Here is a 55,733-nt window from a genome sequence, read left to right on the forward strand (position 1 = left end):
GCGCGTCCGTCGTGCCCTCCGGCACGACCCCGCAGGACGCGGGCGCGGACCACCTGCTCTCGCTGCGCGGCGTCCGCAAGACCTTCCCCGCACCCGGCGTCCCGGGCGGGCGGCGGGTCGTGCTCGACGGCATCGACCTCGACGTCGACGCGCACCGGTGCGTCGTGCTCGTCGGGTCGTCCGGCTCGGGCAAGTCCACGCTCCTGCGCGTGGTCAACCTCCTCGACGAGGTGGACGACGGGCAGATCCTGCTCGACGGCGAGGACGTCGCGGACCCGCGGCTCGACGCCAACCGGGTCCGCGCCCGCATGGGCATGGTCTTCCAGGCGTACAACCTCTTCCCGCACCTCACGGTGCTCGACAACGTGACGCTCGCGCCGCGCCTCGTGCACCGGCGGGCGCGCGCGGAGGCGGAGGCGGCTGCCGTCGAGATGCTGGGCCGGGTCGGCCTGGGCCACAAGGTGACCGCGTACCCCGACCAGCTCTCGGGCGGGGAGCAGCAGCGCGCCGCGATCGCGCGCGCCCTCGTCAACGGGCCGGAGCTGCTCCTGCTCGACGAGGTGACCTCGGCGCTCGACCCGGAGCTCGTCGGCGAGGTGCTCGACCTGCTCGCCGAGCTGCGTGCCGAGGGCCGCACGATGCTCGTCGCGACGCACGAGATGGGCTTCGCGCGCCGCGTCGCCGACGAGGTCTGCTTCCTCCACGAGGGCCGCGTCCACGAGCGCGGCACGCCCGAGCAGGTGCTCGGCGACCCGCAGCGCGAGCGCACGCGAGCGTTCCTCCGCCGCCTCCACGCCTGAGGGCCGGACCCGCACCCCGCCGACCACGCGCTGGTAGGGTCGCGGCCAGCGTCGCGTGCCGGTGGCGGACCACGTCAGGCATGGAGGCGCCGGACCCGGAAGGGGGAGCCGTGACCTCGCGGACCCTTTCCTCGTTCCTCACCGGTGAGTGAGGGCGAGAAGACCAGGCTCGTGGCCTGGTACGACGAGATGCAGGCGGTGCACGGCCGGCTGCGACGCGCGCTGGAGCTGGTGCGGGACGCGGCGCACGACGACGATCCGCACCCCAGCGATCCGGTCGCCGACCTGCTGGTGTACTGCCGGGGCTTCTGCACCGCCCTGACCCGGCACCACACCGCTGAGGACGCGGTGCTCTTCCCCGAGCTCGAGCGGCGTCACCCCGACCTCGCCGACGTCCTGCGACGTCTGCGCCAGGACCACGGGATGATCGCGTACCTCGTCGCCGACCTCGAGCACGCGCTCGACCGGGCGACGGACCCCCTCGCGTCGCGGGACGCCGTCGGGCGCCACCTCGACGGGGTGGGCGCGATCATGGAGTCGCACTTCCGGTACGAGGAGCGCGCGCTCGGCGGCGTCCTCGCCGCGCTCGACCTCGGGGCGCGTCGTGAGGACGTGCTCGGGCCGCTCTGAGGCCACGGTCGGGCGGCACCGCGCGGCACCGCCCGACCGCGGCCGGCCCCACCCGGAGAGCCGTCAGCCGCGCAGGACGAGCACCACCGTGGCCGCGACCGACGCGGACGCGAGGAGGGCGTAGAGCCACGTCCACGTGCGCTGCCCGGCGACCCGCAGCGCGACGGCGACCGCGAGCGCGGCCAGGGCGAGCACCGGACCGTCGACGAGCGGGGCCATGTCGACCGAGACGCGCAGGGTCTCCAGGAGCTGCGACGGCAGGGGGACGAACGGCTCGCTCTGCCGGGCCGCGCCGTCGGGCACGAGCCACAGCGTGCGGAGCACCGCGAGGACCGCGAGCAGGCGCGGCAGCGCGCGCAGGAGCGCGCCCCCGACCCGGGACCGGCTCCTCGACGACGACGCGGCGGCGCGGGAGGGTGCGGCGACCGCGGGGGCCGCTGCCCGTCCCGGGGCCGAGGGCGGCACGGGGGTGCTCGGCGAGGCGTTCGCGGGCTGGGGGGCGGGAGTGCTCGTGACGGCAGCGCCGGTGACGCGCGGCCGGGCAGAGCGCGGCGTGGGCCCGAGGTGCTGCACGGGACTCCGGCGCGGCGGGACCGACGGCGGGACCGGTCGCCCGACCTGGGTGGCGACGAGGTCGGGAGAGTCCAGCACCCGGGTCCGCGCGACGCCGCCGGGCGCCGGCTCCGCCGCGGACGACGTCGCCGCCGGCCGGCCCAGCGAGGAGACCCGCCGCACGGGCACCGGCCAGGAACGCCCGCGGGTGGCGCCGTGCACCGGGGAGGCGACGGGCTCGTCCGCGCGCGGCGGGGCGAGTCGGACCACCGGCTCGGGCGCGCCCGGCGTCACGTGCGGCGGGCGACGGTACGCCCGCCACCCGCGCAGGGTGTCCGCGTGCCCGGCCGGAGGGGTGGCGGCCTGCCACTGCATCGCCTGCCAGAGCCAGTCCTTGAGCTCGGCGGGGGTGCGGCCGTCGGCGACGTGCGCGCCGATGCTCGCCACGTGGTCGGCGATGACCTCCGAGGCCGCGCCGTCGAACCCGTCGCCGTGCACCTCGGAGAGCACGCTCATGAGCGTGGCGTCGTACACGAGGGCGTGCCACGGCTCCCGGGCGCGGGCGGTGTCCCGCCCGGCGACCTCGCCGAGGCCCCCGCCGAGGTCCGGGCCGACCGCGACGGCGTCGACCGGTCGCACGCCCCGGACGGGCGCGCCGGTCTCGGCACCCAGCCCGGCGACGGGACCGAGCGCCCGCTCGGCCGCGGTGGCGCCGTCGGCCACGATCCGTTGCGTGAGGAGCAGGGTGTCGTCGGCGGCCTCCCCGGCGAGCCGCGCGCGCAGCACCGCGACGACGCTCTCGAGCGCGGGGCGGTGGTTCGGCTGGTAGCGGGTCATCGACAGGATCAGGTCCTGCAGGTGGGGGTCGATCTCGGGCAGCTCGGCCGGGGACGGGGCCAGCTCCATCCCGTCCGGCACGCCGACGAGGTCGTCCGGGACCTCCCGCACGAGGTCGCCGGCCTCGAGGTCGCGGCCGAGGAAGTTGAGGTCCGCCGGCACGACTCCCGTGGTGGCGAAGATCAGGAGCAGGCCGAGCGCGTACACGTCCGAGCGGGGGTGCACGCGGCGACCGAACAGCTCCGGCGCCATGTACGCGAGCGTCCCGACCGGCTGCGTGGAGGTCGCGGTGTCGAACAGCTTGGCGATGCCGAGGTCGATGAGGACCGCGCGGTCGCCGTCGACCATGATGTTGGCGGGCTTCAGGTCGCGGTGCACGCAGTGCTGCTCCTGGAGCACGAGCAGCGCCGCCGCGACCTGCGAGGCCAGGCGGAGCGCCTGCCGCCCGTCCAGCGGGCCCGACGCGCGGACCTGGTCGCGCAGCGTCGTGCCCGGCACGAGCCCCATCGCGAACCACGGCTGGTCGTCGTCGAGGCCCGAGCGCACGAACGCGGGGAAGCCGCGCCCGTCCACGGCCTCCAGCAGCCTCGCCTCCTGCGTGAAGCGCTCGCGGGAACCCTCCTGGAGGCCCGTCAGCACCTTCACGGCGACCTCCGCGCCGTCCGCGTCCGTCGCGCGGTAGACGTGCGCGAACCCGCCGTGCCCGAGCACCTCGGCGAGGGTGAACGGGCCCTTGCGGTCGCCGCTCGCCGGCACCTGGCGGACGGGCCGCCTGGGGAGCGGCGCGGGGCCCGGCTCGGCGTCGGGGGCGGCAGCAGGTCGGACGGAGACGTCGGGCGCGACGGGCATCGGCCCCGCGTGGTCGGCGGGGGCCTGGGTGGTCAGGCGGGTGTCGTCGTCGGTCGCCACCGCGAGGGCGGACTGCTCGGGGCCGGGCATGGGCGCAACGTTACAAGCGCGCCGCTCCTGGACGTAGCAGACAACTCCGACGTCCCGCCCCGCGAGCGCCGCGCCGACCTGGCAGGCTGGACGGCATGGTCAACCGCCTCGCCGACGCCGTGAGCCCGTACCTGCGCCAGCACGCCGACAACCCCGTCGACTGGTACCCGTGGGGCGCCGAGGCGTTCGCCGAGGCGCGGCGCCGCGACGTGCCGGTCATGGTGTCGGTCGGGTACGCGACCTGCCACTGGTGCCACGTCATGGCGCGCGAGAGCTTCTCCGACCCCGAGATCGGCGCGCAGCTCGCGCGCGGGTTCGTCGCGGTGAAGGTCGACCGCGAGGAGCACCCCGACGTCGACGCGAGCCTGCTCGCCGCGGCGAGCGCCTTCACGCCCGACCTCGGCTGGCCGCTCACGGTGTTCACGACGCCGGACGGCGCCCCCTTCTACGCCGGAACGTACTGGCCGCCCGTCCCCGTGGCGGGGCGGCCCGCGTTCCGGGACGTGCTCGACGCCGTCGCGCAGGCCTGGGAGCAGCGGCGCGAGCAGGTGGTCGACACCGGGGAGGCGATCCGCGCGGCGCTGCGGGACGCGGCGGCGGGACGGCGGACGGGGGTCCCGTCCGCCGCGGCGACGGCGGTCGCCGCGCCCGGTGAGCCGGGCGCCCCCGGCGCGACCGACGACGGGCCGGTCGGTCGGCTCGCCGACCACGCGCGGACCGTCGTCGACCGGCTGGAGGCGGCGGAGGACCGCGTGCACGGCGGGTTCGGCGGCGCGCCGAAGTTCCCGGTCGCGCCGACCCTCGAGCTCCTGCTCGACCTGGCGTCGTCGTCGGTCGTGGACCCCGAGGTCGCGCGGCGCGCGCTCGTCCTCGCGGGCCGCACGGTCGACGCGATGGCCGCGAGCCCGCTGCGCGACGTCGACGGCGGTTTCTTCCGGTACGCGACCCGGCCCGACTGGTCGGAGCCGCACTACGAGCGGATGCTCTACGACAACGCCCAGCTCCTCTCGGCCGCGACGACGCTCGCCGTGCTGCGGCGCACCGGTCCGGTGGACGGCCCGCTCCGCACGCCCGCGCCCGCACCCGGGACCCCGGACCCGGGCGAGGGCGCCGCGCGGGTCGCGGCCGACGTCGGGCGCTTCCTCCTGCGCGTGCTGCGCCTCGCCGACGGCGCGTTCGCGAGCGCGCAGGACTCGGAGTCCGTCGTCGGCGGCGAGCGCGTCGAGGGCGGCTACTACCTGCTCCCGCCCGCCGAGCGTACGCACCACGTGCCGCCCCGGCTCGACACCAAGGTGCTCACCGGCTGGAACGGCCTCGCGATCGAGGCGCTGGCGCGCGCCGGCCACCACCTCGACCTCCCGGACCTCACCGACGCCGCGCGCGCCGCCGCCGACCGGCTGCTGACCACGCACGTGCGGGCCGACGGGACGCTCGTGCGCGCGTCGGAGGGCGGCGTCGCCTCGGACGCCGTCGCGACGCTCGAGGACCACGGCGCCTTCGCGACCGCTCTGCTCGTGCTCGGAGGCCTGACGGGAGAGGCCCGGTACGTGCGCGAGGGCCTGCGTCTCGTCGACGCGACCGTCGGCGCGGACGACGAGCTGCGGCCCCCGCAGGGCACCGACCCCGTGCTCACCGACCTCGGGCTCGCGGCCGGTGCCGCCGCGGACGCGTCGGAGGGCGCCGTCCCGTCCGGCACGACGGCGGCCGCGCGGGCCGCGCTGCTGGCCCACCTCGCGACGGGGGCGCCGCGCTACCGGGACGCCGCCCGCGCACACGTCGCCGCGTCGCCGACGGCGAGCCAGCACCCGCTCGGCGCGGCCGGGGTGCTGCGCGCCGCCGCCTGGCTCGCCGAGCCGCCCCACCAGCTCGTGCTCGTGGCCGACCCGGACCTGCGCGAGGCGTTCCGGGAGGCCGCCCGCGACTGGTACCACCCGAACGGGCTGCTGCTCGGCGCGACGCCCGGCGACGCCGCGACGCTCGCGGTCGACGGCGTCGGCCTGCTCGCCGGTCGCGGCCCGGGCGCGTACCTGTGCGCCGACTTCGTGTGCCGGCTCCCGGCGCACGACCGCGACGCGCTGCGGGCCCAGCTCGACGTGTGACCCGGGTCCCCGGGGGTGCAGCAGGCCCGACCCGGTCGCATGATGGAAGAGCGGTGCGGCACGAGGAGGAGCCATGAGGGCATCGGTCGGGGACAGGATCGTGACCGCCTCGGGGGTCGTCGGCGGAGCGGTGCGCGACGGGGTGGTGGTCGAGCTGCGGCACGAGGACGGGTCGCCCCCGTACCTCGTGGAGTGGGCGGACACGGGCGAGCGCACGCTCGTCTACCCGGGGTCGGACAGCTACGTCGAGCACGTGCCCGGGGCGGAGAACGGCGGCGGGACGGACACGACGAAGGTGTGGCGCGTGCAGGTCAGCGTGGTCGAGTCGGAGGGCCGCACGACGGCGGAGGCGGTGCTCGTCGCGGAGACGCCGGAGCACCTGCGGACCGTCGGGCGCGCGCGCCGCGACCCGCACGACCTGGACGTCCCGCTCATCGGCGACGAGATCGCCGTCGGGCGCGCGCTGCGGCGGCTCGCGGACCGGCTGCTCGACGACGCCGAGTCGGACATCGAGTCGTCCACGGGCATCCCGGCGCACGTGCACCTGTGACGGACGCTCCCGACGCGCCGGTCGCCCTGCGGGCCGTCGTGCACGGACGCGTGCAGGGCGTGGGCTTCCGCTGGGCGACGCGCGAACGGCTCGTCGCGCTGGGGCTCGACGGGGTCGCGACGAACCGTCCCGACGGCACCGTCGAGGTGGTCGCCACCGGGCCCCGGAGCGCGGTCGACCGGCTCCTGGCGTGGTTGCGCGACGGCGCGACGCCGGGGCACGTCACCCGGGTGGACGTCGACCAGGACGTGGGCCCGGGAGCGTCGTCGACAACCTGAGTCCCGGCGGGTGGCTCAGTCGTCCGCTCGGGCCAGCACGGACTCCCAGTGCCACGGCTCGGGCACGCGCCCGTCAGGCTCGGCGAAGTCGGGGTGCGTCCAGCCGAAGGTCTCGGCGTTCTGCTTGAGCCACTCGTACTGCGGGGTGCCGAACGCCTGCACGCCGCCCCCCAGGTCGACGGCGAAGCCCAGGCCGTGGTTCGAGCAGCCGGGCGGTGCGGCGATCGGCGACGACGGGTCGTAGAGGCCCGCCTGCTCCTCGTACGTGCGGTAGGAGGAGTTGATCGTCAGGTGCACGCCGAACCGCTCGACGTAGGCCGCGTCGAGGGCGACGAGCCCGTCGAGCACGTCGGCGCGCACGCGGTCCGACGGCGACCACGGGATCGCGGCGAGCGCGGAGTCGGGCACGCGACCGCCGTCCGGGTCCCACACCTGGTCCGGCGCCGGGCAGGAGACGGCGTCCTGCGCGGTCGACACCTCCTCGGTCGAGGTGGCGACCGTCGACAGGTCCGCCTCCAGGTCGAGCACGGCCTGCTCCAGCGCGGCGAGGTCGTCGGCGGACGCACCGCTCCCGGCGCTCTCCGACGTCGTCGCGGCCGCGTCGAGCGCCTCCCGGAGCCGCGTGCGCACCGCCTCGTCGGCGCCCAGGCCCTCCGTGGCGGCGTAGATCTTCTCGCCCTGCTCCTGGACGGGCGCGAGGCTCGCGCGGGCCGCCTCGACCTCGGCCCGCGCGTGGTCCAGCATCGAGGCGTGCACGGCCTGCGACGCCTGCTCCAGCGCCTCGGTCGCGCCCGTCGTGCCGGTCGTCATCCGGTCGAGGAAGGACGCCCCGAGGAGGGCGTGCGCGTCGTCGACCTCGCGCGTGAGGTCGTCCCGGACGGCGGGGTCGGCGACCTTCTCGTCGGACGTCGTGAGCAGGGCCTGCGCCGTGGTGGTCTGCGCCGCCAGGTCGTCGTACGTCGACCCCCGGTACCAGACCAGCCCGCCGCCGGCGGCACCGAGGAGGAGCGCCAGCGTCACGACGACCGCGACCCACACGCCGCGGTGCCGACGCGTCCCCCGGGCGTGCCGCCGCTCCCGCCCGGTCGGGTAGCCCGAGGGTTCGGTGGAGGAGGGGGCGTTCGTGACGGTCACACCGCCAGAACCTACGCCACCGGCAGGTGCCCTCCGGACCGTTCGGCGGGTGAGCGCGGAGACGCTCACCGAAGTATCACGAACCCCGCCGGGCCCTCCCCAGATGGTGTCCCCGGCGACGGTGCCGGGGCGAGGTGGGGAGGGGTCATGAAACGCCTGGTGCTGTGCTGCGACGGCACGTGGAACTCGCCGGTGAACGCCAGCGTGTCGAACATCGAGAAGATCGCGCGCTCGGTCCGCACCGGCATCGGACCGGACGGCGTGCAGCAGATGGTGTTCTCCGTCGAGGGCGTCGGGGCGCAGGGCTACCTCGTCGACCGCCTGCTCGGCGGGGCGTTCGGGTACGGGCTGACGCGCAACGTCGTCGCCGGGTACCGCCACCTCGCGCTCAACTACGAGCCCGGCGACGAGATCTACGTGTTCGGGTTCAGCCGCGGCGCGTACACGGCCCGCAGCGTCGTCGGCATGGTCGCGACCGTCGGGCTGCTCACCCAGGACTCCCTCGCGCGCGACCACCTGTGCGACGCCGAGCGGATCTACCGCCTGCGTGACGCCGCCCAGCGGGCGGAGCAGGCCGCCGCGTTCCGCGCCGAGCACTGCCACGACCACGTCCCCGTGGCGTTCCTCGGGGTCTTCGACACCGTCGGCGCGCTCGGGGTCCCCGGCCTGTCGCGCCGACGCAGCCGGTTCCACGACCTGCGCCTGTCGACCGACGTCGAGTGCGCCCGCCAGGCCCTCGCGATCGACGACCGCCGCATCACGTTCGAGCCGTGCCTCTGGGACGTGCCGGTCTCCATGGCGGCGCGGGTCAAGCAGGTCTGGTTCCCCGGCGGGCACAGCGACGTCGGCGGCGGGGCGCGCGCACGCGCGCTCTCCGACACCGCCCTGCTGTGGATGGTCGGCGAGGCCATCGCCCGCGGGCTGTCGTTCGACGAGGACCGGCTGTTCGCCCAGCTCCACCACGAGGACGAGTTCGTGTGCCGGTTCCGCCCCGGCCTGCTGTTCGGCGCGCTCAACCTCCTCAAGCGCATGCACCCGCGCCCGCGCTTCCGCGGCGACCGGCGCGTCCTCGCCGGCGTGCCCACCCCGCCCGACACCGTCGACGCCGTGTACCTCGCCCAGACGGCGGCGCACCTCACCGCGGACCCCGAGTCCGACTACGCGCGGCACGCCCGGAACGTCACGTGGTGGCGCGAGAGCGCCGGGCCGGGCCTGGAGCACCTCGTCGAGCCGATCCCCGGCGGCGTCCGGGAGGACCGGCCGCTGGTCCTCGCGTGAGGGAACGGTCGGTCGCGCACGGTCGACGACGGCCGCACGCGGCCACCCCGCGACCTCTGCACGGGCGCGGGGGACGACGTCGTCCGCTCGCCGGGTGCGACGCGCCGACCCCGTGCGATGCTGGGCGGCGTGACCGAGCAGACCGCAGCCCCGATCCCGGCCGAGCAGCTCGTCCCCGCCGACGCGCACGTGCTCGGCAACCCGGACGCGCCCGTGACGATCGTCGAGTTCGGCGACCTCGAGTGCCCGTACTGCGCCGCCGCCGCGCCCGTGCTGCGGCAGGTCGTCGAGGCGTCGGCCGGACAGGTGCGCCTCGTGTTCCGGCACTTCCCCCTGTTCGAGATCCACCCGCACGCGCTCTCCGCAGCGCTCGCCGTCGAGGCGGCGGCGGCGCAGGGGAGGTTCTGGGAGATGCAGGCCGCGCTGTTCGAGCACCAGGACCAGCTCGGCGAGGCCGGCCTGGCCGACCGCGCCGAGGAGCTCGGCCTCGACGGCGCGTCCGTCGTGGGCGACGCCGCGCAGCAGCACGCCGCGCCCGTGCAGCGCGACTACGCCGCCGCGCTCGCCGCAGGCGTCCAGGGCACCCCGACGCTGTTCGTCAACGGCGTCCGCTACCGAGGCCGTGTCACCGCCGACGGTCTCCGCACCGCGATCGACGCCGCCACCGCGCCGAGGTAGTACCCCGGCCGCGCGAGGTAGAGCCGTGGTTGCACGAGGGAGAGCCGTGGTTCTTGTGCTCGACGGCGTGTGGTTGGCCTGGGTGGTCGGGGTGGGTGGTGGTGCCGCGTCTACCATCCGCCGCTCGTTCCTCGCGGCTCCCGCCAGGCCCGCCACGACGCGGCACCACCACCCACCCCGCCCTGCGTCGTCCCACCCCGGTCGGTTTCCCCTCGGGCGACCACCCGCCGGGCTGGGTTCGGCCCGCGCCGAGCCACCCGCGCCGCGGACCCGACCACGCGGGCCCGCGACCCGATCAGGGTTCTGCCTCGGCCCACCAGGGTTCTGACTCGGCCCACCAGGGTTCTGACTCGGCCCACCAGGGTTCCACCTCGGCGGGCCCGGTTCTCGCTCGGCGGGGTGGGGTGCTCAGGCGGTCGCGGGTGGGCGCCAGGGGAGGGGTGGGAGCTCGGGCGGGGGGCCGTCGGCGCCGGGGGAGCACAGGGGCCAGCGCTCGCCGACGAACCGGAGCGCGAGCGAGCCGAGCACGGCGGCGACGAGCGAGCCCGCGAGGATGCCGATCTTGGCCTGCTCGATGAGGGCCTCGTCGTCGAACGCGAGCTCGGCGATGAAGAGCGAGATGGTGAAGCCGATGCCGGCCAGGATCGCCCCGCCGAGGAGGTGGGAGTAGCGCACGCGACCGGGGAGGTCGCCGAGGCCGAGGCGCAGGGCGAGCGTCGCGGCGCCGAAGATGCCGACCGCGTTGCCTCCGACGAGCGCGACGGCCACGCCGATCGTCACGGGGGACGTCGCCGCGGTCCGGAGCGACTCGGCGTCGAGCTGCACGCCCGCGTTGGCGAGGCCGAACACGGGCACGACGACGTACGCGCTCCACGGGTGCAGGACGCGCTGCAGGCGTTCGCTCGTGGGCACGGCCGCGCGCGCGGCGAGCTCGGTGAGGTGCTCGCGCTCCGCCGTCGTCTCCTGGGCGAGGCGTTTGGCGTACTTGGGCACGACGGCGACGTCGACGGGCCGCGACGAGCGCGACGGGACGAGCAGGCCCACGAGGACGCCCGCGAGCGTCGCGTGCACGCCGGACGCGTAGACCGCGCCCCACAGCGCGATCCCGGCGAGCGCGTACGGGGTGAGCCGCCAGACCCCGAGCCAGCGCAGCGCGAGGATGACGACGACGAGCACGGCGGCGACGAGCAGCCCCGGGAGCCAGAGGTCGTCGGTGTAGAAGAGCGCCATGACGGTGATGGCGCCGATGTCGTCCACGACGGCGAGCGTGAGGAGGAAGAGCCGGAGCTGGTCCGGGCAGCGTGGTCCGAACAGGGCGAGGATCCCCACGAGGAACGCCGTGTCGGTCGACATGACGATGCCCCAGCCGTGCTGCGCGGGGGAGCCGGCGTTGAACGCGACGTAGATGAGGGCGGGGACGGCGAGCCCGCCGAGCGCGCCGAGCGCCGGCACGGCGACGGTCCGCCGGTTGCGGAGCTCGCCGCTCGTCACCTCGCGGTTGATCTCGAGCCCGATGACGAGGAAGAACACGGCCATCGCGGCGTCGTTGACCCAGTGGTGCAGGTCCATCTCGAACGACCACGGCCCGACGTGCCAGCCCGCCGTCGCCGACCACAGGTCGTCGTAGGCGCCGGACCAGGCGGAGTTCGCCCAGACGAGCGCGACGACGGTCGCGACGAGCAGGAGCACCGCGCCGCCCGCCTCGGTCGCGAGGAACGAGCGCAGGGAGGGCGCGACCGGACGGAGCTGGAAGCGCAGCGGCGGGCCCGGCCGGGCGGGGACGCGGACGATCGGGAACGACGACGGCGGAGCGGGTTCGGTCACGGGGCCTCCGGGTGATCGGGGACGGGCGACGCCCCCGGCGTCGGACCTGGGGTCGGTACCTGCGGTCCGACCGTGTGCCGGACCTGCGCTGGGACAACTCTTCCGGGCGGCAGTTCCTTCCGCAACGGCCAGGTGAGATCCCGGCCCTTCCGATACTTGTCCACACTGTGGAAAAGTTCTTCCGAATCTCTTGTGTCGTCGGTCACGCGCTGCTAGCGTCGTGCGTGCCAACGGCGGGCCCGGGCCGAGCGACACGCTCGGTGGTCGACGCGATCGATCCGACACCGGCAGCTACCAACCAGGCGGAAGTGACAACTCGCCTGCAGCGGCCCGCCGGCCGCCTCCTCCCGGGTCACCGACGAGCCGGAAGCCGGAGGCGGAGCACCCGGCGTCGCTGCCCGAACCGTGGAGACTCACCATGGACACTCTTGTCGTGGACGCAGCACACCTGGACCGAGCCGTCGCCCTCGCGGTCGACAGCGTCGCGAACGCCGGAGGACCCTTCGGCGCCGTCGTCGTCACCGCCGACGGGCAGGTGTTCGAGGGCAACAACCGGGTCACGCAGGACAACGACCCCACCGCGCACGCCGAGGTCACCGCGATCCGGCGCGCGTGCGCCGCGCTCGGCACGTTCGACCTCACGGGCGCGACGCTCTACTCGAGCTGCGAGCCGTGCCCCATGTGCCTCGCGTCCGCCCTCTGGGCGCGCGTGCAGACCGTGTACTTCGCCGCCGACCGCCACGACGCCGCGAGCGCCGGGTTCGACGACGCGGAGTTCTACGACTTCTTCGCGGCCGACCCCGCCGACCGCAGCATGCAGGTCGTGCACGAGCGCACGGCCACCGCCACCGCGCCGTTCGACGCCTGGCGCGTCCTCGAGTCCCGGATCGAGTACTGACCGGCCGCGCGGCCGATCGGTACCTCAGGAAAGGGCACAAGGACGTGACTCTCCTCGGCACGCGGCGGGAGACCGCCGAGAACGACGACGCACGCGGCACCGGCCCGGCCACCGGCCGGCTCGACCGCTTCTTCAGGATCACCGAGCGTGGCTCGACCACGGGGCGCGAGCTCCGCGGCGGCCTGGTGACCTTCTTCGCGATGGCGTACATCGTCATCCTCAACCCCCTCATCCTCGGCGGGACGAGCGCCGAGAACGCGCCGGTCGACGTCGCGGGCGGGTGGCTCCAGACGGCGCAGGTCGGCGCGATGACCGGCCTCGCCGCCGGTGGTCTGACCATCCTGTTCGGCCTCGTCGCGAACCTCCCGTTCGCGCTCGCGGCCGGCCTGGGCATCAACTCGTTCCTCGCCGTCGCCGTCATCGGCGACGTCACGTGGCCCGAGGCGATGGGGCTCGTGCTCGTCAACGGCCTGCTCATCGTGCTGCTCGCCGTGACGGGCGCGCGGTCGGCGATCTTCAACGCCGTCCCGCGCCAGCTCAAGGCCGCGATCACGGTCGGCATCGGCCTGTTCATCGCGTTCATCGGGTTCGTCGACGCGGGGTTCGTCACGCGCACGCCGGGCGGGCCGCCGGTCCAGCTCGGCGACGGCGGGTCGATCACCTCGGTCCCGACCCTCGTGTTCGTCGTCGGCCTGCTGACCATGGGCATCCTCGTGGCGCGCAAGGTCAAGGGCGGTCTGCTCATCGGGCTCGTCGCGACCACCGTCGTCGCGATCGTCGCCGAGGCCGTGCTGCAGCTCGGTCCCGCGTCCGACGACAACCCCGGCGGCTGGCACCTCACCGTGCCGACGCTGCCGAGCTCTCTCGTCTCCGTCCCGGACCTCAGCCTGTTCGGGCAGTTCTCGTTCGGCGCGTTCGACCGGATCGGGGCGCTCGCGGCGACGATGCTCGTGTTCACGCTGTTCTTCACGAACTTCTTCGACGCCATGGGCACGATGACGGGGCTCGCCAAGCAGGGCGGCCTCGCCGACGCGGACGGCAACTTCCCGCGCATCAAGTCGGCGCTCGTCGTCGAGGGCGTGGGCGCGGTGGTCGGCGGCGCGACGTCGTCGTCGTCGAACACGGTGTTCGTCGACTCGGCCGCGGGCGTGGGCGAGGGGGCGCGGACGGGCCTCGCCTCGGTCGTCACGGGGGGACTGTTCCTCGTCGCGATGTTCCTCACGCCGCTCACGGCGGTCGTGCCGATCGAGGTCGCGAGCGCGGTGCTCGTCGTCGTGGGCGCGATGATGATGGGCCAGATCAAGGAGATCGACCTGACCGACTTCACGGTCACGCTGCCGGTCTTCCTCACGATCGTGACGATGCCGCTCACGTACTCGATCGCCAACGGCATCGGGATCGGGTTCGTCACGTGGGTCCTGCTGCGGTTCGCGTGCGGCAAGGCGCGCGACGTCCACCCGCTCCTGTGGGTGGTCGCGGCCGGGTTCGTCGTGTACTTCGTGCGCGGTCCTCTCACCGCGGTCGTGGGAGGCTGAGCCTCGACATCGACCGCACGGCCGACGGGTCGCCCGCTCCTCCGGGTGGCCCGTCGGCGTGCGGGGAACGGGGAGGGTGAGGCATGGCCGGGACTGCGCGCGTGAGCGTCGACGAGCACCGCGCGGACGTCGCGGCGCTCCTCGCCCCGCTGGTGGAGGCGGCCCGACGGCGCACGCGTACCGAGGACGTCGTCCTCGCCGACGCGCTCGGCCGGGTCCTCGCGGGCGACCTCGCCGCGCCCGTCGCCGTCCCGCTGTTCCGCAACTCCCAGATGGACGGGTACGCCGTCCGGGCTGTGGACGTCGCCGGAGCGAGCGCGGACGTGCCCGTCCGGCTGACCGTCGCGGCCGAGATCCCGGCGGCGCCGGGCGTCCCGCCGCGGCTCGCGCCGGGCACCGCGGCCCGCATCATGACCGGCGCGCCCGTGCCCGAGGGCGCGGACGCCGTCGTCCCCGTCGAGGACACCGTCGCGGGGACGTTCGCCGGCACGTCGCGTCCCGAGGTCGCGGGCCCCACCGGGGAGGACGTGGCCGGTCCCGGTGCGGGCCACGCCGTCGAGGTCCGGGTGCCGCGGTCGGCGGGGGACTTCGTCCGGGAGGCGGGCTCCGACGTCCGGCCCGGCGACGTGCTCCTGCCGGACGGGACGGTCCTCGCGCCGCACCACCTGGCCGCCGCCGCGGCGTGCGGGGTGGGGAGCGTGCGTGTGGTCGCCCGCCCGCGCGTCGCCGTCCTGTCGACGGGGTCCGAGCTCGTCGGGCCGGGCGAGACGCCGGGGCCGGGGCAGGTCTTCGACGCCAACGCCGACGCGCTGGGGGCTGCCGTCCGGCGCGCGGGCGGCGACGTCGTGCTCACGGCCCGGTGCGGCGACGACGCCGCGCGGTTCGCCGCCGTGCTCGCCGAGGCGACCGCGGTCGCGGACCTCGTCGTGACGTCGGGCGGCGTGTCGCAGGGCGCGTACGAGGTGGTCAAGGACGTGCTCGGAGGCTCCGGCCTCATCGGTGGACAGGGCGCCGGGAAGGTGAGCCGGGAGGCGTCTCCGGGCGTGACGTTCCGGTCGGTCGCGATGCAGCCGGGCGGACCGCAGGGGTTCGGCACCGTGCACGGGACGCCCGTGCTCACGTTCCCCGGCAACCCGGTGAGCGCTCAGGTGTCGTTCGCGATGTTCCTGCGCGAGCCGCTCGAGCGCGCGGCGGGGCTGCCCGTCGGCGACCGGGTCCGCACGGCGGTCCTCGCCGACGCGCTCACGTCGCCCGCGGGGAAGCGTCAGCTCCTGCGGGGTGCGAGCGGCCCCGGCGGCACGGTGCGCGTCGTCGGGGGAGCCGGCTCGCACCTCGTCGCGTCGATGGCACGGGCGGACGTGCTCGTGGACGTCCCCGCCGACGTGACACAGTGGGACGCCGGGACCGAGGTGGAGGTACGAGAGCTGTGAGCGAGACGCAGGGCGGGTCCCCGGGCGCTGCCCAGGGTGGGACGTCCGAGGACGTGAGCCGCGTGACGACGGACGTGCTCGACGACGCCGTGTCGCGCGCCGTCGAGGAGGCGGTCACGAGCCCGGAGTGCGGCGCCGTCGTGACGTTCCGCGGGGTCGTGCGCGACGTCGACGGCGGCCGGGGCGTCACCCGGCTCGACTACGAGGCGCACCCCGACGCCACCGCGGTGATCCGGCGGTGCGTGGCCGGCGTAGCGGCCGAGACAGGGCTGCGGGTCGCCGCCGTCCACCGGTACGGGAGCCTGGGCATCGGCGACGTCGCGCTCGTCGCGTCCGCCGCCGCGGGCCACCGACGCGAGGCGTTCGAGGCGTGCTCGCTGCTCGTCGAGCGCATCAAGGCCGAGGTGCCGATCTGGAAGCGGCAGCACTTCGACGACGGCGTCTCGGAGTGGGTCGGGCTGTAGCGCACGCTGCACCGGGCTACGCCGGCGCACGACGAGAGGCGAGAAGGGCCCCCGGTCCCGGCCGGGAAGGGCCACTTCTCGCCTCTCGTGCGGGGGCTGCGGGATCCGCCGTGCGACGACGATGTCGGGCGGGACGCTCCTGGTCTCGCGCTCGTCGCGCGGTGCCGGGGTGGGACGGTCGGGTCAGCGCGTGGCCGGGCGGTTGTCGAGCAGCATGCCGATGCCGAGGCCGACGGCGGTGCCGAGGACGAGGCCGAACCAGCTCAGGACGACGGTCCCGACGACGGCGCCGATCGCCGCGCCCAGGACGCTCCTGGTCCCGGCCTTCCAGCTGTCGGAGCGGTCGTCGGTGCGGTAGATCGGCAGCGCGGAGGTGCTGTTGTCCGGCGTCGCCGTGGGCGAGTCGGAGGTCGCGGGGCGGTTCGTGGGTGCAGGGGAGATCGTCGTCACGGCATCCATGGTAGGAAGGTCTGTCGCGCGTGACCTGGGCAGACGCGTCGTGGTGACCGGCTTCACCCTATGATCTGCGCCACCGCGGACGGCATACCGTGGTGCCCGCGGTGCGCGAAGCGAGGTCTGGTGAGGAGGTGCCGTGGGCAGTGCGCAGGAGCCGACTCCTGAGCTTGCGGCACTCGCCGCACGAACAGGTGTCGGCGCGCCCGGGCCGGATGACGGCGAGCACTGGCGCTGGTGGGTGTACTCGAGCGCGGCCGAGGACCCGGCCACCTGGACCGTCCTCTTTCGGCTGGTCTCCCAGGAGTCGGACTCTCACCTGGCGGAGTCCGTCGTTCTCCTGATGATCGAACGTGTCGACGCAAGGTCGGCGATGGAGTGGGTCGACCTTCTGCCGACGGACTTCCAGGGCCTTCCGCGGGCGCGTCTGCGGGACGTCATGGTTCGCGACGGAGTTCTCGCAGGGCGACAGGTCGCCGTCGACGACGTGTCGGGATGGACGCGCTGGCTCCAGCGTGAGGTCGCGGGGTCGTCGGAGTCTCAGGAGGTGCTGTCGGTGCTGGAAACGTCGGGCGCGACGAGGCGGATCCGGGGACTGGCGCGCGAGCGGATGATCGCGCTACGTCGCCGCGCCCGAGGGCACTGAGAGCCTCGGCCTCAGCCGCCGATCGCGCCCATGCTGCGCGACGTCGGCGCGAACGCGTCGGCGGCGAGCGTCGGCGCGTCGCTGCCGTGCGCGAGGGGCTTGCGCCACATCGCGCCCTGCCAGGCGCGGGCGAGCGCGTCGTCGCGCTCGTCCTCGGTGAGGTCCGCGGAGCGCAGGATCGCGCGCAGGTCGGTCTCGTCGTCGCCGAACAGGCACGAGCGGACCGTGCCCTCGGCCGTGAGGCGCGTGCGGTCGCACGCGCCGCAGAACGAGCGCGTGACGGACGCGATGATCCCGACGGTCTGGGGTCCGCCGTCGACGAGCCACTCCTCGGCGGGGGCGGACGGGTCGTCGCGGCCGACCTCGACCAGGTCGAAGCGGGTGCCGAGCACGGCGAGGAGGTCCGTCGCGGAGACGAGGTCGTCCCGCGTCCAGTGCCCGTCGGCGTCGAGAGGCATCTGCTCGATGAAGCGCAGGTGGCACCCGTGGTCCACCGCCCAGGCGAGCAGGTCCGCCGCGCCCGCCAGCGTCTCGGGCATGAGCACCGCGTTGAGCTTGACCGGGGCCAGCCCGGCGGCGAGCGCGGCGCGGATCCCGGCGAGCACGTCGGGCAGCCGGTCGCGGCGCGTGAGGCGCGCGAAGTCCGCACGGTCGACGGAGTCGAGGGAGATGTTGACGCGGTCGAGGCCGGCGGCGACGAGCTCGTGGACGCGCTTGTCGAGCCCGATCGCGTTGGTCGTCAACGAGAGCGACACGTCCGGCGCAGCCGCGCGCGCGGCGCGCAGGATGTCCACGAGGTCGCGGCGCATGAGCGGTTCCCCGCCTGTGAACCGGACGTCGGTGATACCGAGGCGGTCGACCGCGACGCGCACGACGCGGCCGATCTCGTCGGGCGTGAGGAGGTCCTCTCGGGGAATCGCGGGCAGCCCTTCCGCGGGCATGCAGTAGGTGCAGCGCAGCGAGCACTTCTCGGTGATCGAGATGCGCAGGTCGCGTGCCACGCGCCCGTACCGGTCGACGAGCGCCTCGGTCGCCGGGCGGCCCGGGTCGAGGTCCGGCGAGGTGTCGCCGGGCGCGGCCGAGCGCAGCCTGGGCATCCCGAGCGAGACCGCGGTCATGGCCCGATCGTAGACGTTCCTGGCGCCGGACCCGTGACCATCGGTTCGGGCCCGTGCTAGCGTGGAGTCCGTCGAATGGAAGTTGACTTCCATTCAGCGGAACACTCGCCGCTGAGGCGGAGAGAGTTCCAGGGCGGATTCAAGCCCTGTGTTTCCAGCGCGTCACAGCCGACGCGAGCTCGGACACGCAGGGGACTCACCGCAAGGGTTCACTGGAAGGACGCCGGTTCGCCGGCACCCTGGCGGAAGCGAGGCCCACGATGCTCCAGATCGCCGACCAGCTCGCCCCGTGGCTCGGCCCGGGGCAGCCCCCGTTCGCCGTCGCGACGGTGGTCGCGGCGTCCGGCTCCGTGCCGCGACCGGTCGGCACCGCGATGGCGGTGCGCGCCGACGGCGCCGTCGTCGGCAGCCTGTCCGGCGGGTGCGTCGAGGGCGCGGTGCACGCCGCCGCGCTCGACGCGATCGCCTCGGGCGCGAGCCACCGCGAGACGTTCGGCTACAGCGACGAAGACGCGTTCGCCGTCGGGCTGAGCTGTGGCGGCACGCTCGACGTCCACGTCCAGCCCGTCTTCCCGGGGGACGACGCCGCCCGCGTGCTCGTCGCGCTGACGGCACCGCCCAACGGCGGAGCGCGCGCGGGCTCGGACACCCCGCCGGGCCCGGGAGCCGGTGCGCCCGACGGCGACGCGCCAGCGACGACCAGGCTCGGGGCCGCGGCGCTCGTGCGCCGGATCGACGGGGAGCGGCGCACCGCGGTCCTCGTCGAGGACCCCGGCGCCGCGGACGAGCGGAGCGTCGCCCGGGCGCTGCACGACCTGGTCGGTCCGGCCGCCCTCGACGCCGCGGCGGCACAGGTGGTCGCCGTGCTGCGCGCGGGCGGTACGGCGACGGTCCACGCGGCGCACGGAGCGCCGCAGGTCTCGGCGCCCGGTGCGGCGCTCGGCGCGGCACCCCACCCAGGGGCCGGCGCAGCGACGCCAGGCGGCGGGGCCGCGTGCGACGAGGCCGAGCCCGTCACGCTGCTCGTCGAGACCCGCCTGCCCGCACCGCGTTTCCTCGTGTTCGGCGCCAACGACTTCGCCGCCGCGCTCGTGCGGCACGCCCGCCTGCTCGGGTACCGCGTGACGCTGGTCGACGCCCGCGAGGTGTTCGCGGACGCCCGACGGTTCCCCGAGGCGGAGGTCGTCGTCGAGTGGCCCGACCGGTACCTCGCCGCGGAGGCCGGGGCGGGTCGCGTCGACAGCCGGACGGCCGTCGCGGTCCTCACGCACGACGCGAAGTTCGACGTGCCGCTCCTGCGCCTCGCGCTCGACCTGCCGCTCGCCTACGTCGGGGCGATGGGCTCGCGCCGCTCGCACGCGCAGCGCGTCGCCGCCCTGCGCGCGGAAGGCGTGACCGAGGCGGCGCTCGCGCGGCTCCGCTCGCCCATCGGCCTCGACCTCGGGGCCGTCACGCCCGAGGAGGTCGCCGTCTCGATCACCGCGGAGCTCGTCGCGACGCGGCACGGGCGCGCCGCCGTCGTCCCCCTGAGCGGCACGGACGGGCCGATCCATGCCGACCCGCCGTCCGGGTCGCCTGCTTTCCACCCCGCGGCCGCAGCCGCACCGACCCCCGAGGAGGCCTCCTGATGGACCTGAGCACCGTCACCGACCTCGTCCCGACCGCCGACCCCGCCGACTGGCGCGAGGGCGACGCCTGGCTCGCGGGCGGGACCGTCCTGTTCTCCTACGGCAGCCAGACGCTGCGGCGCCTGCTCGACCTGACGAGCGCCGGGTGGCCCGCGCTCACCGTCACCGACGACGGCCTCGAGATCGCCGCGACCTGCACGGTCGCCGAGCTGTGGGCGTTCGAGGAGAGCGTCGAGGCCGGGCCCGTGCGGGGGCGCTGGTCCGCGCTCGACCTCGTGCGCCCGTGCTGCGACAGCTTCGTCGCGTCCTTCAAGATCTGGAACACCTCGACGGTCGGCGGCAACGTCTGCACGTCCCTGCCCGCGGGCCCGATGATCTCGCTCACCGCGGCGCTCGACGGCGTCGCGGAGGTCTGGGGACCGAGCGGTGCCCGCCGGACCCAACCGGTCGCCGAGCTCGTCACGGGCGAGCTGCGCAACACGCTCGCGCGGGGCGAGCTCCTGCGCGCGATCCGCGTGCCCGACCACGCGCTGCGCTCGCGCACCGCGTTCCGGCGCCTGTCGCTGTCCAACCTCGGGCGCTCGGGCGTGCTGCTCGTCGGCCGGGTCGACCCGCCGGACGCCGGGGGAGGGTTCGTCCTCACGGTGACCGCCTCGACGCGCCGACCCGTGCAGCTCCGCTTCCCCGCAGACGCGCCACCCACGGCCGCCGACCTCGCCGCGGCGCTCGACGCGGCGATCCCGCTCGACCTCTACCACGACGACATCCACGGCCTGCCCGAGTGGCGCCGGGACATGACCTATCGCCTCGGCGAGGAGATCCGCTCCGAGCTCCTCACCGAGCTCCTCGACGGCACGACCTCGGACGGAGGCCTCCGATGACCACGCTCGACCCCCGCCCGGTGCCACGCGTGACGATCGACGGCCGCGCGGCACAGGGCGAGCCCCGCGCCGGCCAGTGCCTGCGCACGTACCTGCGCGAGCAGGGCGCGCTCGGCGTCAAGAAGGGCTGCGACGGCGGCGACTGCGGCGCGTGCACGGTGCACGTCGACGGCGTGCCGGTGCACTCGTGCGTCTACCCGGCGCGGCGCGCGGCGGGCCACGATGTGACGACGATCCAGGGGCTCGCGGCGACGTCGTGCGGTGGCGGCGCGACCGGGGACGAGCCCGCGGGGGGGTGCGACCACGAGCCCCACGGCCCGCAGGACGCGCTGCACCCCGTGCAGCAGCAGTTCCTCGCCGCGCAGGGGTTCCAGTGCGGGTTCTGCACAGCCGGGATGATCATGACCGCGGCGACGTTCGACGACGCGCAGCGCGCGAACCTGCCGCGCAACCTCAAGGGGAACCTGTGCCGCTGCACGGGCTACCGCGCGATCGAAGACGCCGTCCTCGGCCGCGGCGACACGACCGGGACCGCGCCGGGCACGGGCGCGCGACCGGCGTCGGACCACGACGCTCCCTCGGCGGGGGCGTTTGGGCGCGACGTCCCGGCGCCCGCGGGCCGCGGGGTCGTCACCGGGACGGTGCGGTACACGCTCGACGTGGACCCGGCGGACTACCCGGGCCTGCTCCACCTGAAGCTGGTGCGGTCGCCGCACGCGCACGCGCGGGTCGTCGCGATCGACACGTCTGCGGCGCTCGCGGTGCCGGGCGTGCACGCCGTCCTCACGCACGAGGACGCGCCCGCGACGCGGTTCTCGACCGCGCAGCACGAGCTGTTCACCGACGACCCCGACGACACGCGGATCCTCGACGACGTCGTGCGGCACGTCGGGCAGCGCGTCGCCGCCGTCGTCGCCGAGACGGTCGCCGCGGCCGAGGAGGGCGTGCGCCGGGTCCGCGTCGAGTACGAGGTGCTGCCGGCCGTCGTCGATCCCGAGGAGTCCATGGCGCCCGGCGCCCCGCTCGTGCACCCCGAGCTCGACGCCGCCGACGCGCGCGTCTCGCGGCCCGAGGCCAACGTCGTCGCCGAGGTGCACAGCGAGCTCGGCGACGTCGAGCGCGGTCTCGCGGAGGCCGACGTCGTGCACGAGGCCACCTACCGCACCCACCGCGTGCAGCACGCCGCGCTCGAGACCCACTGCGCCATCGCGTCGCTCGACGACGACGGGCGGCTCGTCGTGCGCTCGTCGACGCAGGTCCCGTTCCTCGCGCGCCGCCACCTCGCGCGCGTCCTCGACCTCGACCCGGAGCGCGTGCGCGTGCTGAGCGAGCGCGTGGGCGGCGGGTTCGGCGGCAAGCAGGAGGTGCTCACCGAAGACGTCGCGGCGCTCGCGACCCTGCGCCTGGGGCGACCCGTGCAGCTCGAGCTCACGCGTACCGAGCAGTTCGTCGGCACGACGACGCGCCACCCCTTCCGCATCCGGGTGCGCGCGGGCGCTCGCCGGGACGGGACGCTCACCGCGCTGCACCTCGACGTCCTCACCAACACGGGCGCGTACGGCAACCACGGGCCCGGCGTCATGTTCCACGGGTGCGGCGAGTCCCTCGCCGTCTACCGGTGCGAGAACAAGAAGGTCGACGCGCACTGCGTCTACACGAACACCGTGCCCGCCGGGGCGTTCCGCGGGTACGGGCTCTCCCAGATGATCTTCGCCGTCGAGTCCGCCGTCGACGAGCTCGCGCAGCAGCTCGGCATGGACCCGCTCGAGCTGCGGCGGCGCAACGTCGTGCTCGACGGCGACCCCATGCTCTCCACGCACCCGACGCCCGAGGAGGACGTGCTCTACGGCAGCTACGGGCTCGACCAGTGCCTGGACCTCGCCGCGGACGCCCTCGCGCGGGGCCGGGCCCGCGACGTCGCCGCGTACGGGGCGGGCGTGGGGTCCGAGCCTGACGCGCTCCCGGACCTCGGGCCCGAGTGGGGCGTCGGCGAGGGCACCGCGCTCTCCATGATCGACACGGTGCCCCCTCGCGGGCACTACTCCCACGCGCGCGTGCGGCTGCGGGCCGACGGCGTCGTCGAGGCCGAGGTCGGGACCGCCGAGTTCGGCAACGGCACCACGACCGTGCACGCCCAGCTCGTCGCGAGCGCGCTCGGGCAGGACGCCGGGGCCGTCGTCGTGCGCCAGTCCGACACCGACCTCGTCGAGCACGACACCGGCGCCTTCGGTTCGACCGGGACCGTGGTCGCGGGCAAGGCGTCGCTCGCGGCCGCCCAGGACCTCGCCGAGGCGGTGCTCAAGGTCGCCGCGGGGATGGCCGGCGCGGCGCCGGGGGACTGCCTGCTCGTGCCCGGCGGCGTCGACTGCGCCGGGACCGTGCTGCCGCTCGTGGACGTCGCGCGCGCGGCCGCCGACGCCGGGATCGCGCTCGTCGCCGAGGGCCGCTGGGGCGGCACGCCGCGCTCCGTCGCGTTCAACGTCCACGGCTTCCGGGTCGCTGTGCACCGGGGGACGGGCGAGATCCGCATCCTCCAGTCGGTCCAGGCCGCCGACGCGGGCGAGGTCGTCAACCCCCGCCAGTGTCGCGGCCAGGTCGAGGGCGGCATCGCGCAGGCCCTCGGCGCCGCGCTCTACGAGAACGTGATCGTCGACGACACCGGTCGCGTGACGACCGACATCTTCCGCCAGTACCACCTGCCCACCTTCGCGGACACCCCGCGCAGCGAGGTCTACTTCGCACGGACGTCGGACACGGTCGGCCCGATGGGCGCGAAGTCGATGAGCGAGAGCCCGTTCAACCCGGTGGCCCCCGCGCTCGCCAACGCGATCCGCGCCGCGACGGGCGTGCGCTTCACGGAGCTCCCGCTCGCCCGCGACCGCGTCTACCTGGGTCTGAAGGCCGCCACCGCCCGCTGAGTGCATGAAATAGTCGCGCCGAACGGCCTCGAAAGCGACTATTTCATGCACTCAGCGAGGGGCGGGTGGGTCGGGGGCGAGGAGGTCGAGGTCGGCCTCGGTGTCGAGGTCGCGGCCGTCGCCCGGGTGGTCGACGACGTCGATCAGGTCGGCGTGGGCGCGCAGGTAGTCGCGTGCGCCGTGGTCGCCCGTGGCGCTCGCGGCCGCGGGCGCGGCGAGCCCGGCGTCGAGGACGAGCGGGTGGGCCCAGCGGGGGCGGTCTCCTCCCGCCGGGGCTTCGGGGCCGACGGCGGCGGTCCAGCGGGACGCGGCCACGCGGCCGGGACGGTGGGCGGCGAGGAGGCGCGCGACGTCGTCGGGCACGACGCCGGGCTGGTCCACGTGCGCGACGACGACCCGGCCGGGAGCGAGGTCGAGGGCCGCGGCGACGCCGGCGCGCAGGGAAGATGCCATGCCCGACGCCCAGTCGGGGTTGTCGACGACGCCAACCCGGTGGTCGTCGAGGCTCGACCCCGCTCGGACGCGCTCGGCCTCGGCGCCGAGGACCACGACGACCGCGTCGCACCCGCCCGCGAGCAGCACCCGGGTCGCGTGCTCGACGAGCGTGCCGCCGCGGTGGGGGAGCAACGCCTTGGGCCCGCGCCCGAGCCGCGTCCCTGCCCCGGCCGCGAGCAGGACGGCGACGGTGGGCGTCGCGGGTGCGGTCGTCGGCGAGGTCGGCACGCGGCCAGGATAGGTCGCCGCCGAGCTCGGCGTCTCTCCTGAGCCGGCGGCGTCCGTGGGGAGCGACCCCGGGTTCGACGCCCCGGGAGGGACCCTGCGGCGACCAGTCGGTTTTACCAACCCTTGGGGGTTTCATCGGCGGGCCGGGATGCCGCTATGCTCGGCGCGCCGGGGCGACCGCGGCGGGCCGCGCGCCCGCTCGCCAGGTCGACCGCGGCCGTCCCGCACGACGAGCGAAGGAGTCCGGATGAGCTTCATGGAGAAGCTGCGCGGCCAGCTGATCGACATCATCGAGTTCCTCGACGAGAGCCGGGACACGATCGTCTGGCGCTTCCCGCGCCAGGGCAACGAGATCAAGAACCAGGCGAAGCTCGTCGTGCGCGAGGGGCAGAGCGCCGTCTTCGTCAGCGAGGGCCGGCTCGCCGACGTGTTCGGGCCGGGCACGTACACGCTCGAGACGAAGAACCTGCCGATCCTGTCGACGATCCAGGGCTGGAAGTACGGGTTCAGCTCACCGTTCAAGGCGGAGGTGTACTTCGTCGCGACGCGACAGTTCACCGACCTCACGTGGGGCACGCAGAATCCCGTGATCCTGCGCGACCCCGAGCTCGGCGCGGTCCGCATCCGGGCGTTCGGGACGTACGCGCTCCAGGTCGTGGACCCGTCCGCGCTGCTCCGCCAGCTCGTGGGGACCGACCCGCAGTTCCGCACCGACGAGATCGGCGACTACTTCCGCCGCCTCGTGGTCGGCCAGCTCGGCCCGGCGCTCGCGGAGGCCGGCGTCGCGGCGATCGACCTCGCCGCGAACCAGCGCGAGATCGCCACGCGGCTCGCGGGCCAGCTCTCGGAGGACCTGTCGGAGTACGGCATCGCCGTGCCGCGCTTCGTCCTCGAGAACGTCTCCTTCCCGCCCGAGGTCGAGGCGGCGCTCGACAAGCGGACGCAGATGGCCGTCGTCGGGAACCTCGACCAGTACACGAAGTTCCAGGCGGCGAACGCGATCGAGACCGCCGCCGCCAACCCCGGGGGTGCCGGCGACGGGCTCGGGCTCGGCGCCGGGATGGGCCTCGGTGCCGCGATGGGGCAGCAGCTCGCGCAGTCGCTGGGCGGGGCTGCGCCGGCACCGAACGCCGCGCCGGCCCAGCCGGCCGCGCCGACCGCCGGACCGCCGCCCCTGCCCGCCGCGGAGTCGCCCTGGTACTGGGCGGTCGGTGGGACCCAGGCAGGTCCGGGCACGACGGCGGACCTCGCGGGGCGGGTCCGGTCCGGCGAGGTGACGCGCGCGTCGCTCGTGTGGCAGCAGGGCATGGCGGCGTGGACCGCCGCGGGCGAGGTGCCCGCGCTCGCGCCGCTGTTCGGCGCGACGCCCCCGCCGCTGCCCCCGACCGGCGCGCCGACCGGTCCGGTGGCGGGCTGACGGTGAGCGACGCTCAGGGCGAGCTCGTCCGCACGCGCTGCGAGGCGTGCGGGTCGCAGCTCGCGTACGCGCCCGGCACGCAGCACCTGCGCTGCGTCGCGTGCGGCGGCACCGTCGCGATCGTGCACGCGCCCGGGGACGCCGTCGACGAGCACTCGTTCGACGCGTGGGCCGCGGCGCAGGGCGGGATGCGCGCCGGGATCCTCGACGCGCGGGTCCTCACGTGCGACGGCTGCGGCGCGACGACGCAGGGGACCGACCTGTCCGTCGCGTGCCGGTTCTGCGGCGGGCACCTCGTCGCCGCGGTCGAGGCCGACGGGCTCGTGCAGCCGGAGGCCGTCGTGCCGTTCGCCGTCGAGCAGGCGCAGGCGCGCGAGTCGTTCCGGCGCTGGGTCCGCTCCCGGTGGTTCGCCCCGGGCGAGCTGAAGAAGGTCGGCGACACCGAGTCCCTGCACGGGTCGTACGTGCCGCACTGGACGTTCGACGCGAGCACGACGTCGGACTACGTCGGACAGCGCGGGGACGCCTACTACGTCACCGTGAAGCACGGTGACGAGGAACGTCAGGAGCGCCGGGTGCGCTGGTCGCCGGCCTTCGGACGGGTGGCCCGCGACTTCGACGACGTGCTCGTCCCCGCGTCCTCGCAGGTCGCCGAGCGGGACCTGGCGCGGCTCGGGCCGTGGCACGTCGAGCGGGCCGTGCCGTTCCGTGCGGAATATCTCGCCGGCTTCTCGGCTGCGCGCTACGACGTCGAGCCGCCGGCGGGCCTGGACCGTGCCCAGCAGAAGATGGCGCCGGTGATCAAGGACGACGTCGAGCGCGACATCGGGGGCGACGAGCAGCGGGTCTCCTCGATCAGCACGGCCTACGCCGCCGTGATGTTCAAGCTCGTGCTGCTGCCGCTGTGGATCGCGACGTACGTGTACGCGGGCAAGCAGTGGCAGGTCATGGTCAACGCGAACACCGGCCAGGTGATCGGGCGGCGCCCCTACAGCGTGGGCAAGATCGTCCTCGCCGTGCTGGCCGGCCTGCTGGTCGTCGGCGCGCTCGTGTTCTGGTACGTGCGCTCGCAGACGTGAGCGTCAGGCGTCCCGGCGCGCGTCGTACGCGTGCTGGGACGCCGTCACCTCTGCGACCGAGCCCTCGAGGACGTCGAGCAGCCCCGTGAGGCTGTCGGCGACCCGCCGCCCGAGCTCGGTGAGGGAGTACTCGACGTGCGGCGGGATGGTCGCGCGCACCTCGCGCACGACGATGCCGTCGCGCTCGAGGGACTGGAGGGTCTGGGCGAGCATCTTCTCGCTGACCCCGTCGATACGGCGCCGCAGCGCGTTGAAACGCACCGCGCCGTCGCGCAGCCCGGCGACGGTGAGCACGCCCCACCGACCGGTCACGGTCTCGAGGACGTGCCGCGACGTGCAGCCGCGCTGGAAGACGTCGGCCACCATCGCGTCGGTGGGTCCGGGGTCCTCCACGGGGCGGGCTTCGGTCGTCATCGCCTCAGGATACGGCGCCCGCGGAGGAGCAGCACTGTGAGATAGAACGCACAGGCGTCTGGTTGGCACTATCGAAAAGTAAGCGCATGCTGGGACGGCGCGGCCGGCCGGTCGTGCCTACGCACCGAAGGAGCCCCGCATGTCCATCGCCGTCACCGGAACCAGCGGTCACCTCGGCCGCCTCGTCGTCGAGTCCCTGCTCGCCCGCGGCGCCGACCCGACCCAGGTGGTCGCCACCGCCCGCACGACCGCCAGGGTCGCCGACCTCGCCGACCGTGGCGTCCAGGTCCGCGAGGCCGACTACGCGCGCCCGGAGACCCTCGCCGCGGCGCTCGCGGGCGTCGACGTCCTCGTGCTGGTCTCGGGCTCGGAGGTCGGGCAGCGCGTCGAGCAGCACCGCAACGTGATCGACGCCGCGCGGGCGGCCGGCGTCTCCCGCGTGATCTACACGAGCGCGCCGCACGCCACGACCTCCGCCCTCGTCCTCGCGCCCGAGCACAAGGCCACGGAGGAGCTCCTGGCGGCCTCGGGCCTGGTGACCACGATCCTGCGCAACAACTGGTACACCGAGAACTACGTCGGCGACGTGCTGGGCGCCCGCGAGTCCGGCGAGCTCGTGTCGAGCGTGGGCGACGGCCGCGTCGCGAGCGCGAGCCGCGCCGACTACGCCGAGGCCGCCGCGGTCGTCGCGCTCGCCGCGCTGGCGGACGTCTCCGCGCACGCGGGGGCCGTCTACGAGCTGAGCGGCGACGTCGCGTGGACGTTCGACGACCTCGCCGCCGCGGCCTCCGAGGTGCTCGGGCGCCCCGTCGCCTACCGGCGCGTGAGCCCCGACGAGCACCGCGCGTTCCTGCTGGGAGCGGGGCTGGACGACGGCACCGCCGGGTTCGTCGTCGCGCTGGACGGCAACATCCGCGCCGGGCTCCTCGACGAGACGTCGGGCGAGCTCGCGCAGCTGCTCGGTCGCCCGACGACGCCGCTCGTCGACGGGCTCCGCGCCGCCGTCGCGCAGGGCTGAGAGGTCGCGACGCGGCCGTCCGGGAGACCGGACGGCCGGGTCGCGGCGCCCGTCAGGACGGCGTCAGTGGGACGCCTTGACGACGAGCACCGGGACGGGCGAGTCGAGGAGCACGCGCTGCGTCGTGCTGCCGAGCAGGAACTTGCCCACCGGTGACCGCTTGCGCGCGCCCACGACGACGAGGTCGGGCGTCGTGCGCTCGGCCTCGTCGATGATCGCCTCGGCCGGGTCGAGGTGCTCCGAACGGTAGGAGATCTCGGGGCGCGCGACCTCGGTGGGCAGCGTGTCGAGCAGGTGCGCGAGGGTCGCGGGGACGCCCGCGTCGGCGTCCTGCGGGGTGAGGACGAGGACCGCGAGGGCGGTCGAGCGGTGGACCGCCTCGGCGACCGCCGCACGGAACGCGGTCTCGCCCTGCGGGGAGTCGTTGTACGCCACGAGGACGGTCATCGCGCGGGCCCTTCCGTCATTCCGTCGTGCTGCGGTTGAACTCTCTCACAGGGCGCGCCCCGTCGCCGGTCGACGCGCGCCCGGCAGCGGGGCGCCCGCGAGCGCCGCCTCCGGCACGGCCAGCGTCGGCGGCAGCAGCGGCGGGACGACGTCGCGCAGGACCGCTTCGATCTCGCGCCGCCGGCGCGTGCCCAGGCGCTCGGCCGGCGCGGTGACGCTCACGGCGGCCACGGACTGCCCGCCTCGCAGGATCGGGAGGGCGACGCAGCTGATGCCCGGCTCGTTCTCCTCGGTCTCCGTCGCGAAGCCGCTCGCCCGCGTCGCGTCGCACGTCGCGCGGAGCGCGGCGGCCGAGACGGGGCGCTCGCCGGGGGCCGCCGCGGCGTACCAGGCGAGCGCGCCGTCGTCGAGCGGCTGGTGGGCGAGCAGCGCGCGCCCGAGCGCGGTGGTGGCCGCGGGTCGGCGACGGCCCACGGCCGACCAGACCCGGACGGCGCGCGCGGGCTCGACCTTGTCGAGGTAGACGATCTCGGTCCCGGCGAGGGCGCCGAGGTGGACGAGCTCGTCGGTCGCCCGGCACACGGCGACGAGCACGGGGTGCAGGAGTGCGGGCAGGTTCTCCTCGCCGAGGTACACCGTGGCGAGGGCGGTCGCCCCCGGCCCGAGCCGGTAGTCGCCCGTCGTGGCGTCCTGCTCGGCGTAGCCGCGGTAGCGCAGCGCGGCGAGCGTGCGGTGCAGCGAGGCCTTGTGCAGCCCGAGCGCGCGCGAGAGGTCGCCGAGCGCGACCCCGGCCGGACCGGCCTCGGCGAGCGCCTCGAGCACGGTCAGCGCCTTGTCCACGCTCCCGAGCGGGCTGCCGCCCGGGCCGGTCGTCGCGTGCTCGTCGTCCTCGGGGGTGCCCGACGACGCGGCCCCGGCTTCCGCCATCGTCGCTCCTTCGCCTAGAGTGCGTTCCGTAGTGAACAACAGGCGTTCACCATAGCGAAACGGAGCGAGGATGTCATCCCACGGACCCCTGGAGGCGATCGCACGCGCCCGCGTCGTGCCGGTCGTCGTCGTCGACGACGCGGAGCAGGGCGTGCTCGTCGCGAGCGCGCTGCGCGACGGCGGTCTTCCCGTCGCGGAGGTGACCTTCCGCACCGCGGGTGCGCGCGCGGCGATCGAGGCGATCGCGCGCGAGGTGCCGGACGTGCTCGTCGGCGCGGGGACCGTCGTCAACGCGGCCCAGGTGGACGAGGCCGTCGAGGCCGGAGCCCGCTTCCTCGTCTCTCCAGGGCTGTCGGTCGACGTCGTGCGCCGCGCGCAGGAGGTCGGGGTGCCGATCCTGCCCGGGGTCGCGACGCCGTCGGACATCATCGCCGCGCTCGACCTCGGTCTCGGCGCCGTGAAGCTCTTCCCGGCGAACGTCGTCGGCGGCCCCGCGGCGGTCACGGCGTTCTCCGCGCCGTTCCCCGGCCTGCGCTTCGTGCCGACCGGCGGGGTGAGCGCCGCCAACCTGCTCGACTACCTCGCGCTGCCGTCGGTGCTCGCGGCGGGCGGCTCCTGGATGGTCGACGCCGCCCTTGTCCGTGCGGGCGACACCGCCGAGATCACCCGCCGCACGCGCGAGGCCGTCGAGCTCGCCGCCACGGCCCCCCGTCCCGCCGAAGGAGCCTGACCCGTGACCGACACGACTGCGACCCCCTCGACCGACCAGCCCCCGCTCGCCCTGCGGCCCGCAGACGAGTGCGCCTACGACGTCGTCGCCCTCGGTGAGGTCATGCTCCGCCTCGACCCGGGCGAGCGGCGCATCAAGACCGCCCGCAGCTTCGACGCCTGGGAGGGCGGCGGCGAGTACAACGTCGCACGCGGGCTGCGTCGCGCCTTCGGCCTGCGCGGCGCGGTCGTCACCGCGCTCGCGGACAACGAGGTCGGCCGGCTCGTCGAGGACCTCATGCTCACCGGCGGGCTCGACACGCGCTGGGTGCAGTGGCGCGAGTACGACGGCATCGGGCGCACCGTGCGCAACGGGCTCAACTTCACCGAGCGCGGGTTCGGCGTGCGCGGCGCGGTCGGCGTCTCCGACCGCGGCAACACCGCGATCGCCCAGCTCCGGCCCGAGGACGTCGACTGGGACGACGTGTTCGGCCGCGGCGTGCGCTGGTTCCACACCGGCGGCATCTTCGCCGCGCTGTCGGAGTCGTCCGCCGACGTCGCGGAGGCGGCCATGGCCGCCGCGCGCCGCCACGGCACGATCGTGTCCTACGACCTCAACTACCGGCCCTCGCTCTGGAAGGGCATCGGCGGCGTCGAGCGCGCGCAGGAGGTCAACCGCCGCCTCGCCCGGTACGTCGACGTGATGATCGGGAACGAGGAGGACTTCACCGCCTCGCTCGGCTTCGAGGTCGAGGGCGTCGACGAGAACCTCACCGACCTCGACACCGGGGCCTTCCGCGCGATGATCGCGCGGGCCGCCGAGGAGTACCCCAACTTCCAGGTCATCGCGACGACGCTGCGCGGCGTGAAGACGGCGACCGTGAACGACTGGGGTGCGATCGCGTGGTCGCGCGTGCAGGGCTTCGCCGAGGCGACGCACCGCCCCGGGCTGGAGATCCTCGACCGCGTGGGCGGCGGCGACTCGTTCGCGTCGGGCCTCGCGTACGGGCTCCTGGAGCTCGGCTCGATCCACGAGGCGGTCGAGTACGGGGCCGCGCACGGCGCGCTCGCGATGACCACGCCGGGCGACACCTCGACGGCGTCGCTCGCCGAGGTCCGCAAGCTCGCCTCCGGCGGCAGCGCGCGCGTGCAGCGCTGACGAGCCGCCTCCCGTCTCCCGCCGTGCCGGGCCGCACCACCAGGGTTAGTGTGGTCGGGCTGTCGGCGGGAGGCGGGAGGTGCGGCGTGGCTGGTGGGGCCTTCGTGCCCGGGCTGCCACGCCGCGGCGCCGAGGAACCGCCGGACCTGAGCCGCGCTCTGGAGCACGCCCGCATCCTCCGCGCGGCGGGGGACCCGGGTGGCGCCGCCCAGGTCCTCGACCGGGCCTTCGCCGCAGAGGGCGTGCGGACCCGCAGCGTCGCCGAGCGTGTCCGGTTCCGCGCCCTCGTGCTACGCGCCGACCTCGCGCTCGCCCTGCACGACGAGGCCGCGGCAGAACGCTTCCTCGAAGGGGTCGAGTGGTTCCGGGCCGGGGCCGACTTCCTTCCGCGGGTCGCCGACGCGCTCGCCGCGCTCGACGACGAGGTGCACCGCGCCGACGAGCTGCGCGACCGGTTCGCGAACGAGCGTCGCACCGGCTGACGCGGCCGGGCGGGAACCGCGCGCGCGGCAGCCGCGTTGGACTCCGCAGTACCCGTGCGGGCGCCGACCGTGCCCGGCCCATCTCGCGAGGAGGCAGACATGCTGTGCCCCACCGACCAGACCGTGCTCGTCATGACCGAGCGCAAGGGCGTGGAGATCGACTACTGCCCGACGTGCCGCGGCGTGTGGCTCGACCGCGGGGAGCTCGACAAGATCATCGACCGCTCGCTGGAGAGCGAGATCGCCGCCGAGGCCGCGGGACCGACCGCTGCCGCACCCACTCCTCCGGCCCCCGCCGCTCCGCCTGCCCCCGCGCCGACGTCGTACCCGCCGGCCCCCGCTGCGGACTACGGCACGCCCGGCTACGGCGAGCGGCGCGAGGAGCGCCGGGACGACCGCCGCTACGACGACCGTGACCGCTACCGGGGCGACCAGTACGGCGACGACCGGTACCGGGACGACCGCTACCGCGACGACCGTGACCGCCGCTACGACGGCCGCGACGGCTACGACCCCCGCTACCGCAAGCGGAAGAAGAAGGAGTCGTGGCTCGAGGACCTCTTCGACTTCTGACGCGCCCCGTGGTCGACTGTCCCGCGTGACCGTCCTCGACAGGTTCTCGCTCGCCGGCCGCACCGCGCTGCTCACCGGCGGGAGCCGGGGGATCGGGCGCGCCGCGGCCCGTGCGCTCGGCGAGGCCGGCGCCCGGGTCGCGCTCACCGCGACCACCGCGCCCGCCGCCGAGGACGCGGCGGCCGCGCTCCGCGAGACCGGGATCGACGCGCGCGGGTACGCGCTCGACGTGACGGACCGCGCCCAGGTGGACGACGTCGTCGGGCGAGTGGCGACGGACCTCGGGACGGTCGACCTGCTCGTCAACAACGCGGGGATCTCGATCGGCGGGGCGGCGCTCGAGATCGACGACGACGTGTGGCACCGCACGCTCGCGACCAACCTCGACGGCGTCTGGTACTGCTCGCGCGCGGTCGCGCGCGCCCTGGTCGCCGACGGTCGTCCGGGCACGATCGTCAACGTCGGCTCGATGTCGGCGTCGATCGTCAACCGGCCGCGCTGGCAGCCCGCGTACCTCGCGTCGAAGGCGGCGGTGCACCAGCTCACGAAGGGGCTCGCCGCGGAGTGGGCACCGCACGGCATCCGCGTCAACGCCGTCGCGCCCGGGTACGTGCGCACCGAGGCGTCGCCCGTCGACCAGCCCGAGTACTACGACGACTGCGTCGCGCCCGCCGCCATGCGCCGGTGGGCCGAGCCGGAGGAGGTCGGCCCGCCCGTCGTGTTCCTCGCGAGCGCGGCGTCGAGCTTCATGACCGGCGCGGTCGTCACGGTCGACGGCGGCTACACCCTCTTCTGACCAGGGCTAGGCTCGGTCCCCGTGCGCGCAGTCCTGAGCCGGTGGGTCGACCCGTTCGTCGTGACGCTGCTCGTCGTGCTCGTGCTCGGGCTCGTCGTGCCGGTGGGGCCGGGCGCGCAGCGCGTGGTCGACGCCGTCGCGGACGTCGCGGTCACGGTCCTCTTCCTCGTCTACGGCATGCGCTTGTCCACGCGCGAGGTGTGGGCGGGACTGCGGAACTGGCGCCTCCAGGGCGGCATCCTCGCCGCGACGTACGTCGTGTTCCCGGTGCTCGGGCTCGTCACGGCCTGGGCGATCGAGCCGCTCGTGGGCGCGCCGCTGGCCGCTGGCGTGCTCTACCTGTCCCTGCTCCCGTCGACCGTGCAGTCGTCCGTCGCGTTCACGTCGGTCGCGCGCGGCAACGTCGCCGGGGCGATCTGCGGGGCGACGGTCTCCAACGTCGCCGGGATGGTCGTCACGCCGCTCCTCGTGCTGTGGCTCATGAGCGGCCCGGGCGGGGCAGCCGGCGCCGACGGTCCCACGGGCGGGCTCGGCGGGCTCCGGACCGTGCTGCTCCAGCTCCTGCTGCCGTTCGTCGTCGGGCAGCTCCTCCAGCCGTGGGTCGGCGACTGGGTCCGCGCGCGGCGCTGGCTCACGCTCGGCGTCGACCGCGGCACGATCCTCGTCGTCGTGTTCGGCGCCGTCGCGGCCGCGTCCTCGGCGGGCGTGTGGGCGAGCGTGTCCGGGTGGTCGATCGTCGCGCTTCTCGTCGTGAGCGCGCTCGTCCTCGCCGCGATGCTCGCGCTCACATGGTGGGGCGGGGCGGCCCTGCGACTCTCGACCGAGGACCGGATCGCGCTCCTCATGTGCGGGTCCAAGAAGTCGCTCGCCACGGGTCTGCCCATGGCGAGCGTGCTCTTCCCCGTCGCCGTGGCGGGCGTCGTCGCCGTCCCGGTGATCGTGTTCCACCAGCTCCAGCTCGTCGTCTGCGCCGTCCTCTCGCGGCGCCTCGCGCTCCGCGACTGACCGTCGGTGCCGGCTGGGCCCTGGGTCAGGGGCGCGCGGCAACCTGCTCGCGCACCTGGCGCTTGGCGCGCGTGAGCATGCCGTTCATGCCGCCGATGCGCAGGGGGCTCACGGCCCGCGTGAGGCCGATCGACATGGGGAAGTCGTCCGGCACGTCGAGCACCTCCTGGACGGTCAGGCCGGAGAGCCCCTGCGCGAGGATCGACGCGAACCCGCGCGTCGTCGGCGCCTCGGCGGGCGCGGTCGCGAAGAAGTGCACGACACCGTCGCCGTCGACCTCCGCGAACGCGCGCACGGGCGACTGGCACTCCTCGATGCGCTCGAGCAGGCCCGGCGCGCTCGCGTAGCGCTCCGGGAGGTCGGGCAGCTCGTTCGCGAACTCGAGCAGGAGCTGGAGGCGCTCGCGCTCCGGCAGCGCGAGGAAGTCCTCGCGGATCTCCGCGAGGGCCGCGGGCAGGGACGAGGCGTCGGACGAGGAGCTCATGGTGTCGATCCTTGCATCGGGGGCGTGCGGCCGGGATCCGGTCCACCGTGCGGAACGCCCGACGGGCGCGACGTATGCCCGGCGGCAGACGCCGACGGCGCGCGGCCCGCCCGCGAGGGGCCGGCCGCGCGCCGTCGGGCACGCCGTGCGTGAGGGTCGAGCGGTGCGTCAGTTGAGCGACGCGAGGGCCTCGCCGGCCTCCTCGCCCTTGACGATCGGCACGCGCACGGCGTTGCCCCACTCGGTCCACGAGCCGTCGTAGTTGCGGACCTTGTCGAAGCCGAGCAGGTAGGTCAGCGCGAACCACGTGTGGCTCGAGCGCTCGCCGATGCGGCAGTACGTGACGACCTCGTCGTCCGTCGCGAGGCCGAGGCCGCCGTCCTGGTAGATCGCCTCGAGCTGCTCGCGCGACTTGTACGTGCCGTCCTCGGCGACCGCGGTCGCCCACGGGACGTTGCGCGCCGTCGGGATGTGGCCGCCGCGCAGCACGCCCTCCTCCGGGTAGTCCGGGATGTGCAGGCGCTCGCCCGTGTACTCCTGCGGGGAGCGGATGTCGACGAGCGGCCCGTTGCCGATGTGCGCGAGGACGTCCTCCTTGAACGCGCGGATCGTCACGTCGTCGCGCTCGACGACCGGGTACTCGACGGCCTCCGGCGCGGGGACGTCGGTCGTGACCTCGCGACCCTCCGCGATCCACTTGCCGCGGCCGCCGTCGAGCAGGCGCACGTCCTCGTGGCCGAACAGCGTGAAGACCCACGCCGCGTAGGCCGCCCACCAGTTGTTCTTGTCGCCGTAGACGACGATCGTCGTGTCGCGCGCGATGCCCTTGCTGCCGAGGAGCTGGGCGAAGCCCTTGCCGTCGATGTAGTCGCGCGTGTCGGGGTCGTTGAGGTCGGTGTGCCAGTCGATCTTCACCGCGCCCGGGATGTGACCGGTCTCGTAGAGCAGCACGTCCTCGTCGGACTCGACGACGACGATGCCCGGCTGCCCGAGGTGCTCGGCGAGCCAGTCCGTGCTCACGAGGCGGTCGGGGTGGGCGTACTGGGTGATCTTCTCGGTGGTGTCGAGCGGTGCGGGCATGGTGTCCTCCGTGCGGCGGGAGCTGGGTGTCCGAGGTGGTGGTCCGTCCGAGCGTCAGGCTAGGTCGGCTGTCCGCATCACGGAAGGGCCGTCGCGCATGCTGAGACGGTGTAAACGCAGGCTGCCGAGGGGGCGACGGGCGGCCAGACTGGGCGGATGGACGGTGCCGTCCCGGAGAGGATCCAGCGTGCCGTCGCGCTGCTCGACCTGCGCGGCGACGCGGCCGTGCTCGAGATCGGGCCCGGCCCCGGCGCGGCCGTGGAGCTGGTCCTCGCGCGGCACCCCGGCGTGCGCTACGCCGCGCTCGACAGGTCCGCGACGGCCGTCGCCCGCACGACGGCCCGCAACCGCACCGCGGTCGACGACGGCCGGCTCGTCGTGCGGCAGGGGGACGTCTCGGACCCCGACCTCGCCGACACGCTCGGTGGTCCGTTCGACGTCGCGTTCGCCGTGAACGTCAACGTCTTCTGGACCCGCGCGGCGCGCGCGGAGGCGAACGCGCTCGCGGCGCTGCTCGTCCCGGGCGGTGCGCTCTGGCTGGTGTACGAGACACCGGGAGGGGACGACGGCCGCGTCGTCGACGGCGTCCGCGCGTCGCTCGCCGTCCCCAGGCTGGGCGCGCCGGTGGTCGTGCGCGACGGCGTGGTGGCCCTCGGCGCACGCCGCACGCCCGCCGGGGAGTGACGGGGCGCGGCTCAGCCGAGCAGCTCGCGCTCCGCCTCGCCGAGCGCGCGGTCGAGGAGGTCGAGCCCGAGGTCGAGCTCCTCCTCGCTCACCGTGAGCGGCGGCGCGATGCGGAACACGCCGCCCATGCCCCGGAGCTGCACGACGTTCATGTGGAGCCCGAGGTCCAGCGCCCGCCGGGTGACCAGGGCGCCGAGGGCGTCGGCGCCCTCCTTCGTCTCGCGGTCGAGCACGAGCTCGATGCCCTGGAGCAGACCCCGTCCGCGCACGTCGCCGATCGTGGCGTGGCGGTCCTGGAGGTCGAGCAGCCCGGCGCGCAGCCGGTCGCCGAGCACGCGCACCCGGGCGTCCATCTGCTCGGCCTCGAGCACGTCGAGCACGGTGTTGCCGACCGCCGCGACGAGCGGGTCCGAGACGTGCGTCGTGAAGAACAGGAAGCCGCGCTCGTGGGCGCGCTCCTCGATCTCGGCGCTCGTGATGACGGCGGCGAGGGGCAGGCCGGCGCCGAGCGTCTTGGAGATGGTGAGGATGTCGGGGACCACCGGCTCCTCGCCGTCGCGGCCCTCGAACGCGTACCAGGAGCCCGTCCGGCACAGCGCCGTCTGCGCCTCGTCGAGGATGAGGAGCATCCCGCGCTCGTGGCACTTGTCGCGCAACGCCGCGAGGTAGCCGGGCGGCAGCTCGACGATCCCGCCCGAGCTGAGGATCGGCTCGACGATGCACGCCGCGAGGCTCCCCGTGGACTGCACGTCGACGAGGTCGAACGCGAGGTCGAGCTGGCGGCGCCAGTCGTGCGCGCCGTCGGGCGTGAGGTGGTCGGGGCGGTACGCGTTCGGCACGGGGATGACGAGGTTGCCGGGCGCCGTCGGGCCGTAGCCGCGGCGCCCCGCGCTGTACGTCGCGGCGGCCGCCGCGTGCGTCATGCCGTGCCACGAGCCGGCGAGCGAGACGACCTCGTGCCGGCCCGTGACGAGCTTCGCCATCCGGATCGCGGCCTCGTTGGACTCGGCGCCCGTCGTGAGGAGCAGGACCTTCTCGAGCGGGTCGGGCAGGGTGCCCGCGATGCGCCGCGCGAGGTCGACCACCGGGCGCGAGAGCATCCCCGAGAACAGGTGGTCGAGCGTGCCGATCTGGTTCCGCACCGTCTCGACGATCGCCGGGTGGCTGTGCCCGAGGATCGCGCTCATCTGCCCCGACGTGAAGTCGAGGACCTTCCGGCCGTCGGCCGTCGTGACGAAGCTGCCCGACGCGCTCTCGACGATCTCCGGCGTGAACGGCCCGCCGTACCGCACGAGGTGCCGGTCGGCGTCGGCCCAGAAGGTCGCGGCGTCGCCCCCCGCGCGCTCGGGCACGGGCCCTGCGGCGGACGACGAGGCGAGGGCGGGGGAGGGCACGGTCATGGGTCGAGCGTAGGGACGGAGCACTGTGCGCGTACAGCACGAGTTCTCGTACAGTCTGTGCGTATAGCCTGCACAAACAACGACGACCGCACGGAACGGAGGGCAGCGTGCTCAACGCCGCCCGGCTCCAGATCCTCGCCCGGCTCGAGAACCTCGGGACCGTGCGCGCGGTGGGCGCGTCCCTGCACCTGAGCCCGTCCGCGGTGTCCGCGCACCTCGCGGCGCTCGAGGCCGAGACCGGGGCGCGCCTCGTCGAGCGGACCGGTCGGAGGGTGCGCCTCACGCCCGCGGGGCGCACCCTCGCGCGGCACGCACGCGTCATCCTCGACCAGATGGCGCTCGCGGAGGCGGAGCTCGCCCACCCCGACGGTCAGCCCGCCGGGGTCGTCCGCGTCGCGGCGTTCTCGAGCGGCGTCCGCGCCCTCGTGATCCCCCTCGCACGGCGGCTGGCCGTCGAGCACCCGCGGGTGCAGGTCGAGGTCGTCGAGCTCGACCCCCGCGAGAGCGGGCCCGCGCTCCGCCGCGCGGACGTCGACGTCGCGGTGACCGCCGACCTGCTCGACGGCGCGCGGCTCGCCGGTCCCGACGTCGCGACCGTCCCGCTGCTCGAGGACCCGGTCGTCCTCGTCGCTCCGGCGGGTGCGTCGGCGGGCACGGCGACGGGGGAGGGGCCGGTCGACCTCGCTGGTCTCGCCGACGCGCGGTGGGCGGCGGACCTGCCCGGCCGGTACCTGTCGACCCTCGTCGAGAGCGCGTGCCGCGACGCCGGGTTCGAGCCCCGCGTCGTCGCGCGACTCCCCAGCTACGAGCTGCTGCTCGCCCACGTCGAGGCGGGACTGTCCGTCGCGCTGCTGCCGGGCCTCGCCGTCGACCCGCGCTACGACGTCGTCGCCCGCCCGCTGCGGGCGCCCCGGACGCGCCCGGTGTACGCCGCGGTGCGTCGCGGCGCCCCGCCCACCGCGGCGACGAGCGTCGTCCTCGCCGGGCTGCGCCGCGTCGCGGCCGACGTGACGGTCGCGACGGCCGCGGTGGGGCGGGCGACCGCCCCGCCGCCGCGGTAGCGGGCCGACGGGCGCGCCCTACACTGGGGCCCAGCACCGCACGACGACGTGGGAGGTCCCGTGTCGCGCACCCTCGCACCACCGCTGCGCTCGGACGCGCACCCGCGTCGACCTGACGCGCGCCGCGACGCTCGCTCGGTCCGAGCGGCCTACCGGTCCTTCCTCGTCGACGGCGTCCTCCCGCCCGGCATCCACCCCGTGGTGGCCGACTCGTGGCGCCGGTCCGTGCACAGCGGTGTCGACCCCGAGGGCCCGCGCACGGAGTCCGCGCTCGCCCACGACGACCTCGTCGCCTACCGCGATGCCCACCCGCTCGCGGGGGTCATGCCCGTGGTGCGCGAGCTCGTCGTCGACGCCGCGGCGGACGACGGCCTCGCCGTCGCCGTGTCCGACGACGCGGGTCGGCTCCTGTGGGTCGAGGGCAGCCGCGCGCTGCGGGACGCCGTGGAGCGCGTCGGGTTCGTCGAGGGGTCGGTGTGGCGCGAGGAGCGCGTCGGGACGAACGCGCCCGGGACCGCGCTCGCCGCGCGTCGGGCTGTGCAGGTCCTCGGGGCGGAGCACTTCTCCCGGCCCGTCCAGGCGTTCAGCTGCACGGCCGTCCCGATCCACGAGCCCGGGACCGGCCGCGTCCTCGGCGTTCTCGACGTCACCGGTCGCCAGTCGGCGGCCTCGAGCGTCGTCCTCTCGCTCGTGCGGGCCACGGTCCTGAGCCTCGAGCGGGAGCTCGCCCAGCGCGCGGCCGCACCGGCGGCCGGCGGCGCCGGGACCGTCCCCGCGCCGCCGCGCGACGGCGCGCCCGAGCTGTTCGTGCTCGGCACCACGCCCGTGCTCCGCGCACCGGACGGCCCCGAGCACCGGCTGTCGCTGCGGCACGCGGAGATCCTCCTGCTCCTCGCCGGGCACCCGCGCGGCCTCGCCGCCGACGAGCTCGCCGTGCTCCTGCACCCCGGTGCGCTCTCGGACGTGACCGTGCGCGCGGAGGTCTCGCGCCTGCGTCGCGTCGCCGGTCCGCTCCTCGCCGGGTCCCGGCCGTACCGGCTCGCGCGACCGCTGCGGACGGACGCCGACGTCGTGCGCGACCGGCTCGCGGTCGGCGACGTCCCGGGGGCGGTCGCTGCCTACGGCGCGCCGCTCCTCCCGCGCTCCGGCGCGCCCGCCGTCGAGCACCTGCGCGCCGAGCTCGCGGCGGAGCTCCGCGCGGCCGTCGTGTCGGCGGGCGACGCCGACGTCCTCGACGCGTGGACCCGCACCGACGACGGCGCCGAGGACCACGCCGCGTGGACGCGCCTCCAACGCGTCGCCGACCACGGAAGCCCCCTCTGGGTCCGCGCCCGCGCGCACCTCGACCTGCTCGACGACGAGCTCGGCTGACCGAGACCCCTCGGGCGCGCGCTGCAACGGTCCTGCAACCCCCGAGTGCCTAGCGTCGTGCCACGGCGCGACGAGGCGCCGTGCCGTGCACCGCCGTCGGGCACTCCCCGCCCGGAGGCGACCTCCCCAGGAGCGCGGCGAGATCGAGCGCTGCGAGTCGGCGCGACGAGGAGGCAGACGATGACGGTCTACGCAGCCCCCGGCACGGACGGGGCAATCGCCGAGTACAAGTCCCGGTACGACCACTGGATCGGCGGCGAGTACGTCGCGCCGGTGAGCGGGCAGTACTTCGAGAACCCCAGCCCCGTCACGGGCCGGACCTTCACCGAGGTCGCGCGCGGCAACGCCGACGACGTCGAGCGCGCGCTCGACGCCGCGCACGGTGCCGCCCGGTCGTGGGGTCGCACGAGCGCGACCGAGCGCGCCAACATCCTCAACAAGATCGCCGACCGCATGGAGGAGAACCTCGAGCGGATCGCCGTCGCCGAGTCGTGGGAGAACGGCAAGCCCGTCCGCGAGACGCTCGCCGCCGACATCCCGCTCGCGATCGACCACTTCCGCTACTTCGCGGGCGCGATCCGCGCGCAGGAGGGGTCGATCTCCGAGATCGACGAGGACACCATCGCGTACCACTTCCACGAGCCGCTCGGCGTCGTCGGGCAGATCATCCCGTGGAACTTCCCGATCCTCATGGCCGTCTGGAAGCTCGCCCCGGCGCTCGCGGCGGGCAACTGCGTCGTGCTCAAGCCCGCTGAGCAGACGCCCGCGTCGATCCTCTTCCTCATGGACATCGTCGGGGACCTGCTGCCCCCAGGCGTCGTGAACGTCGTCAACGGGTTCGGCGTCGAGGCCGGCAAGCCGCTCGCCTCCAGCCCGCGCATCCGCAAGATCGCGTTCACGGGCGAGACGACGACGGGCCGCCTGATCATGCAGTACGCGAGCCAGAACATCATCCCGGTGACGCTCGAGCTCGGCGGCAAGTCGCCCAACATCTTCTTCGCCGACGTCGCCGACGCGCGCGACGACTTCTACGACAAGGCGCTCGAGGGGTTCACGATGTTCGCCCTCAACCAGGGCGAGGTGTGCACGTGCCCGTCGCGCGCGCTCGTCCAGTCGTCGATCTACGACACGTTCCTGGGCGACGCCGTCGAGCGGACCAAGGCGGTGCAGCAGGGCAACCCCCTCGACACCGCGACGATGATCGGCGCCCAGGCGTCCAACGACCAGCTCGAGAAGATCCTGTCGTACATCGAGATCGGCAAGGCCGAGGGCGCGAAGGTCCTCACGGGCGGGACGCGCGCCGAGCTCGGCGGCGACCTCGCGGGCGGGTACTACGTGACGCCCACGATCTTCGAGGGCAAGAACTCGATGCGGATCTTCCAGGAGGAGATCTTCGGCCCCGTCGTCGCGGTCACCGACTTCTCCGACTTCGACGACGCCATGACCATCGCCAACGACACCCTCTACGGCCTCGGCGCCGGCGTCTGGTCGCGGTCCGGGAACACCGCCTACCGCGCGGGCCGCACCATCGAGGCCGGGCGCGTGTGGACCAACTGCTACCACGCCTACCCCGCGGCCGCGGCGTTCGGCGGGTACAAGGGCTCCGGCGTCGGGCGCGAGAACCACAAGATGATGCTCGACCACTACCAGCAGACGAAGAACCTCCTCGTCTCCTACTCGGCCCAGAAGCTGGGCTTCTTCTAGAGCGCTCCCCGCCGAGCATGCGGTCGTCTCCCGTCCGAGAGCGTCGACAGGAGACAACCGCATGCTCGGCGGCAGCAAGCGCACGCTCGGCCCACCCCAGGAGGTTCCGTGCCCGACGACGTCCCCTCGCCCGGCTCGGCCGGCGCGGCCCCGGCGCGGGTCGCGCTCACCGACGACGCTGCGGCGCTGCTCGCGCGGCTGCGACCGGTCCACGGCGACCTCATGTTCCACCAGTCCGGCGGGTGCTGCGACGGGTCGTCGCCCATGTGCTACCCGCAGGGGGACTTCCTGCTCGGCGAGGCGGACGTGCACCTGGGCGACCTGGTCGTCGCCCCGGACGACGGCGGCGCCGCCCCCGCCGCGCCCGGCGTGGACGGGTTCCGCGTGCCCGTGTGGATGAGCCGCGCGCAGTTCGAGTACTGGAAGCACACGCACCTGACGATCGACGTGGTGCCCGGCCGCGGCGCCGGGTTCAGCGTCGAGGCGCCGGAGGGCGTGCGGTTCATCATCCGCTCGCGCCTGCTCACCGACGACGAGTGGGCGGCGCTCGACGTGGCCTAGGCTGGGGCCACGGCAGACCGTGACCGGAGAGGAGGGCGCGATGAACGACCTGCTCGTCGTCGCGCGCGACGTCGCGTCGGCGCTCACGCTCCTGCTCGGCACGTCGACCCTCACGGCCACGCTCTTCCTCCTCGGTGCGACGGCCCTCGTCGCGGCCGTGGCCGCGATGACCGCACGCTGGGGCGCCCCGCTCTCGCTCGGCGTGGCGGCGCGCCCGGCGGGCCGGCTGCGCGACACCGTCGACGTCGGTCCCGCCGTCACGCAGAGCGACCCCGACGCCCCCGGCCGTGCCCGGCCACGGGCGCCCGGCTGCACCCTCGGCTGATCACCCGGCCGAGGTCTCTCCACCGCACCCCGCACGCACGGCGCTGCGGCGTGCCCCCGCCTGCCCGGCTCAGGTGATCGGCGAACGCGTACCCCGCACGTTCGACCGAGGACACCACCATGAACCTGCTCGACCTCCCGCTCGTCTCCACCGTGCTCGACGCCGCCTACCGCGCCCTGATGGGCCTGTCCGACCTGCTCGAACCCGTCGCCGGAGGCGCTGCGGCCGCGGCCGCCGTCGTCCTGCTGACGCTCGCCGTCCGCGCGCTGCTCGTCCCCGTCGGTGTCTCGCAGGCCAAGGCGGAACGCGACCGCGCGCGCCTCGCGCCCCGGCTCGCCGAGCTCCAGCGTCGCCACCGGGACGACCCGCAGAAGCTCCAGCGGGCGACCCTCGACCTCTACGCCAGCGAGGGCACGACGCCGTTCGCCGGCTGCCTGCCGATGCTCGCCCAGGCACCCGTGGTCGCCGTCGTCTACGCGCTGTTCCTGCACGCCCAGATCGCCGGTCACGCGAACGCGCTGCTGGGCCACACGCTCGGGGGAGCGCCCCTCGGCTCGAGCCTCGTCGGCTCGCTCGGCGCGGGCGCGGCGGGCGTCCCGACGCTGGTGGTCGGGGGTGCGGTCGTGGTTCTCGTCGCGCTCGTCGGGGAGCTCACGCGCCGGGCGTCCCTGCCGGGTGGTCGTCTTGCCGTGCCCCGGACGGCGACCGGTCCCGGCGCCCCTGGTGCCGGCCCTCTGGCCGCGCCGGGTCTGCAGAACGCGCTCGGCGCTCTCCAGCTCATGACCGCGGTGATCGCATGCTTCGTCCCGCTCGCCGCGGGCCTGTACCTGCTCGTGACGGTGACGTGGACGCTCGTGCAGCGGCTCGTCCTGCGCCGTCGGTACCCGTTGGTGGTGGTCGCGTAGCGCGACGGCGCGGCGGGCCTGGCCAGGGGCCCGCCGCGCGTGCGAGGGTGTCGGGTATGACCGATCTGCTCCCGTACCGCGACGACGCGGACGACGTCGAGGACCCGCTGCTCGGTGGTGACGTGTCGGACGGGATCGTCCGTCGCGGCGACACCGTCCGCCGTCCGCGCGGCCCGCACAGCCCCGCCGTCGAGGCGTACCTGCTGCACCTGGAGCGCGTGGGCTTCGACCGCGCGCCCCGGTTCCTCGGGATCGACGGCGACGGCAGGGAGGTCGTGACGTTCCTGCCGGGCGAGATGGGCGGCCGTCCGCCGCACGCGTGGGCGACCGACGAGGCCGTGCTCGTCCAGCTCGGGGAGTGGCTGCGGGACCTCCACGCCGTGTCGCGCGACGTCGTGCTGCCTGACGGCGTCGCGTGGCCCGAGCGGGCGCAGTTCCCGGAGGTGCCGGACGTGTTCGACGTGCCGGACGTCGTCGGGCACAACGACCTCACGGTCGAGAACGCGCTGTTCGTCCCGGCCGGCGACGACCCGCGGGGTCCGCACCGGCTCGTCGGCGTGATCGACTTCGACCTCGCGGCGCCGACCACGCGGTTGCTCGACGTGGCGACGACCCTGCGCTACTGGGCGCCGGTGAGCGTGCCCGAGAGGCGGCCGGAGGTCCTGCGCGACCTCGACGCCCCACGTCGCGCGCGCATCCTCACCGAGGCGTACGGGCTCGACCGCTCGGAGCGGCTCGCGCTGCTCGACGTGCTGGCGCAGCGGTTCGCGCGGAGCTGGTACGCGATGCGTAACGCGGCGCAGACGCGGGGCGGCGGCTGGAAGCGCATGTGGGACGACGGCGCAGGGGACGCCATCCGTGACGACGAGGCGTGGTTCGCAGCCCAGCGGGTCGACTTCGTGCACGCGCTGGGCTGAGCGCACCCCGCCGGCAGCGGGGCGCGCTCACGGCGCGGGCGCGCGCCGTCGCGGCCGGCGAGGTGCGCTCAGAGGGCCGCGAACCGGCCCACGGCGACGAACACGGCCAGGGCGAGCAGCACGACGTTGGCCGGTACGGCCTTCGCCTCGCCGAGCCGGACGTGCAGCGGGATCGCGCCGACCTGCGTGAGCGCGAGCCCGACGGCGGCGATCGGGGTGAGCACGGGCGCGACGCCGAGCGCCCAGGGGAGGATCACGCCGACGGCGCCCGCCACCTCGAGCCAGCCGATCGCACGCACGCCCGCGGTGCGCTCCGGCGTGACCCACCGCATCTGCTCCTGGAGCACGGGGATCGGGCGCAGGGCCTTCATGAGCCCGGCGCCGAGGAAGGCGGCGGCGAGCAGACCGGAGGCGATCCACAGGGCGACGTTCATGCGTGAGTCCTTCGAGGGGTACGGCGGCGACGGCCGAGGCGGCCGGTCACTCTTTGTGCCTGGGCACATCATGGGTAACCATGGGGGCGGCTACAAAAGGCACACCCGTGTGCGAGAGGCACACGGAGCAGCACGCCGAGGAGACGGAGACGCCATGACCACGACGCCGACCACCGACGTGCCCGTGGTGCGCGAGCTCGCGGAGCGGCACGGCCTCCCGGCGGAGGGCGGCTGCGCCGCCGCCGAGGCCACGAGCGAGGTGCGGTCGGTGCTCGACCGGGTAGGGGACAAGTGGAGCGTGCTCATCCTGGGCATGCTCTCGGGCGGGCCTCAGCGGTTCACGGAGCTCCTGCACGGGATCGACGGGATCTCGCAGCGCATGCTCACGCTCAACCTGCGTCAGCTCGAGCGCGACGGGCTCGTGAGCCGCACGGTGCACGCCGTCGTGCCGCCGCGCGTCGACTACGCGCTGACCGACCTCGGCGCGACCCTCCTGCCGCCCGTGCTCGCGCTCGTCGAGTGGGCGCTCGAGAACACGACCACGATCCGCGACCACCGCGACCGGTTCGACACGCGCGGTGGCACCGCGGGCTGAGCCACCGGACGCGCGTCAGCGCTCCCGCGACCGCCACCGGTCAGTCGCGGTGGAGCGCCGACCGGACGCGCGACCACAGCCGCTTCATCGGCCCGTCCGGGCGCACGACGGGGATCTGGGTCGTCTCGACCCCGCGCACGAGCCACGCCTCGGCGTGCCGCATCGCGTCCGCGGTCGACTCGCCGATCACGGGTCGTGCCGGGAACACCGCGATCCGCTCGTGCAGGCGCACATCGATGACCTGGTCGAACTTCTCCGCGAGCGCGGGGTCCACACCGCTCACGTAGAGCCGGCCCCCGCGCTCGCCGAGCTGGTCCGCGTAGTGCGCGAGCACCGTGAACGCGGTCGCTCCGAGGCTCGCGCGGCCCCGCAGGCGCAGCACCACGACGGCGTCGTGCGTGCGCGCGGGCTCCGGCAGCGCCGCCTCGAGCGAGCGGGCACCGGCGTAGAAGAGACTCCCGTAGACGTCGAGCACGGTGACGGTCGCGTCCTCGAGACGGCGGGGTGCCGGCTCCTCGCGGTAGCGGCCGCCCTCCAGGGGGGCGAGACGGACGATCCGCAGGTCCTGCGACTCCCGGTTGGCCTGGAGCAGGATCGAGAGCGCGGCCCCGATGCCCACCGCGGCGGCGACCGGCAGGAGCAGGGTCGCGAGGAACGTCGTCGCCATCGCGACCTGGGACTGGCTGCCCGTGCGCCACGCGGTCGCCATCGCCGAGAGGCGGATCGACCCGACCGACGCGACCGCGAGCAGCGCCGCGAGCGTCGCCGACGGGACCGCCCCGACCGGCCCGGACAGCGCGACGAGCACGACGAGCACCCACACGCCCGACATGATGCCCGCCCAGCGGTCGCGCGCCCCGGCCGAGGTGCTGATCGCCGTCTGGCCGACCGAGCCGCCGACCGGGATGCCGCGGAAGAACCCCACCGCGAGGTTCGCGATGCCCTGCCCGACGAAGTTCCGGTTCGGGTCGGCGCGGCGCCCGCCCGGGTTCGGGACGGACTCGGCGACCCCCGCACCCTGCACGAGCACGATCGCCGCCACCGCGAGCGCGCCCACGGCGACGTCGACCGAGACGGCTCCCAGGTCGGGCAGCGCGAGGGAGGGCAGGCCGGCGGGGATCGCGCCCGCGTCCCCCACGAGCTGGACGGACGTCGCGCCGAGCGCCCACACGCCGACGGCGGACGCCACGAGCGCGACGACGGCCGCGTACGGGGCGACGCGCGTCCGGCCGAGGAGCAGGAGCATGACGACCGAACCGAGGCCGACCACGAGCGTCGGCACGTCCCACGTTCCGGGCGAGCGGAGCACCTGGTACGCCTGCCCGACGGCGAGCGACGCGGTGGGGTCGGCGCCGGTGAGGTCGTCGAGCTGGCCGAGCAGGATGTTGACGGAGACGCCGGTGAGGAACCCCGTCATCACGGAGTGCGACACGAAGCCCGTGAGTCGGCCGAGCCCCACGAGCCCGGCGACGACCATGAACGCCCCGGCGAGCGTCGTGAGGAGGATGAGCGCGGCGAGCCGGTCCTCGTCGGCGACGCCGTCGAGCGCCGAGCCGGCGGCGAGGGCGGCGGCGCTCGTCGTCGTGACGATCATGAGGCGCGAGTCGACGGTCAGCCCGCCCGCGATACGCCCGACGGCCGTCGCGTAGAGGCCGTGGATGGGGTTGACGCCGACGAGCGTCGCCGTCGCCATGCCGTCGGGCACCCCGCCGACGGCTCCTGGGACGCCGGCGCCGGCCGAGCGCCAGAACGTCCCCGGGGCGGGCCGCACTCCGTCCCACCAGCCTCGGACGGCGCGGAGGGGCCGCGGGCTCATCGCGTCTCCCGCGGGTGCGCCATGGGGAGACTCTGGCACGGTGCGCGCCGGCCGACCACAGCAACGGACGGCGCCGTCGCCGCGCCCGGGGACGTGTGCGGGTCAGCCCGCGAGGGGGTCGTCCGCGGTGAGATACCAGGGCTCGTACCCCTCGAGCGAGAGCGTCCACAGCCCCGGCGCACCCGCGGGGACCGCGACGCACACGTTGCCCGACACGGTGTCGTCGGTCCCGACGAGGCCCGCCCCGACGAGGGCGTCCGGCACGGCGCCGCACTGCCCGTCCTCATGGACGCCGTCGTCGCCGACGAAGCCGACGTCGATCGCCCCCCACGCGCTCACCTGCGAGCTGGGGCCGTAGTACGTGGCGGTCACCGGGACGATCCAGTACTCCGTGCCCTCCGGCGGTGCGACGTTGACGTCGCTGTGCGCGAGGACCTCCGCGGTCGCCTCGTACGGCGGGTCGAGGAGGACCTCCCACTCCTCACCGGCGACGGTGTAGCCGTCGAAGAACCACGGGTCGGCCCGCGTCCCGGAGCCCTCCCACTCGCCCTCGGACCAGTCCTCGTCCGACCAGTCCTCGGACCACTCGTCCTCGACCGGCGCGGTGTACCAGTCGGCGATCCGCCCGCCCGCGTCGCTCGCGACGCCGGCGGCGAAGCCGACGCCGCCGCCCACCGCGAGGCACGCGGCGCCGACGATCAGCCCGACGGCGGTGCGCGAGAGCCCGCGGCGCGTGGCGGGCGGATGCGGGCCGGGGAGCCCGGCGACGGGGTAGGTCGGCCCCGGCGCGAGCGGCACTGGCGGGACGGGACCGTAGCCGATCGGGGCCGGACCGGGCCCGATCGGGGACCGTGGCGGGGTGGCCTGCGGGGGAGCGGGGTACCCGGGCGGCGTCGGGACCGGAGCCGACGTCGCCGGGGCCGGGGCCGTCGGCGCGGCGGGAGCTGCTGACGGTGCGGGGGCCGTGCCCGGCGACGACTGGCTCGGTGGCGCGAAGGGGTTGCTCATGGCTGCTCCGGGGTCGTGCGGGCGAGCGCCCGGACGACCGTGTCGCCGTGCGTGTCCGGATGCTCCCACATCTCGGCCTGCCAGCACCAGGAGCGGGTACGACGGACGGCCGGGGAAGCGGACCGCTGTCGGGCACGCCACGACCTGCCGAGCACGACACCACCCGCCCGCGAGCACGACACGGGGGTCGCCATCCGGCGGACAACGACCCCCTGTCGTGCTCGGCGAGGTGCTGTTACGGCTGGTCGACCTCCGAGCCCACGAGGAACTGCGAGTACGCCCCGATGGTGAGGAACGTCGGGAAGTCCTCGGCGAGCGCGACGGCGCGGAACACGTTCGCGGCGTCGTCGATGCGGTTGCCCGGGGTGCGCGGCAGGTCGTCGACGATCTCGGCGAGGAGCGCCTCGACGCGGTCGCGCGTGATGGGCACGCCGTTCTCGGTGCGTGTGCCCGACGCGATCCACTGCCAGACCTGCGAGCGCGAGATCTCGGCGGTCGCGGCGTCCTCCATGAGGTGGTCGATCGCGGCCGCGCCGACGCCGCGCAGCCACGACTCGAGGTACCGCACGCCGACGGACACGTTGGACCGCAGGCCCGCGGCGGTCACGGTCGCCCCGGCGCGGCGGGCCGAGCCGATGTCGAGCAGCTCGTGCTGGCCCACCCGGACGTCGTCGCGCTGCCGGGAGACCTGGTTCGGCGCGTCCCCCAGCACCGCGTCGAGCTCGGTGCGCGCGACCTCGATGAGGTCGGGGTGTGCGACCCACGTCCCGTCGAACCCGTCCGTCGCCTCGCGGCGCTTGTCGGCGCGCACCTGCTCGAACGCGCGCTCGGTGACGTCGGGCCGGCGCCGGTCGGGGATGAACGCGCTCATCCCGCCGATCGCGTGCGCGCCGCGCTTGTGGCACGTCGCGACGAGCAGCTCGGTGTACGCGCGCATGAACGGCGCGGTCATGGTGACCTGCGCACGGTCGGGCAGCACGTACGAGTCGCCGCGCGTGCGGAACGCCTTGATGACGGAGAACAGGTAGTCCCACCGCCCGGCGTTGAGCCCGGCGCAGTGGTCGCGCAGCTCGTAGAGGATCTCCTCCATCTCGAAGGCCGCGGGCAGGGTCTCGATCAGCACGGTCGCGCGGATCGTGCCCTGCGGCAGCCCCAGGTACTCCTGGGCGAGCACGAACACGTCGTTCCACAGCCGCGCCTCGCGGTAGCCCTCGAGCTTGGGCAGGTAGAAGTACGGCCCACGGCCGCGCGCGACGAGCTCGCGTGCGTTGTGGAACAGGTACAGCCCGAAGTCGACGAGCGACGCCGACGCCGACACGCTGACCCCCGCCCGGTCGACGTACCGCATGTGCTTCTCGATGAGGTGCCACCCGCGCGGGCGGAACACGATCGTCGGCAGGTCGGTGAGCGTCGTCGAGCGCAGGCGGTACTCCTTGCGCTGCTCGCCCGAGCCGGTCGTGTGCTCGAGCGTGCCGCGGATCGCGTCGTGCAGCGCGAGCTGGCCCTCGATCACGTTGCGCCACGTCGGGCTCGAGGCGTCCTCGGCGTCCGCGAGCCACACCTTGGCGCCGGAGTTGAGCGCGTTGATCGTCATCTTGGGGTCGGTCGGACCGGTGATCTCGACGCGGCGGTCCTCGAGGCCCGGCGCGCCGGCCGAGCCGGCGACGCGCCACGACGGGTCGTCGCGCACGGGCCGCGTCGCGGCGCGGAAGTCGGGGTCGATCCCGTCCGCGACGTCCTGCCGGCGCTGCTGCCGGTCCATGAGCAGCTCGTGGCGGCGAGCCACGAACCGGTCGTGCAGCAAGGTGAGGAAGTCGAGCGCCTCGGGCGTGAGGATCTCGCGGTAGCGCTCGCCCAGCGTCCCGGTGACGCGCAGCGTGCCGGTGACACGCGGGCTGCTCGGCGCAGAGGGGGAAGTCGGAGGGGGAGAGGTGGTCGTGGTCAGCGTGGTCATGGCGTGCTCCGAAGGTCGATGTCGCGAGGTAGAGCTCTGGTAGGCCGAGGTAGAGACCTGGCCTCGCGAGGTATAGGCGTGGTCATGACCAGGCCTCTACCTCGCGGGACCGCTCCTCTACCTCGCGAGGGGCTTAGTGGAACTGGGCGGTCTCGGTGGACCCGGCGAGCGCGAGGGTGGCGGCGTCGGGGTTGAGAGCCGTGGCGACCCGGTCGAAGTAGCCGGTGCCGACCTCCCGCTGGTGGCGGGTGGCCGTGTAGCCGTCGGCCTCGGAGGCGAACTCGGCCTCCTGGAGCTCGACGTAGGCGGACATCGCGCGCTCGTCGTACCCGCGCGCGAGCTCGAACATGGAGTGCGAGACGGCGTGGAAGCCGGCCAGCGTGATGAACTGGAACGCGTAGCCCATGGCGGCGAGCTCCTTCTGGAAGCTCGCGATCTGGGCGTCGTCGAGGTGCTTCTTCCAGTTGAACGACGGCGAGCAGTTGTACGCGAGCTTCTTGTCCGGGTACTGCGCGTGGATCGTCTCGGCGAACGTGCGCGCGAGCTCGAGGTCGGGCTCTCCCGTCTCGACCCAGATGAGGTCGGAGTACGGCGCGTACGCGAGGCCGCGCGCGACGACCGCGTCGAGCCCCGGGCGCACCCGGTAGAAGCCCTCCGAGGTGCGCTCGCCCGTGAGGAACGGGCGGTCGCGCTCGTCGACGTCGGACGTCAGCAGGTCCGCGGCGAGCGAGTCCGTGCGCGCGATGATCACCGACGGCACGCCCGCGACGTCGGCCGCGAGGCGCGCGGCGTTGAGGGTGCGGATGTGCTGGCTCGTGGGCACGAGCACCTTGCCGCCGAGGTGGCCGCACTTCTTCTCCGACGCGAGCTGGTCCTCCCAGTGCACGCCCGCGGCGCCCGCGGCGATCATCGAGTGCATGAGCTCGTACGCGTTGAGCGGGCCGCCGAACCCGGCCTCGGCGTCGGCGACGATCGGGGCGAGCCAGTCACGTGTCGGCGCACCGGACTCCGCCGTCTCGATCTGGTCCGCGCGCAGGAGCGCGTTGTTGATGCGGCGCACGACGGCGGGCACGGAGTTGGCGGGGTAGAGCGACTGGTCGGGGTACGTCTGGCCGGACAGGTTGGCGTCGGCCGCGACCTGCCACCCGGACAGGTAGACGGCCTTGAGGCCCGCGCGCACCTGCTGCACGGCCTGGTTGCCGGTGAACGCGCCGAGCGCGGCGACCCACTCCTCGGTGTGGATCTGCTCCCAGAGCTTCTCGGCACCGCGACGCGCGAGCGTGTGCTCCTCGCGCACGGAGCCGCGCAGCGCGACGACGTCCTCCGCGGTGTAGTCGCGCTCGAGCCCGGCCCAGCGCGGGTCGGTCGCCCACTGCTCCGCGATCTCGGCGGCCGTCTGGGTCTGGTCGCCGGGCCGAGAGCCGGGGCGGTCCGGGGTGCGGCCCGCGACGTCCGCCGTCGTCGCGACGGCGCCGAGCGGACGGGCGCCGCCCGCGTACTCGGACGGGGAGCGGCGGCTGACGATGGTGGGCCTGTTCACGGGTGCCTCCTGGTGGTGCGCCGGCCCGCTCTGCGCGGGCCGGACGGGCCGGTCGGTGGACCTCGGCGAGGTCCGTGCTTCGACCTTCCTCCCGCCGTCGACCCCGTCTCAAGCCAGATCGGGCGAAAGAATCGAGGTTCTTCTCTTGTGCGGAAGGAGTGGCGCGTGTCACTCTCAGTCATGGCTATCCCGACGACGCGACCGGCCGGAATCGCGGAACATGCGGAAATCCCGCTGGAGAGCGAGCCCGACGCCCTGACGATCGGCCGCAGGATCCGACACCTGCGCACCGCGCGGGGCCTGACGCTCGACGAGCTCGGCGCCGCGATCGGCCGCGCGCCGTCGCAGGTGTCGCTCCTGGAGAACGGCAAGCGCGAGCCCAAGTTCGCCCAGCTCCAGGCCGTCGCGCGGGCGCTCGGTGCGAGCCTCGACGACCTCCTGTCGCCCGAGGCCCCGTCGCGCCGGGACGCGCTCGAGATCGAGCTGGAGCGCGCCCAGCGCGGCCCGCTCTTCGACGCGCTCGGGCTGCGCCCGGTGCGGGTCGGCAAGTCGCTGCCCACGGACGCGCTCGAGACGATCGTGGCGCTGGAGCGCGAGCTGCAGCGGCTGCACACCGAGCGAGCCGCGACGCCCGAGGAGGCGCGCCGCGCGAACGCCGAGCTGCGCGCGACCATGCGCGCGCAGGACAACTACTTCCCCGAGCTCGAGGACGCGGCGGCCGAGCTGCTCGACGGCGTCGGGCACGCGGGCGGCCCGCTGCCCCAGCGCGTCGCGGCGGACATCGCCGCGCACCTGGGCTTCACGTTGCACTACGTGGGCGACCTGCCGCACTCGACCCGCTCGGTGCTCGACCTGCGGCACCACCGCGTCTACCTGCCGAGCAACGGCATGCGCGGGCGGTCCAACGCGACGTCGGCGTTGCTCCAGGCGCTCGCGCCGCACGTGCTCGATCACGCGGAGCCGCGCGACTACCGCGAGTTCCTGCGCCAGCGCGTCGAGGCCAACTACCTCGCGGCGGCGCTGCTCCTGCCGGAGCGGCACGCGGTCAAGGCGCTGCGGGCCGCGAAGGACGCGCGCGAGATCTCGATCGAGGACCTGCGCGACGCGTTCGCGGTGTCGTACGAGACGGCCGCGCACCGGTTCACGAACCTCGCGACGAAGCACCTCGGCATCCCGGTGCACTTCATGAAGGTCCACGAGTCGGGCGTCATCCACAAGGCGTACGAGAACGACGGCGTGCGCTTCCCGGCGGACCCGCTCGGCGCCGTCGAGGGGCAGTACGTGTGCCGGTCCTGGACCGCACGCACGGTGTTCGCGGTCGAGGACCGGCTCAGCCCGTTCAGCCAGTACACGGACACCCCGAGCGGCACCTACTGGTGCACGTCGCGGGTCCAGGCCTCGGCGGACGGCGAGTTCTCGGTGAGCGTCGGCGTGCCGTTCGCGCACGTGAAGTGGTTCCTGGGCCGCGACACGACCGAGCGCCTGGTCTCCCGGTGCCCCGACGGCGCGTGCTGCCGCCGCCCTCCGGACGCCCTCTCCGACCGGTGGGCCGGGCGGTCGTGGCCGAGCGCCCGCCCGCACGCGTCGATGCTCGCGGCGATGCCGACGGGTGCGTTCCCCGGCGTCGACACCACCGAGGTGTACGCGTTCCTCGACCGGCACGCGCCGGCCGGGTAGGGGACCGCGGCGGGCAGGTGCGGCCCGCCGTCAGTCGTGCCAGGCGCCGACCCACTCGTCCCAGCCCGGCCCGTCCGCGAGCCGGGCGCCTGCCGCGGCCCGCTCGCGCAGACCGCGCACCACGAGCCCGAGGTAGCGCAGGTGCAGCGCGTCCGACTCCGCGCGGGGGAGCGGGAGCGGCGGCCGCAGGTGGACCACGAGCTGCATGACGTCGGCGGGGGTGAAGCCCTCGGGGACGCGGCGCTCCGCGCGGTCGAGGGCGATGAGGCGCTCCAGCCCGGCGCGGAGCCGGTCCGACGCCGCCGCGAGCTCGGGCGGGATGGGGCTCTGGGCGCCCGGGGGGCGGAGCAGGGGGCCGGTGGCGCCCGTGATGTGCCGTGCGAGGAAGGATGCGACCGCTCCGTCGTCGCGAGGCCCGTCGCGCGCGACCTCCGAGCCGGACGCCGCCTGCCGTGCGTCCGCCACCGTCGCGGCGAGGTCCGCGACCTCCGCGACCGCCGCGACGTGGAGAGCCTCGACAAGCGCCTCCTTGGTGGGGTAGCGCCGGTAGACCGAGCCCACGCCCACGCCCGCGCGCTGCGCGACCTCCGAGATCGGCGCCCCGTGGCCCTGGAGCGCGAAGACCTCGCGCGCCGCGGCGAGGATCGCCGTGTCGTTGGCCCGCGCCTCGCGCTGGCGACCGGGGAGCGGGGGCGGGGTGGGCGAGGAGTCGAGCATGGCGTCACCGTAGCCCCGAGGGGGTACGATCGCGAGTCGGAACGGAATCTCCGTTCCGATAAGCCGAGTCCCGTCCGAGAGCGAGCCCCCGTGCCCACCCGCCGCACCACGACCTTCGACACGACGACCCTCGACACTCCGACCCCTGACGCGGCGACGCCGCCGGAGCCGGCCGACGCGCCTCCCACGCCCGCCGGCGACGCGGACGGCACGGCGTCGCACCCGGCCCTCGTGACCGCCGCGCTCAGCGTCGTCGTGCTCGCGTTCTCGCTCATGCAGACGCTCGTGGTGCCCGCGCTCCCCACGCTCGGGCGCGAGCTCGGCGCCGGTCCGCAGGGGACAGGGTGGATCCTCACCGCCTTCCTCCTCGCCGGCGCCGTGCTCGCCCCCGTGGTCGGGAACCTCGGCGACCGGTTCGGCCACCGGCGCGTGCTCCTCGCGACGCTCGCCGTCTTCGCCGCCGCGACGCTCGCCGCCGCCGCTGCGCCGAGCCTCGGGGTGCTCCTCGGCGCCCGGGTGGTGCAGGGCGTGAGCACGGCGACGTTCCCGCTGGCGCTCGCGCTCGCGCGGAACCTGCTGCCGCCGCCCCGCGTCGCCGCGGCCTTCGGCTGGATCTCGGGGATGATCGGCCTCGGCGCGGGTGCGGCGCTCGTGCTCGGCGGCGTGATCGTCGAGGCGTTGTCGTGGCGGTGGATGTTCGTGCTCGCGGCCGTCCTGATCGCGGTCGCGGCCCTGCTGGTGCTCCTGTGGGTCCCGGCGGTGAGCGCGCGGTCCCAGCGGCGCCGCACCGACTGGCCGGGCATCGTGCTGCTCGCCAGCGGGCTCGTCGGGGTCCTGCTCGCGGTGTCGCAGGGCGGCGCGTGGGGATGGTCGTCGCCCCGCACGCTCGGCGTCGGCGCGGTCGGCGTGATCCTCCTCGTCGCGCTCGTGCTCGTCGAGCGGCGCACCGAGGCGCCGCTCGTGGACGTGCGCACGTTCCGACATGGGCCGCTCGCGCTCGTGAGCGTCCTCACCGTGGCCGTCGGGTTCGTACCGTACGTCTGCTACGTCGCGCTCCCGGTGCTCATGCAGGCGCCCGTGGCCACCGGCTACGGGCACGGGCTGGACGTCACCGCGTCGGGCCTCGCGATGCTGCCGAGCGCCGTCCTGGTCTTCCTCGGCGGCCGGTCCACCCCGCTCCTC

Annotated in this window: 53 protein-coding genes (2 of these 53 only partly in view); 35 read left to right on the forward strand and 18 right to left on the reverse strand. The window is 75.0% G+C overall.

What is annotated here, in order from left to right; all coding sequences use genetic code 11:
• Together ACN9MS_RS06455 and ACN9MS_RS06460 are read left to right on the forward strand one after the other, a co-directional pair.
• On the forward strand, positions 1 to 800 hold the 3' portion of the coding sequence (locus ACN9MS_RS06455; protein WP_426311196.1) for an amino acid ABC transporter ATP-binding protein. 4 nt of this gene lie to the left of the window's left edge; the window shows 800 of its 804 coding nt (coding positions 5-804); its start codon lies beyond the left edge, outside the window; it ends in the stop codon at positions 798 to 800.
• A gap of 171 nt (positions 801 to 971) precedes the next feature.
• On the forward strand, positions 972 to 1,430 hold the full coding sequence (locus tag ACN9MS_RS06460; protein ID WP_426311197.1) for a hemerythrin domain-containing protein: 459 nt from the start codon (positions 972 to 974) through the stop codon (positions 1,428 to 1,430).
• Between the two features lie 63 nt (positions 1,431 to 1,493).
• On the opposite strand, the gene ACN9MS_RS06465 is transcribed toward ACN9MS_RS06460, so the two are convergent.
• Positions 1,494 to 3,758 carry a serine/threonine-protein kinase gene (locus tag ACN9MS_RS06465; RefSeq protein ID WP_426311198.1) on the reverse strand — a complete coding sequence of 755 codons (2,265 nt, stop codon included), beginning with the start codon at positions 3,756 to 3,758 and terminating at the stop codon, positions 1,494 to 1,496.
• Positions 3,759 to 3,853: 95 nt separating this feature from the next.
• On the opposite strand from ACN9MS_RS06465, the gene ACN9MS_RS06470 reads away from it, so the two are divergent.
• The 3 genes from ACN9MS_RS06470 (at position 3,854) to ACN9MS_RS06480 (ending at position 6,685) form a co-directional block, all read left to right on the forward strand.
• Complete coding sequence (locus ACN9MS_RS06470; protein ID WP_426311199.1) at positions 3,854 to 5,857, forward strand: thioredoxin domain-containing protein; 2,004 nt, start codon at positions 3,854 to 3,856, stop codon at positions 5,855 to 5,857.
• Between the two features lie 73 nt (positions 5,858 to 5,930).
• Positions 5,931 to 6,407: a dsRBD fold-containing protein gene (locus tag ACN9MS_RS06475; RefSeq protein ID WP_378234619.1), complete on the forward strand. Its 477-nt coding sequence runs from the start codon at positions 5,931 to 5,933 to the stop codon at positions 6,405 to 6,407.
• Complete coding sequence (locus ACN9MS_RS06480; RefSeq protein ID WP_426311200.1) at positions 6,404 to 6,685, forward strand: acylphosphatase; 282 nt, start codon at positions 6,404 to 6,406, stop codon at positions 6,683 to 6,685. Before ACN9MS_RS06475 ends, ACN9MS_RS06480 begins: the two co-directional genes overlap by 4 nt.
• A gap of 15 nt (positions 6,686 to 6,700) precedes the next feature.
• Here ACN9MS_RS06480 and ACN9MS_RS06485 read toward each other — a convergent pair whose 3' ends face one another.
• On the reverse strand, positions 6,701 to 7,819 hold the full coding sequence (locus ACN9MS_RS06485; RefSeq protein WP_426311201.1) for a M15 family metallopeptidase: 1,119 nt from the start codon (positions 7,817 to 7,819) through the stop codon (positions 6,701 to 6,703).
• A 147-nt stretch (positions 7,820 to 7,966) separates the two neighbouring features.
• Between ACN9MS_RS06485 and ACN9MS_RS06490 the strand changes: the two genes are divergently transcribed.
• Both ACN9MS_RS06490 and ACN9MS_RS06495 read left to right on the forward strand, forming a co-directional pair.
• Entirely contained in the window at positions 7,967 to 9,097 is a 1,131-nt protein-coding gene (locus ACN9MS_RS06490; protein WP_426311202.1) for a DUF2235 domain-containing protein, read from the forward strand.
• Between the two features lie 129 nt (positions 9,098 to 9,226).
• Entirely contained in the window at positions 9,227 to 9,775 is a 549-nt protein-coding gene (locus ACN9MS_RS06495; RefSeq protein WP_426311203.1) for a DsbA family protein, read from the forward strand.
• A gap of 408 nt (positions 9,776 to 10,183) precedes the next feature.
• On the opposite strand, the gene nhaA is transcribed toward ACN9MS_RS06495, so the two are convergent.
• Positions 10,184 to 11,599 carry a Na+/H+ antiporter NhaA gene (gene nhaA, locus ACN9MS_RS06500; RefSeq protein WP_426311204.1) on the reverse strand — a complete coding sequence of 472 codons (1,416 nt, stop codon included), beginning with the start codon at positions 11,597 to 11,599 and terminating at the stop codon, positions 10,184 to 10,186.
• A gap of 418 nt (positions 11,600 to 12,017) precedes the next feature.
• Between nhaA and ACN9MS_RS06505 the strand changes: the two genes are divergently transcribed.
• The 4 genes from ACN9MS_RS06505 (at position 12,018) to ACN9MS_RS06520 (ending at position 15,926) form a co-directional block, all read left to right on the forward strand.
• Positions 12,018 to 12,497: a nucleoside deaminase gene (locus tag ACN9MS_RS06505; protein ID WP_375823088.1), complete on the forward strand. Its 480-nt coding sequence runs from the start codon at positions 12,018 to 12,020 to the stop codon at positions 12,495 to 12,497.
• A gap of 44 nt (positions 12,498 to 12,541) precedes the next feature.
• A complete protein-coding gene (locus ACN9MS_RS06510; RefSeq protein ID WP_426311205.1) occupies positions 12,542 to 14,032 on the forward strand; it encodes an NCS2 family permease in 1,491 nt (496 codons plus the stop codon).
• Between the two features lie 83 nt (positions 14,033 to 14,115).
• Positions 14,116 to 15,462 (forward strand): gephyrin-like molybdotransferase Glp, encoded by a 1,347-nt coding sequence (gene glp, locus ACN9MS_RS06515; RefSeq protein WP_426311206.1) that lies wholly within the window; start codon positions 14,116 to 14,118, stop codon positions 15,460 to 15,462.
• A 53-nt stretch (positions 15,463 to 15,515) separates the two neighbouring features.
• Positions 15,516 to 15,926, forward strand: coding sequence for a molybdenum cofactor biosynthesis protein MoaE (locus ACN9MS_RS06520; protein ID WP_426311843.1), 411 nt, complete (start codon positions 15,516 to 15,518; stop codon positions 15,924 to 15,926).
• Positions 15,927 to 16,109: 183 nt separating this feature from the next.
• Here the strand turns inward: ACN9MS_RS06520 and ACN9MS_RS06525 are convergent, their stop codons facing one another.
• The gene (locus tag ACN9MS_RS06525) at positions 16,110 to 16,376 is read right to left on the reverse strand and encodes a DUF456 domain-containing protein (RefSeq protein WP_426311207.1); all 267 of its coding nucleotides are present in this window, start codon (positions 16,374 to 16,376) and stop codon (positions 16,110 to 16,112) included.
• Between the two features lie 142 nt (positions 16,377 to 16,518).
• On the opposite strand from ACN9MS_RS06525, the gene ACN9MS_RS06530 reads away from it, so the two are divergent.
• The gene (locus ACN9MS_RS06530) at positions 16,519 to 17,025 is read left to right on the forward strand and encodes a hypothetical protein (protein ID WP_426311208.1); all 507 of its coding nucleotides are present in this window, start codon (positions 16,519 to 16,521) and stop codon (positions 17,023 to 17,025) included.
• An 11-nt stretch (positions 17,026 to 17,036) separates the two neighbouring features.
• Here the strand turns inward: ACN9MS_RS06530 and moaA are convergent, their stop codons facing one another.
• Positions 17,037 to 18,143, reverse strand: a complete 1,107-nt coding sequence (gene moaA / locus ACN9MS_RS06535) for a GTP 3',8-cyclase MoaA (protein WP_426311209.1) — start codon at positions 18,141 to 18,143, stop codon at positions 17,037 to 17,039.
• Between the two features lie 260 nt (positions 18,144 to 18,403).
• On the opposite strand from moaA, the gene ACN9MS_RS06540 reads away from it, so the two are divergent.
• Genes ACN9MS_RS06540 through ACN9MS_RS06550 form a run of 3 tightly spaced genes read left to right on the forward strand, consistent with a single transcriptional unit; the run spans position 18,404 to position 23,570 of the window.
• A complete protein-coding gene (locus tag ACN9MS_RS06540; RefSeq protein WP_426311210.1) occupies positions 18,404 to 19,771 on the forward strand; it encodes an XdhC family protein in 1,368 nt (455 codons plus the stop codon).
• On the forward strand, positions 19,771 to 20,652 hold the full coding sequence (locus tag ACN9MS_RS06545; protein ID WP_426311211.1) for an FAD binding domain-containing protein: 882 nt from the start codon (positions 19,771 to 19,773) through the stop codon (positions 20,650 to 20,652). The genes ACN9MS_RS06540 and ACN9MS_RS06545 overlap by 1 nt, the downstream gene beginning before the upstream one ends.
• A complete protein-coding gene (locus ACN9MS_RS06550) occupies positions 20,649 to 23,570 on the forward strand; it encodes a molybdopterin-dependent oxidoreductase (protein ID WP_426311212.1) in 2,922 nt (973 codons plus the stop codon). The genes ACN9MS_RS06545 and ACN9MS_RS06550 overlap by 4 nt, the downstream gene beginning before the upstream one ends.
• Before the next feature lie 51 nt (positions 23,571 to 23,621).
• On the opposite strand, the gene ACN9MS_RS06555 is transcribed toward ACN9MS_RS06550, so the two are convergent.
• Entirely contained in the window at positions 23,622 to 24,293 is a 672-nt protein-coding gene (locus ACN9MS_RS06555) for a nucleotidyltransferase family protein (RefSeq protein WP_426311213.1), read from the reverse strand.
• A 247-nt stretch (positions 24,294 to 24,540) separates the two neighbouring features.
• Here ACN9MS_RS06555 and ACN9MS_RS06560 point away from each other — a divergent pair, with 247 nt between their 5' ends.
• Together ACN9MS_RS06560 and ACN9MS_RS06565 are read left to right on the forward strand one after the other, a co-directional pair.
• Positions 24,541 to 25,710, forward strand: a complete 1,170-nt coding sequence (locus ACN9MS_RS06560; RefSeq protein WP_426311214.1) for an SPFH domain-containing protein — start codon at positions 24,541 to 24,543, stop codon at positions 25,708 to 25,710.
• Positions 25,711 to 25,712: 2 nt separating this feature from the next.
• Positions 25,713 to 26,789 (forward strand): hypothetical protein, encoded by a 1,077-nt coding sequence (locus ACN9MS_RS06565; protein WP_426311215.1) that lies wholly within the window; start codon positions 25,713 to 25,715, stop codon positions 26,787 to 26,789.
• Between the two features lie 3 nt (positions 26,790 to 26,792).
• Here ACN9MS_RS06565 and ACN9MS_RS06570 read toward each other — a convergent pair whose 3' ends face one another.
• Positions 26,793 to 27,203, reverse strand: coding sequence for a winged helix-turn-helix transcriptional regulator (locus tag ACN9MS_RS06570; protein ID WP_426311216.1), 411 nt, complete (start codon positions 27,201 to 27,203; stop codon positions 26,793 to 26,795).
• Positions 27,204 to 27,342: 139 nt separating this feature from the next.
• On the opposite strand from ACN9MS_RS06570, the gene ACN9MS_RS06575 reads away from it, so the two are divergent.
• On the forward strand, positions 27,343 to 28,221 hold the full coding sequence (locus tag ACN9MS_RS06575) for an SDR family oxidoreductase (protein WP_426311217.1): 879 nt from the start codon (positions 27,343 to 27,345) through the stop codon (positions 28,219 to 28,221).
• A 63-nt stretch (positions 28,222 to 28,284) separates the two neighbouring features.
• Here the strand turns inward: ACN9MS_RS06575 and ACN9MS_RS06580 are convergent, their stop codons facing one another.
• Entirely contained in the window at positions 28,285 to 28,668 is a 384-nt protein-coding gene (locus ACN9MS_RS06580; RefSeq protein ID WP_426311218.1) for a universal stress protein, read from the reverse strand.
• A 45-nt stretch (positions 28,669 to 28,713) separates the two neighbouring features.
• Positions 28,714 to 29,595 carry an IclR family transcriptional regulator gene (locus tag ACN9MS_RS06585; RefSeq protein WP_426311219.1) on the reverse strand — a complete coding sequence of 294 codons (882 nt, stop codon included), beginning with the start codon at positions 29,593 to 29,595 and terminating at the stop codon, positions 28,714 to 28,716.
• A 70-nt stretch (positions 29,596 to 29,665) separates the two neighbouring features.
• Here ACN9MS_RS06585 and eda point away from each other — a divergent pair, with 70 nt between their 5' ends.
• The 6 genes from eda (at position 29,666) to ACN9MS_RS06615 (ending at position 34,318) form a co-directional block, all read left to right on the forward strand.
• Complete coding sequence (gene eda / locus ACN9MS_RS06590; RefSeq protein WP_426311220.1) at positions 29,666 to 30,325, forward strand: bifunctional 4-hydroxy-2-oxoglutarate aldolase/2-dehydro-3-deoxy-phosphogluconate aldolase; 660 nt, start codon at positions 29,666 to 29,668, stop codon at positions 30,323 to 30,325.
• 3 nt (positions 30,326 to 30,328) lie between these two features.
• Positions 30,329 to 31,462, forward strand: a complete 1,134-nt coding sequence (locus ACN9MS_RS06595) for a PfkB family carbohydrate kinase (protein ID WP_426311221.1) — start codon at positions 30,329 to 30,331, stop codon at positions 31,460 to 31,462.
• A gap of 86 nt (positions 31,463 to 31,548) precedes the next feature.
• Positions 31,549 to 31,944, forward strand: coding sequence for a hypothetical protein (locus ACN9MS_RS06600; protein ID WP_426311222.1), 396 nt, complete (start codon positions 31,549 to 31,551; stop codon positions 31,942 to 31,944).
• Positions 31,945 to 32,043: 99 nt separating this feature from the next.
• Positions 32,044 to 32,517, forward strand: coding sequence for a zf-TFIIB domain-containing protein (locus ACN9MS_RS06605; protein WP_426311223.1), 474 nt, complete (start codon positions 32,044 to 32,046; stop codon positions 32,515 to 32,517).
• A gap of 25 nt (positions 32,518 to 32,542) precedes the next feature.
• Complete coding sequence (locus ACN9MS_RS06610; RefSeq protein WP_426311224.1) at positions 32,543 to 33,313, forward strand: SDR family NAD(P)-dependent oxidoreductase; 771 nt, start codon at positions 32,543 to 32,545, stop codon at positions 33,311 to 33,313.
• Between the two features lie 21 nt (positions 33,314 to 33,334).
• Positions 33,335 to 34,318: a bile acid:sodium symporter family protein gene (locus tag ACN9MS_RS06615; RefSeq protein ID WP_426311225.1), complete on the forward strand. Its 984-nt coding sequence runs from the start codon at positions 33,335 to 33,337 to the stop codon at positions 34,316 to 34,318.
• Between the two features lie 25 nt (positions 34,319 to 34,343).
• Here the strand turns inward: ACN9MS_RS06615 and ACN9MS_RS06620 are convergent, their stop codons facing one another.
• Positions 34,344 to 34,802, reverse strand: coding sequence for a SufE family protein (locus ACN9MS_RS06620; protein WP_389276634.1), 459 nt, complete (start codon positions 34,800 to 34,802; stop codon positions 34,344 to 34,346).
• Positions 34,803 to 34,970: 168 nt separating this feature from the next.
• Positions 34,971 to 35,882, reverse strand: coding sequence for a sulfurtransferase (locus tag ACN9MS_RS06625; RefSeq protein WP_426311226.1), 912 nt, complete (start codon positions 35,880 to 35,882; stop codon positions 34,971 to 34,973).
• A 156-nt stretch (positions 35,883 to 36,038) separates the two neighbouring features.
• Here ACN9MS_RS06625 and ACN9MS_RS06630 point away from each other — a divergent pair, with 156 nt between their 5' ends.
• Positions 36,039 to 36,566 (forward strand): SAM-dependent methyltransferase, encoded by a 528-nt coding sequence (locus ACN9MS_RS06630; RefSeq protein ID WP_426311227.1) that lies wholly within the window; start codon positions 36,039 to 36,041, stop codon positions 36,564 to 36,566.
• 11 nt (positions 36,567 to 36,577) lie between these two features.
• Here the strand turns inward: ACN9MS_RS06630 and ACN9MS_RS06635 are convergent, their stop codons facing one another.
• Entirely contained in the window at positions 36,578 to 37,966 is a 1,389-nt protein-coding gene (locus ACN9MS_RS06635) for an aspartate aminotransferase family protein (protein WP_426311228.1), read from the reverse strand.
• A gap of 107 nt (positions 37,967 to 38,073) precedes the next feature.
• On the opposite strand from ACN9MS_RS06635, the gene ACN9MS_RS06640 reads away from it, so the two are divergent.
• From ACN9MS_RS06640 to ACN9MS_RS06670, 7 genes are all read left to right on the forward strand, one after another.
• Positions 38,074 to 39,027: a LysR family transcriptional regulator gene (locus ACN9MS_RS06640; RefSeq protein ID WP_426311229.1), complete on the forward strand. Its 954-nt coding sequence runs from the start codon at positions 38,074 to 38,076 to the stop codon at positions 39,025 to 39,027.
• A 60-nt stretch (positions 39,028 to 39,087) separates the two neighbouring features.
• Positions 39,088 to 40,398 (forward strand): transcriptional regulator, encoded by a 1,311-nt coding sequence (locus ACN9MS_RS06645; protein WP_426311230.1) that lies wholly within the window; start codon positions 39,088 to 39,090, stop codon positions 40,396 to 40,398.
• A gap of 180 nt (positions 40,399 to 40,578) precedes the next feature.
• Positions 40,579 to 42,102, forward strand: a complete 1,524-nt coding sequence (adh, locus tag ACN9MS_RS06650; protein ID WP_426311231.1) for an aldehyde dehydrogenase — start codon at positions 40,579 to 40,581, stop codon at positions 42,100 to 42,102.
• Between the two features lie 108 nt (positions 42,103 to 42,210).
• A complete protein-coding gene (locus tag ACN9MS_RS06655; RefSeq protein ID WP_426311232.1) occupies positions 42,211 to 42,663 on the forward strand; it encodes a DUF779 domain-containing protein in 453 nt (150 codons plus the stop codon).
• Positions 42,664 to 42,703: 40 nt separating this feature from the next.
• The gene (locus tag ACN9MS_RS06660; RefSeq protein ID WP_426311233.1) at positions 42,704 to 42,988 is read left to right on the forward strand and encodes a DUF6412 domain-containing protein; all 285 of its coding nucleotides are present in this window, start codon (positions 42,704 to 42,706) and stop codon (positions 42,986 to 42,988) included.
• A 119-nt stretch (positions 42,989 to 43,107) separates the two neighbouring features.
• Entirely contained in the window at positions 43,108 to 43,893 is a 786-nt protein-coding gene (locus ACN9MS_RS06665) for a YidC/Oxa1 family membrane protein insertase (RefSeq protein WP_426311234.1), read from the forward strand.
• 56 nt (positions 43,894 to 43,949) lie between these two features.
• Positions 43,950 to 44,810 (forward strand): phosphotransferase, encoded by an 861-nt coding sequence (locus ACN9MS_RS06670; protein WP_426311235.1) that lies wholly within the window; start codon positions 43,950 to 43,952, stop codon positions 44,808 to 44,810.
• Positions 44,811 to 44,878: 68 nt separating this feature from the next.
• On the opposite strand, the gene ACN9MS_RS06675 is transcribed toward ACN9MS_RS06670, so the two are convergent.
• Entirely contained in the window at positions 44,879 to 45,244 is a 366-nt protein-coding gene (locus tag ACN9MS_RS06675; RefSeq protein WP_426311236.1) for a DoxX family protein, read from the reverse strand.
• 154 nt (positions 45,245 to 45,398) lie between these two features.
• Here ACN9MS_RS06675 and ACN9MS_RS06680 point away from each other — a divergent pair, with 154 nt between their 5' ends.
• Complete coding sequence (locus ACN9MS_RS06680; RefSeq protein WP_426311237.1) at positions 45,399 to 45,839, forward strand: winged helix-turn-helix transcriptional regulator; 441 nt, start codon at positions 45,399 to 45,401, stop codon at positions 45,837 to 45,839.
• 40 nt (positions 45,840 to 45,879) lie between these two features.
• Here ACN9MS_RS06680 and ACN9MS_RS06685 read toward each other — a convergent pair whose 3' ends face one another.
• From ACN9MS_RS06685 to aceA, 4 genes are all read right to left on the reverse strand, one after another.
• Positions 45,880 to 47,655: a SulP family inorganic anion transporter gene (locus tag ACN9MS_RS06685; protein ID WP_426311238.1), complete on the reverse strand. Its 1,776-nt coding sequence runs from the start codon at positions 47,653 to 47,655 to the stop codon at positions 45,880 to 45,882.
• 102 nt (positions 47,656 to 47,757) lie between these two features.
• On the reverse strand, positions 47,758 to 48,663 hold the full coding sequence (locus ACN9MS_RS06690) for a hypothetical protein (protein ID WP_426311239.1): 906 nt from the start codon (positions 48,661 to 48,663) through the stop codon (positions 47,758 to 47,760).
• Between the two features lie 235 nt (positions 48,664 to 48,898).
• Positions 48,899 to 50,617, reverse strand: a complete 1,719-nt coding sequence (gene aceB, locus ACN9MS_RS06695; protein ID WP_426311240.1) for a malate synthase A — start codon at positions 50,615 to 50,617, stop codon at positions 48,899 to 48,901.
• 133 nt (positions 50,618 to 50,750) lie between these two features.
• A complete protein-coding gene (gene aceA / locus ACN9MS_RS06700; RefSeq protein WP_426311844.1) occupies positions 50,751 to 52,001 on the reverse strand; it encodes an isocitrate lyase in 1,251 nt (416 codons plus the stop codon).
• A 336-nt stretch (positions 52,002 to 52,337) separates the two neighbouring features.
• On the opposite strand from aceA, the gene ACN9MS_RS06705 reads away from it, so the two are divergent.
• Positions 52,338 to 53,834: a helix-turn-helix domain-containing protein gene (locus ACN9MS_RS06705; RefSeq protein WP_426311845.1), complete on the forward strand. Its 1,497-nt coding sequence runs from the start codon at positions 52,338 to 52,340 to the stop codon at positions 53,832 to 53,834.
• Positions 53,835 to 53,864: 30 nt separating this feature from the next.
• On the opposite strand, the gene ACN9MS_RS06710 is transcribed toward ACN9MS_RS06705, so the two are convergent.
• On the reverse strand, positions 53,865 to 54,551 hold the full coding sequence (locus ACN9MS_RS06710) for a TetR/AcrR family transcriptional regulator (RefSeq protein ID WP_426311241.1): 687 nt from the start codon (positions 54,549 to 54,551) through the stop codon (positions 53,865 to 53,867).
• Between the two features lie 90 nt (positions 54,552 to 54,641).
• Here ACN9MS_RS06710 and ACN9MS_RS06715 point away from each other — a divergent pair, with 90 nt between their 5' ends.
• On the forward strand, positions 54,642 to 55,733 hold the 5' portion of the coding sequence (locus ACN9MS_RS06715; RefSeq protein WP_426311242.1) for an MFS transporter. Its footprint extends 429 nt past the window's final position; the window shows 1,092 of its 1,521 coding nt (coding positions 1-1,092); its start codon is at positions 54,642 to 54,644; its stop codon lies off the right edge, out of view.

Origin of the sequence: Cellulosimicrobium sp. E-16, assembly GCF_049913115.1 — a bacterium.
In the GTDB taxonomy this organism is placed as follows: domain Bacteria; phylum Actinomycetota; class Actinomycetes; order Actinomycetales; family Cellulomonadaceae; genus Cellulosimicrobium.

Coding starts and splice junctions, on each gene's coding strand:
- ACN9MS_RS06665 (WP_426311234.1), top strand. CDS start 43,108: ATGAACCTGCTCGACCTCCCGCTCGTCTCCACCGTGCTCGACGCCGCC.
- ACN9MS_RS06705 (WP_426311845.1), top strand. CDS start 52,338: ATGGCTATCCCGACGACGCGACCGGCCGGAATCGCGGAACATGCGGAA.
- ACN9MS_RS06630 (WP_426311227.1), top strand. CDS start 36,039: ATGGACGGTGCCGTCCCGGAGAGGATCCAGCGTGCCGTCGCGCTGCTC.
- glp (WP_426311206.1), top strand. CDS start 14,116: ATGGCCGGGACTGCGCGCGTGAGCGTCGACGAGCACCGCGCGGACGTC.
- ACN9MS_RS06585 (WP_426311219.1), bottom strand. CDS start 29,595: ATGGCGGAAGCCGGGGCCGCGTCGTCGGGCACCCCCGAGGACGACGAG.
- ACN9MS_RS06575 (WP_426311217.1), top strand. CDS start 27,343: ATGTCCATCGCCGTCACCGGAACCAGCGGTCACCTCGGCCGCCTCGTC.
- ACN9MS_RS06710 (WP_426311241.1), bottom strand. CDS start 54,551: ATGCTCGACTCCTCGCCCACCCCGCCCCCGCTCCCCGGTCGCCAGCGC.
- ACN9MS_RS06635 (WP_426311228.1), bottom strand. CDS start 37,966: ATGACCGTGCCCTCCCCCGCCCTCGCCTCGTCGTCCGCCGCAGGGCCC.
- ACN9MS_RS06680 (WP_426311237.1), top strand. CDS start 45,399: ATGACCACGACGCCGACCACCGACGTGCCCGTGGTGCGCGAGCTCGCG.
- ACN9MS_RS06465 (WP_426311198.1), bottom strand. CDS start 3,758: ATGCCCGGCCCCGAGCAGTCCGCCCTCGCGGTGGCGACCGACGACGAC.
- ACN9MS_RS06540 (WP_426311210.1), top strand. CDS start 18,404: ATGCTCCAGATCGCCGACCAGCTCGCCCCGTGGCTCGGCCCGGGGCAG.
- ACN9MS_RS06570 (WP_426311216.1), bottom strand. CDS start 27,203: ATGACGACCGAAGCCCGCCCCGTGGAGGACCCCGGACCCACCGACGCG.
- adh (WP_426311231.1), top strand. CDS start 40,579: ATGACGGTCTACGCAGCCCCCGGCACGGACGGGGCAATCGCCGAGTAC.
- ACN9MS_RS06550 (WP_426311212.1), top strand. CDS start 20,649: ATGACCACGCTCGACCCCCGCCCGGTGCCACGCGTGACGATCGACGGC.
- ACN9MS_RS06675 (WP_426311236.1), bottom strand. CDS start 45,244: ATGAACGTCGCCCTGTGGATCGCCTCCGGTCTGCTCGCCGCCGCCTTC.
- ACN9MS_RS06625 (WP_426311226.1), bottom strand. CDS start 35,882: ATGCCCGCACCGCTCGACACCACCGAGAAGATCACCCAGTACGCCCAC.
- ACN9MS_RS06690 (WP_426311239.1), bottom strand. CDS start 48,663: ATGAGCAACCCCTTCGCGCCACCGAGCCAGTCGTCGCCGGGCACGGCC.
- eda (WP_426311220.1), top strand. CDS start 29,666: ATGTCATCCCACGGACCCCTGGAGGCGATCGCACGCGCCCGCGTCGTG.
- ACN9MS_RS06475 (WP_378234619.1), top strand. CDS start 5,931: ATGAGGGCATCGGTCGGGGACAGGATCGTGACCGCCTCGGGGGTCGTC.
- ACN9MS_RS06620 (WP_389276634.1), bottom strand. CDS start 34,802: ATGAGCTCCTCGTCCGACGCCTCGTCCCTGCCCGCGGCCCTCGCGGAG.
- ACN9MS_RS06660 (WP_426311233.1), top strand. CDS start 42,704: ATGAACGACCTGCTCGTCGTCGCGCGCGACGTCGCGTCGGCGCTCACG.
- ACN9MS_RS06560 (WP_426311214.1), top strand. CDS start 24,541: ATGAGCTTCATGGAGAAGCTGCGCGGCCAGCTGATCGACATCATCGAG.
- ACN9MS_RS06545 (WP_426311211.1), top strand. CDS start 19,771: ATGGACCTGAGCACCGTCACCGACCTCGTCCCGACCGCCGACCCCGCC.
- ACN9MS_RS06670 (WP_426311235.1), top strand. CDS start 43,950: ATGACCGATCTGCTCCCGTACCGCGACGACGCGGACGACGTCGAGGAC.
- ACN9MS_RS06580 (WP_426311218.1), bottom strand. CDS start 28,668: ATGACCGTCCTCGTGGCGTACAACGACTCCCCGCAGGGCGAGACCGCG.
- ACN9MS_RS06470 (WP_426311199.1), top strand. CDS start 3,854: ATGGTCAACCGCCTCGCCGACGCCGTGAGCCCGTACCTGCGCCAGCAC.
- ACN9MS_RS06685 (WP_426311238.1), bottom strand. CDS start 47,655: ATGAGCCCGCGGCCCCTCCGCGCCGTCCGAGGCTGGTGGGACGGAGTG.
- ACN9MS_RS06605 (WP_426311223.1), top strand. CDS start 32,044: ATGCTGTGCCCCACCGACCAGACCGTGCTCGTCATGACCGAGCGCAAG.
- ACN9MS_RS06505 (WP_375823088.1), top strand. CDS start 12,018: ATGGACACTCTTGTCGTGGACGCAGCACACCTGGACCGAGCCGTCGCC.
- ACN9MS_RS06490 (WP_426311202.1), top strand. CDS start 7,967: ATGAAACGCCTGGTGCTGTGCTGCGACGGCACGTGGAACTCGCCGGTG.
- moaA (WP_426311209.1), bottom strand. CDS start 18,143: ATGACCGCGGTCTCGCTCGGGATGCCCAGGCTGCGCTCGGCCGCGCCC.
- aceB (WP_426311240.1), bottom strand. CDS start 50,617: ATGACCACGCTGACCACGACCACCTCTCCCCCTCCGACTTCCCCCTCT.